Here is a 55,548-nt window from a genome sequence, read left to right as displayed (position 1 = left end):
ATCATCGCGAAGCGACCGATCAGCATCGCGAGACCGAGCGTGATGTTGTACCAAGGCGTGTTCGCAGACAGGCCGCCAAGCGCCGAACCGTTGTTCGCGGCCGCCGAGACATAGGCGTACAGCACTTCGCTGAAGCCGCGCGGACCCGGGTTCGCCATCGACGCGACGCCTGTTTCCAGAACAACCGCGACCGCCGTGAAGCCCAACATCGCCAAAGGCAGGATGAGCAGCGCGAGCATCGCCATCTTGACCTCCTTGGCCTCGATCTTCTTGCCGACATATTCCGGCGTCCGACCCACCATCAGGCCGGCCACGAAGATCGACACGACCACGAACAGCAGCATGCCGTAGAGACCAGCACCAACACCGCCGATGACGATCTCGCCCAGCATCATGTTGATCATCGGTATCATGCTGCCGAGCGCGGTGAAGCTGTCATGCATGGCAATCACCGCGCCGCAGGATGCTGCAGTCGTGATCACCGCGAACAAGGCCGACACGGCGACGCCGAAGCGCACCTCTTTGCCTTCCATGTTGCCGCCGTCGAGGCCGAGCGCATGGACGATCGGATTGCCGGCGGCTTCCGCCCAGTAACAAACAGCGACGCCGGCGATGAACAACACGCCCATGGCCGCGAGGATCGCCCAGCCCTGACGCTCATTGCCGACCATGCGGCCGAACACGTTGGTCAATGCCGCACCGATCGCAAAGATCGCGACCATATGGATGAGGTTGGTGAGTGCCGTCGGGTTTTCAAACGGATGCGCGGCGTTGACGTTGAAGAAGCCGCCGCCATTGGTGCCGAGATGCTTGATCATCATCTGCGAAGCGACCGGACCTTGAGCGATCACCTGCTGCGCGCCTTCCAGCGTGGTGGCCGTGGTGTAGGAGTTGAGGTTTTGCGGCACGCCCTGCCACACGAGAACGAGCGTACCAATCACGCAGATCGGCAGAAGAATGTAGAGGATGGCGCGTGTGAGATCGACCCAGAAGTTGCCGAGCGTCTGCATCGACTTGCGCGAGAAAGCGCGGATCAGCGCCACCGCGATGGCGATGCCGCTCGCTGCGGAAACGAAGTTCTGCACTGTCAGCCCCGCCATCTGCGTGAGATAAGACAGCGAGCTTTCGCCACCATAAGCCTGCCAGTTCGTGTTGGTGACGAAGCTCACCGCCGTGTTGAAGGCGAGGTCCGGCGTGACCGACGGCATCTCCGCAGGATTGAAGGGCAAGGCGCCCTGGAACCGTTGCAGCAGATAGAGCACCGCTACACCAGCAAGGCTGAAGAACAGCAATGCGGCCGTGTACGCCGTCCAATGCTGCTCCTCGCGGTCGCTGGTGCCGGCCAGGCGGTAAAGCCCGCGTTCCACCGGACGGAACACGAGGGAAAGGAACGTGCGTTCGCCGCTGAAGACGCGCGTCATGTAGCCGCCGAGCGGCTTCGCGAGAAGAATGATGATCCCGCAATAAACCAGGATCTGGATCCAACCGTTAAGGGTCATGGCCGTTGCTTTCGAAGGATAGTCGCTACGGCTCAGAACCGTTCAGGACGAACGAGCGCGTAAGTGAGGTAGGCGAAGATGAAGACGGCGACATCTGCGCCGAGAATGTAGTCGATGAGCATCGATCGGGCCTTTGGCTCTACAGCTTGCTGCAGGTTTGGATGTAAGCGAATGACAGCGCGAAGAACGCGACGGTCAGTCCGACCATGACGAGATCCATGTCCAGCTCCTGATGGCTGCTTGCGGCCAGAACCGGCGCGCGAAGCGGATTGCCGCGCAGGGTTTTGCATGCGCGGCAGGTTGATGATGAGGGAAGTATCGGCCCGAACCGCATAGGGGTTCGAGACAGGCCGCCGGCCGAAGAAATAGGATTCTCATATATGGAACCCGGCTCGGCTGTACCGGGCCCAGAACAGCGTCGACGTGGCACCGCCTACGTGTGCAGCATGATGAGGATGCTGACGACGCTGGCGAACAACGAGACGATCATGAAGATCGCCACCCATTCGGTTTTCGGCATGTCAGATCTTCCGGAACAGGATCAAAGCGCGCTCCACCGCACAAGCGCGGTGACGGCAACGAGCAAGACGGCGATCACGGCAAGCCGGACCAGGATCCAAAGCTCATTCGGACTGTCCGCCTGCACGGAGCGACGGTCAGGCCGGCGTTCAATCCTGACCATCGAACGGCTGTGCTGAAGGTGATCGGGCATGATAGGCCATCTCACCATGGCCGCACCTGTTTAGACCCCGGTTCCCCATGCTTGGTCGCGCTAGCTTTCAACCGGATCGTCGACATCGGCAGGCTTGGCCATCGCGAGGAATATTGCGAGGGATCAAGGCGCAGCTGCTGATCGTCACCAGGCTCGTTGGCCTTCAAGAGGCGCTTCGTCGCCGTATCCAGCCCCTGCCGGATGCGCGCTGCGGTTTCGGCCGTCACCGGCACAAGCGGAAGCCGCACCTCGGTCGAATGGCTGGGATGGCTCAACGACATCAGGTATTTGATCGTGCAGGGATTGGTTTCCAGCGAAAGCGCGTCGAGAAGATCCTCGAACACGCTCAGCATCCATCGGGCTTCGATCTCGTCGCCGGACAGAGCATGCGCGCAAAGCGTACTCCATTCTTCGGGATAGGTGTTCGAGATCACCGATACGACGCCGTCGCCACCGCCAAGCATCGCATCGCAGGCAGTACGGTCGTCCCCGGAATAAACCCGGAAATCGTCCGGCACCCTCTGCTTGATGGCGCGGCAGCGTTCGGGATCGCCGCTGGCATCCTTGATGCCGACGATCTCTTCCATCTCGCTCAAGCGCGCAACGGTATCCACAGAAAGGTCGATACCGGTTCGTGCTGGAACATTGTAGAGGATAATCGGCAGATCCGAGCGCAGCGCAACCGCTTCGAAATGCCGGAACATCCCTTCCTGTGAGGGGCGGTTGTAATAGGGCGTCACCACAAGCGCGGCATCGGCGCCGAGCTTACGGGCATGGCGAGTTGCGGTGATGGTGCTTGCGGTGGCGTTGGTTCCGGTTCCAACGACTACCGGAACCTTGCCATCCGCACCGACCACGGCAGCTCGGATCAGCCAGTCGCGTTCCATCTCGTCAAGCGTTGGCGTTTCGGCCGTGGTGCCGCAGGCAATCAGCCCGTCGATGCCGGCCGCGATCTGCCTGGCAATATCGGCGTCATAAGCGCTGGCATTGATGCGGCCTTCGCGGAAGGGGGTGACCAGCGCGGTGAACGTTCCTCGGGGAAGGATCATGACGCATGTCCCGGCGCGGGGTTGCGCCCAGCATCCAGGTGAAACACATTGGCTTTGCGGGCTTGCTCGAACGTCTCGACGTCACACCCGTCATCGCTCATGACGATCACCTCGCCATGGCTGTGCGACCGGGCCTCGCTTCGCGCGAAGCGCCTGGCCTCTTCAGCCGAGCGGAAGAATCCGCCGGTGCTGCGATCGGGCGTAAAAACGAGCCATTGGTTCTCCTTGGTGCAACAGATGATGAAGGTACAGGTCGACCTTTGATCATCGTCACAACGGTGAATGACACTCATTCTCTTGACCTCTTGCGTGACCCGCCGATGCGGGCCGCCCAAATGTCGGACGAGCGCCATAGGATATCGATTGGCCTGTCATGGCCGCGGCATAGGAATGTGATGATGATCGAGGATGGGGACGCGCGAAAACGCCTACAAAAAACGGCGCTTTCCTAACCAGTCACCTTGCTTGAACGGGACCGATGATGGCATCTGGATAAGAGAGGATACGATCATGTTCGAAGCGGGTTTCATTCGGTCGCGCGGCGCATGTGCCGCCTTGGCCCTGCTTTTCCTTTGCGCGTCCCTCGCGGCTGCCAAAGCCGAGAGCGCAACCCCAAGCGTGCCCGTTACCGCCAGTTCGGATGGCATCATGGATGCCTGCAACAGCGTTGGCCGCGTGACCGGGCTCGATCCGAAAGGCGACAATTTCCTGTCGGTGCGTAGCGGACCTGGCGGCAAGTACACAGAGATTGCCCGGCTCGCGTCCGGCGCCGACATCTTCATCTGCGATGAGCGCAGTCCATGGCTCGGCGTCATCTATCCAGCCGATGATGCCACCGTTGATTGCGGCACGGACGCATATTCGGGTGAGGCAAAGCCTTACACCGGACCTTGCCGGTCCGGCTGGATCCACCAAAAATTTGTACAGGTGATCGCCGGATGATCTCCGGATTGCCTGCAACGCGGTACAGTGAACTGGTGAGGCAAATGAGCAAAGCTGGCGAGAAAGAGGGTGATGCGCCAGATCGGTTTGCCTGAGATCGTCGCATTAAGCCGCTTTTAAATAGGTTTTGCAGCAAGTCTTGATCTAGGTCACGCTATGCCTGCGTCTTTAGTCGAAGGCTTGCTTGCACATGGCGGAAAACAATCCACGGTTTCTATTTTTCTTCTGGAAGTTGCATCTACGATCTTGCGCAGCTTGCTTGAAGCGCATAACCGCAAAGTCAGTTGGAAGGCCGGTGGTGGCAAACCACGGGCCAACATCAAATCGGCATCATCAGCCTCGTCGGGCTCCTGTGTGATTTGATCCAGAGGTCGGTCGGGGGAGCATACACATGTCATCGGACGAGGCTGCAACAAGCAATCTCCCCTTCTGGAAGCGCTCACCGGCTGTCGGTCTGGTGCTCTGGTTGATCGTGGTGCCGGCAGCTCTGGCAGCCTTGGGTGCGTGGCAGATCCAACGCTCCGGCGTTGTTCTGGAAAACTACGAAGCGCTCGCCACCGACCTGCCGCAAACGCTGGAAAAGGTGCGCGAGATCGCCGCAAATGAGCCGATGGCCATGCTGCAGTTCGGCGACGGCGACGATTCCCGCTCCATGACGGCTTCGATGGCGCAGGCGGAACTCGAGGGCGCCGTCGATGGCATCAACACGGATCTGCAGGTCGCCAAGGTGCGCGCGCCTTTGGCTTGGGGCACGGTGATCGGCAGCGTTGTCGCCTTGATCGCGGCCCTGATCGGCTTGGCTGCCGCCGGTTTGGCGGGCGTTCGGGCGAAACGGTCGCGCGACCAGTTGATCCTGAGCTTCGAGCGTTTGCGGTTCATCCTGCCTTTCCTGCTGGCGGCCGTGATCGTCGGTTTCAGCGTGGCGATCTTCTGCGGCACCCTGTTTGAATCGCTCAGCCTGTGGTTCTGGGAGCGTGTCTCAGGCAACGGCATCAAGCTGGTTGGCGGGGCACTGGTTCTGGCAGGCATTGCCGTTTATGGCGCTTTCACCGCCGTTCTCGGTTTGCGCCAGGTCTTTGCGCTGTTCACGCCGGAGCCGATGGAAGTGAAAGCGCGCATCGTCAGCGAAGCCGATGCGCCGGGTTTGTGGCGCTTCGTGCGCGAGCTAGGCCGCCGCCAGGAAGCCGTTGTACCCGACACCATCATTGTCGGTCTCACCGATGGTTTCTACGTCACCGAAGCTCCCGTTCATCTCATGCCGGAAGACCGGCTTCTGGAAGGGCGCACCCTGCATCTTCCCGCCCCACATCTGGAACTGCTTGATACCGCCGAGATCGCGGCAATCGTCGGGCACGAGCTGGCGCATTTCACCGGCGACGACATCCGCTACAGCACGCGTTTTGCGCCGATCTATGCCGGTTTGTGGCGGGCGCTGAACGCTCTGCGATTTGCCAAAGGCGGCGAGTTCGTGGTGCAGCCGGCACTTCGTTTGGGCTTCCACGCGGTTGGTCGTCTGGACGTCGCGGTCGCCCATTGGAGCCGTTTGCGCGAATTCGAGGCCGACAAGAAGGGCAGCCTTGTCAGCGGGCCCAAGGGCGCTGTGTCCGCGCTGATCCGCAGCAGCATTGCAGCGCCGGCCGTGCATGCCGGCCTCGACAATGCCTTCCAGCGGCCGGAAGCCAGCGGCGCTAATCTTGTAGGCGAGATCGCCGAACTGGTCCGCCGCGAAGGTTTGTCCGATCCGGCCGAGCATCTGGAAGACCGCCAGCCGCATCCCACCGATAGCCATCCGCCAACCAGCCAGCGTATCGCGGCACTCGGCGTGACACTGGACGAAGCCGTTCTCGCGCATGCAACGCGGCGGCCTGAAGCCGATCAGGCTTCGTTCGGCCAGAAGGGTTTCCGCGATTGGACATCCTTCTGCACCAGCCTCGGCACGGACTTCCTCGGTGAAGCCCAGCAGTTCCAGACACAGTATCGCCAGGAGCTCGAGGACGCGGCGGCGAGTGTGGTTGAGGACGAGGTCGTCATCTACGACAACATCAAGGCGATGGTCTGGATGATGGCGATCGTCGCAATCATCTTCCTGGCCATCGCCTTGTTCGTTTTCGTTGATCAATGGGGCGTTGGCACTGCCCGCCTTATCATCGGTGGTTTTGCAGCGCTCATTGGTTTGGGCTTCGCGTTCTATGCCTACTTACTGTCGCGTCGGATCGAGACGCCACTGATGGTGTTGACACGCGACACGCTGATCTCGCCGCGTCTGGATGCCCCGATTGCCTGGACAGACATCGCGACTTACGGCGTTTATGCTTCGCAACGATTAGCCCTGGTGCTGACCCTGCACGAGCACGCGCCTTTGCCCAAAACCAAGCGGTGGTCGGTCTACACGAAGGTTCAGCGTCGCAAGCGGGATGTCACGCTTGGCGCCATGGGCATCCGTGGCATGAAGCCCGACGACTTCCATGAGCTGATCGGCCGCTATCTCCAAGCGGCTTACGCCCGGCGTGAGCTGGAAGCAAAAGCCGCAAGGGCCGCATGAGCGATCAGCCTCGATCGCACGACTGAGCAGCAAGGAAAGTCAACATGGTGCGTCGATCCGTTCTGCCCGCAGCCGCTCTGGCGGTCACCACTTGGCTCACGCCGCCCGCCTTTGCGCAGGAGGTTGGCACGGCGCCGGAACCCGCAACCGCGGGAACAGCGCAGACCGCTTCGGAGTTGCAGAACGCTCTGACCTCCTATGTGACGGCGCTTCCTTTCGACAAGAAGATCCTGCGCGTCGAGCCAGATCCCGCCGGCCACCGCATCACGCTCGATCCGGCAGCCTACTTGGCCGAATTGTCCGGCGCATCGATCAAGTTCGCGCCGATTTCCATCGTCGTCAGTGAGCGCACTGATGGAAGCTGGAACGTGTTCACCCAGAGCCCGGTCGAGTTCTCCACTGATTTCGAACTGGAGGGCCATAAGCAGCATTCCGAATACAAGCAGGACTCGCTTCTTTTCAAAGGCATCTATTCGCCTGAGATCGCGAGCTTCCTGTCAGCTGCGAGCCGCACGGGAACCATTTCCAGCGAGTCGAGCGATGGGCTGTCCAGCAGCACGGCCGGCATTTTTGCAACGACCATGACGATGGCCTCGTCACCGGCCGGCACCGGCTTGGCAGATATTGCGTTCAGTCAGACCTACGATGCTTTTGCGCAATCAGCATCCGTCCATATCCCCGATGGGTCGGACGAATATCCGCTTGCCATGAGCGCGGACATGCGTGCGGAGGAAATCAGCGCAAAGGTCGATGTGAAGGCAGCCCACACACGCGCCGTCCTCGATCTTTACGCCCTCCTCCTCAAGCATCTCAACGAACTCGATGCCGATGCGAACGCGGCCCTGCGGGGGCCGTTGGGTGCGGAGCTGAAAACAAAGATCCGTGCCATCCTGCCGCTGTGGACCGACCTGCAAGGCGAAGCCCATGCGCGCGACGCCAGCATCGACATTGGCTACGGCAGGATGCAGGCTAAAACCCTGCGGCAGACAATGCGAGCAAGCGGTGTCAGCACGAACGCCTCGCTCGACGTGGACTTGGCGCTGGATGGTCTGACCTTGGACATTCCGCAGCTTCCCGCCTGGAGCGCCGGCTTCATTCCCGATCTCGTGGAACTCGGCTTTGCGGTATCCGGCGCAGATCTCGCCACGGCGTCGGATATTCTGCTTCGCGAAATCCAGCTGGGCAATGATCCGGCACTGAGCCCGGAGGCTGAGGAGAAGATCCTGGGTGTGCTCGCCGTCGACCGCCTTCGCAGTCAGCTGAAACCCAGCCGGTTCCGGTCGCGTGATCTGGAACTGAGCTTCAGTGGTGACACCAGCTTCGCCGGCGGAATGCCACAGTCCAGCATGACCATCACCACGCCCGGCCTCGACAAGGCCATCGCCACCTTGCAAGAAGCTGCGAAAACGGACCCGAGCCTGAACCAGGCGGTTGGCGTGTTGACGATGGCGAAGGGCATGTCAAAGCCCGCAGCCGATGGTGGCCTTGAATGGCTTGTCGTGGCGGCAAGCGATGGGTCGGTGACCGTGAACGGCGCCATGATGAAAGGCCCGGACGTGCCGCCCGCGCTGGACGACGAGCAAGATCTCGGGATCGAAGACCCCGCAATAGAAGATCCGACGTTTGAAGAGCCGGACACCGAAGAGCCCGCCGTGGAAGAAGAGCTTTAACCGGCAGTTCGGCTCACGACCAAAACAGCAACGCGCCGATTACGATCGTCATCCCGGCTGCAGCGATAGCGCCGACGCCGGGCATTGCGCCCTGCCGGTACATGAAGGCGATCATGACCAGCAAAGCGGGCACCGCCGCGATCAGGCCCCAGGCTTGGTTCATGCTCGTTTCCTCAACTTGTTGCCGGACAAAGGCCGGCTGATGCGCAACTTAACGCGATGAACGCGACCAGCAGACCGCACAGGATCATGAGGTAGACGACGAGGATCGTCCGCCAGCCGCTCGCATCCCGGCCTATCCCCACGAAATAGACCAGGATCAGCCAGGCCTTCACGCCCGCGACGGCGAACACGGTGAACGCCAGCAAGCCATGTGGCAGATGGTCGGCGAGGGAGACGACCGCCAGTGTTCCGCCCGTCAGAGCCATGAGGGCGAGCCATGCCTTCGCGATCATGCTCATCGCGGCAAATACACGACCGGGAAGATCACCACCCAGAGGAGATCGAGCAGGTGCCAGAAGGCCGCTGATGTTTCCAGCGTGTCGAGATCGCGCTGCCAAGCCCCGATCGCCAGCAGGATCAAGCCGAACACGATGTGCAGCGCGTGAAAGCCGGTGATCAGGAAGTAAAGCTGGAAGAAGGTGCTCGATTCGATGCCAAAACCGGCCGCAAACATTGCGCTATATTCTGTGCCCTTGATGACCAGGAACACCACGCCCAGCGCCATCGCTCCGGCGAGATAAGCGCGAAACGACAAGCCTTGCGACAACCGCCGGGTGGCGGCAGCGACAAGCGCGCCGCTGGATAAAAGCACGACGGTGTTCAGGCCGGCTAGAACGGCATGAAGATGCGCTTGTCCAGCGCTGAAGACCTCAGGGTTCAAGAAGGCCGCAACCGAGAACCCGACGAGCAGCACGGCAAACACGCCGAGTTCCCCGAGGATCAGAATCCAGATCATCGGATTGCCCGGCAGACCGGCAAAGATGTCGCCGTCCTGCGCCATCTCGCCTGCTGTTTCTTCCCCGTCGCTCAGAGCGATCTCCCGTGTTTGCGCCGCGCCGTCCGTTGACCTCCTTCAACCGCCATCTCCGCTGAACTTCTTTGCGCCAGCGCAAAGAACGGGTCCGGCCGGCCCTTTAGGTCTGCAAGCCAAGCGCGGCGGGGACACCGCGTCTTACGCATAAATGCGAATGATCGCAGGAAGGGTGCCAGCCAGATGAGCGAGCGATTTACCAAGGCGGCGGCGCGCAACATTTTTTACGGGGGATCGATCTTCTTCTTCGTCACCTTTGTTGCGCTCACCGGCCACACACATTTCTACATACGAACCCACAGCACGGATGAGGCGACGCTCACCGACAGCGTGGCGCGCGGCAAGCATGTCTGGGAACAGAATGCCTGCATCAACTGCCACAGCCTGTTGGGGGAAGGCGCTTATTTCGCCCCTGAACTCGGCAATGTCTGGGTGCGCTATGGCGGCCGCGACGATCCGCAAAGCGCCCGCGAAGCCCTGATCGCCTGGATGCAGTCGCAGCCCAGCGGCGCGGAAGGCCGGCGCCAGATGCCGAACTTCCACCTCGACGATCAGCAGCTCAACGATCTCATCGATTTTCTGGAATTCACCAGTCGCGTGAACACGCAGAACTGGCCGCCTAACGACGCGGGCTGAGGAAACAACACCATGAAATATCCAACACAACGCGTAGCGTTCTACTACTTCACAGGCGCGATGATCCTGTTCGCCCTGCAGGTCACGGTCGGCGTGGTTGCCGGAACGGTCTACGTCTTCCCGAACTTCCTGGCCGACATCATCCCCTTCAACATCCTGCGCATGATCCACACCAACGCGCTGATCGTATGGCTGCTGATGGGCTTCTTCGGTTGCGCCTATTACCTTGTGCCGGAAGAAGCCGAGCGTGACATCGAAAGTCCGATGCTCGCTTACATCCAGCTCGGCCTGCTGATGTTCGGCGCGGTCGCCGCCGTGATCGGATACCTGTTCGGCATCCATGAAGGCCGCGAGTTCCTTGAACAGCCGCTCTGGATCAAGGGCGCGATCGTCGTCGTGGCACTGATCTTTCTTTACAACATATCCATGACGATCCTGCGCGGCCGCAAGACCGCCATCGGCAACGTGCTGCTTCTGGGCATGTGGGGCATCGCCGTTTTCTGGCTATTCGCCTTCTACAACCCCGTGAACATTGCGCTCGATAAGGTGTACTGGTGGTACGTCGTCCATCTGTGGGTGGAAGGCGTGTGGGAACTGGTGATGGCGTCGGTCCTAGCCTTCCTGATGATCAAGATGACGGGCGTCGACCGCGAAGTCATCGAGAAGTGGCTGTATGCGATCGTCGGCCTGGCCCTGTTCTCCGGCCTGCTCGGCACCGGCCACCACTATTACTGGATCGGCGCGCCCGGTTACTGGCAGTGGATCGGCTCGATCTTCTCGACCTTCGAAGTGGCACCCTTCTTCGCCATGGTCATCTTCGCCTTCACCATGGTGTGGAAGGGCCGCAGAGATCATCCGAACCGCGCTGCCATGCTGTGGTCGCTGGGCTGCACGGTCGGCGCCTTCTTCGGCGCCGGTGTGTGGGGCTTCATGCACACGCTGTCGTTCATCAACTATTACAGCCACGGCACGCAGGTGACGGCCGCTCACGGCCACCTCGCCTTCTTCGGTGCCTATGTGATGCTGAACCTCGCGATGATCAGCTATGCGATGCCATATCTGCGCAACCGCAAGCCCTACAACCAGATCCTCAACATGTGGAGCTTCTGGCTGATGACGTCGGGCATGGCGTTCATGACCTTCGTGCTCACCTTCGCCGGTGTGGTTCAGGTTCACCTGCAGCGCGTGCTCGGCATGACCTACATGGAAGTGCAGGACCAGCTCGTCCTGTTCTACTGGATGCGCCTGGGCACCGGCGCGGTGGTCGTGATCTCCGCCCTGATGTTCCTTTACTCCATCTACGGTCCGGCTCGTCAGGAGCGTCCCGCTCGCCAAGTGGCCCTGCAGCCTGCTGAATAACCCCCTTGCGGGCGGGCGAAAGCCCGCCTGCTCCCCAGGAGTTCACCTTCCATGCCGACTTCCCTCGCTTCCGTCACGCCGCTGCCCCAAGACGATGTCCCGTTCTATGCGCCGGTCGGCGCGGAATGCGCGATCTTCGAGCATGCCTATCGCAACCAGCTGCCCTTGCTGCTCAAGGGCCCGACGGGCTGCGGCAAGACCCGCTTCGTCGCCCATATGGCCGCCAGGCTCGGCCGGCCGCTTTACACCGTGTCCTGTCATGACGACCTGACCGCCGCCGACCTCACCGGCCGCTACCTTTTGAAGGGGGGCGATACGGTCTGGGTCGACGGCCCCCTCACCCGCGCGGTGCGCGAAGGCGCGATCTGTTATCTCGACGAGGTCGTGGAAGCGCGCAAGGACGTCACCGTCGTGCTCCATCCCGTCACGGACGACCGCCGCACGCTGCCGCTGGAGCGCACCGGCGAGACCTTGCAGGCGCCGCCGGAGTTCATGCTGGTCGCCTCCTACAATCCCGGCTACCAGAACGTCTTGAAGACGCTGAAGCCAAGCACCCGCCAGCGCTTCATTTCCTTGGCATTCGACTTCCCCGAACTGGAAGCGGAAGCGGCCATCGTGTCGCGCGAAAGCGGCCTGGCGCAGGATCGCTGCATTGCGCTGGTCAAGGTCGCGGATGCCCTGCGCAATCTCAAGGGCCAGGACCTCGAGGAAGGCGCCTCCACCCGCCTGATCGTTTACTGCGCGACCCTCATCAAGGCCGGGCTCGACATGGATACGGCTGTGCGCGTCGCGCTGCTCGAACCCTTGTCGGATGACCCGGAAATCCTCAACGGCCTCGTGCGCGTCGCGCAGATTGCGATCGGCTGATGGGTATCTGGACGTTCGAGCCGGAAGAAACGGTCGGGCGTTATTGGCACCGGCTGGTCGGCGCTTCCAGCACCTACCGCACTTACCCGGATGCACGGGTCAGCCTGGACGAGGTCCGCGAGCGGCTCGGACTGCTGTTCCGGGCGCTTGGCGGCAGCGGCGCGATCCGTATTGCCGCGACCGCCCATTCCGAGTCCAACCACCGCCTCAACATGCGCCAGGCTCTGGGCCTCGGCAAAGAGGTCATGGAGCGGCCGACGCTCGATCTCAACACGCTGCGGTTGCCCGGCGCGATCGACGTTTTTCCAAGCCGTGCCGACAACGTCGCTTTGTATGAATGGCTGGCCGGCTGGTTTGCCCATGCCGTGGCGCCCGGCCCCGCAACCGGCAATCTCCTGCATGACGACATCGAGCGGCTGCATGCGGCGGCCCTGACGACACAGGCAACACTTGCCGCTTGGCCCGGCCTGCGGGCCACCTATGCGCAGCTCTGCCGAGCATCTCTTGCCGTGCGGCCGAAACGCCATCTGCCGCAGCTTGAAGCCAAACTCGAACAGGCCATCATCGGCGCACTCGTGGACGGGGTGGACCTGCGACCGAATCTCTGGCGCGACAATGCCCTCCTCGAAAGCTCAGGTCTGACCTCGGCCTATCGCACCTACCTGCCCGTGCCGCTCTGGGGCGAAGTCACGCGGGACGAGGAAAGCCCCGCCGCCGGCGATGAGGATGAAGCCGGCGGCGACGGCATGCAGGTGGATAGCCGCCGCCGCAAGGCCGTGCGCAAGTCGACCGACAACAGCGATCGCGGTGATCCCCTGATCCTGCATCGCTTCGAAACGATCTTCAGCCTTGCCGACATGATCAACGTCAATCGCAGCGTCGAGGACGATGATGAGGAAGGCGCAAGACAAGCGGCCGAAGACACGCCGGAACTCACCATCGGCGCAAATCCCAAGCGCGCGGCGACACGGTTGAAGCTCGATCTTGATCTGGCTCCGCGACAGGCCGACACGACCGCGCTGGAAGCCGACTGCACCTATCCCGAATGGAACTGGAAGCAGGGGCGCTATCTCAAGGACTATTGCCGGGTCCATGCTGTTCCCGCTCAGGAAGAGGGCGAGGACTGGTCGCCGGATGCCGATATGCAGCGTACGATCCGCGATGTACGCCGCCGCTTCGAAGCCCTGCGGCCGCGGCGCCAGACCTTCCATGCGCAGCCCGACGGCGACGAGCTCGACCTTGGCATGGTCGTGCGCGACATCGCCGATCGTTCGGCGGGTGGTGCCGGCACCGAGCGCGTGTTCCTCCAGGCTCGCGCAGCCATACGCGATCTCTCACTGGCCGTGCTGATGGACGTGTCGCTCTCAACCGACGCTTACATCCAGGAGCGTCGCGTTCTCGATGTCGAGAAAAGCGCCCTTCTGGCCCTGACCCATGGCCTCACCGCCTGCGGCGACGAGCATGCCATCTATACCTTCACCTCGCGCCGCCGGCAGAATGTGACGGTGGCAACCGTGAAGGGCTTCTCCGAAAAGCTCGACGCCCGCGTGATCCGCCGCATCGAGGCGCTGAAGCCCGGCCAATATACCCGCATCGGCGCAGCCATCCGGCATGTCAGCACGCAGTTAGAAAAGCGACCCTTCAGGCACCGGCTGCTGCTGCTTCTGACCGACGGCAAGCCGAACGATGTGGATCATTATGAAGGCCGCTACGGCATCGAGGACACGCGCCGCTCCATCTGGGAAGCGCGCAAGCTCGGCCTTCGCGTCTTCGGCGTGACCGTGGACGAGAACGCGCGCGACTACGTGCCCCACATCTTCGGGCCGGGCGGCTACGCCATCGTCAAAGACATTGCGCGTCTGCCGGCCGCCCTGCCCGCAATTTACCGCCAGATCACGAGTTAACCCAGATCTATTGCTACGAGGAGCAGGCATCATGCCGAACAAATCCACCATCGTCGTCGCCAGCCTGCTTCTCAGCGGAGCCCCGGCGTTGGCACAGAATTCGCTGAAGCCTGACTCCACGCCGGCCCTGCCGGTCCAGGAAGGGCAGGCGCTTCCGGCCGCTGACCAGGACTTTCTGCAGCACGCCAACAATATGAGCCTGGCAGAGATCGAAGCTGCTAAGCTCGGCGCCGAAAAGGCGAGTGATCCTGCCTTGAAGGCGCTCAGCGCCGAGCTTGTTTCCAAGCACGAGGCCTTGAGCAAGCGCCTGCAGGAAGAAGCCGCCCGCTTCGGCACTGAGGATGTGAAGCCGGATGCCGGCCATGCCTGGGACGCCGACATTCAGCGCCTAAAGAGCCTGGATGGCGAGGCCTTCGACAAGGAGTATGTGAGCTGGCAGATGCGCGTTCACCAAGGTCTGGTAGCGCTTTATCAGAAGCAGGCTTCGGACACGCCGCAGACGGAGCTTGCCAAGTTCGCGATCACCACGATGAACGAGATCCAGCAGCAGTTCAACGGGATCAAGGAAGCCGGCGCCAAGTTCGGCCTGGAAGTCGACGCCGTCGGCCAGCCGCCGCAATATTGATCGGCTTGAAGACCTGACCTGACGCCCGATCAGCATCGGGCGCAGGTGTTCTGTTTCGTCGCAAGCTCATGCGCTATGACAAGGCTGGGCGAGCAACCGGCATCGTGTACAACCGAAGCGGATCGACTGGAGGATGGCGATGCTGACGAGACTGACCCGCGCAATACTTGTTGCCGCACTGACGATGCTGGCCAGCCATGTCGCAGCGCAAGATGCCGACAAGGTGGATCGACTGAACGTCCCTGGCCCGATTACCTTCCAGAACAAGTCCTATTCGCTCGCCTGGTCGTCGGAGCCATCTGAAAATTACATCAAGCAGGAATATGTGCCGGCCGGCTAGAAGGTCGAAACCTTCAAGGACATGTTCCTCGTCGAGGCTGTGACGGGTTCCATAACCCCTGCGCAGTCGGCGAGTGCGCAGATCGACTTTCTGAAGCAGCGGAAGACCACCGACCCCGTCGTCAACTACGCGATCCTGCACAATGAAAAGACAGGCAACATCGTGCTGGATTTCGTTCTCAGCGACCTTCAGGCCGACCCTGTCGTGGTGAAATGGAACGCCTATCGCTACGTGCCCCTGAAAAGCGGCAAGGGCGTCGCGCTTTATGGCATTAGCCGTCGCGCCTATGGGGAGGCCGATGCCAAGGCCATGCTCCAGAACCTGACCAAGATCCGCGATGCAGACGTTGACGCGCTCGCCGTGATGGACGTGCCTCCGATCAGCGTCAAGGACTGACCAAACTCAAACCTGCCCGGCCGCCTGACGGATCTTCTCGCGGCTGAGCGGCAGGTCGAAGATGCGCCGGCCGATCGCATTGGTGATGGCATTCGCCAAAGCCGATCCGCCCGGCCCTTGGCTGCACTCGCCCGCTCCCAGGAACGGCGTGCCCGGACGCGGAATGACCTCGACGTCGATCTTCGGCGGCAGAGCATCGAAGCGCATGATCGGATAGGTCGACCAGTCGACGCTGGTGATGCGCGTATCGTTGAAGGTCACGCCTTCATACAGTGTCCAGCTCGCAGACTGCACGATGCCGCCCTGTACCTGATTGGCGATGCCGTCCGGGTTGACGATCTCGCCCGCATCCGCTGCACTTGATACCCGCAAGATACGGACGCGGCCGGTTTCAGGCTCGACCTTGACCTCCATCGCGACCGCGCAATAGGCAGCGAGGTTCTTGTAGCGGGCAAAAGCAAAGCCATAGCCGTGGTTCTGTGGTGCCGTCTGTCCCGCCTTCCAGCCGAACATCTCGGCCGCCTTCGTCACCACGTCACGCGCGCGCTCGTCCTGAAGATGGCGCAGCCGGTATTCGACCGGATCGGCCTTCGCCGCAGCGGCCAGATCATCCATCGTGTTCTCGATGGTGAAGACATTCATGTAAGCGCCAAGGCCGCGCAGCGCCGAAACGCGCAGGGGCGCTTCCTTCAGGAAGTGCCAAACGACATGCCGGCTCGGGAAGGCGTAAAGCGGATTGGAATTGCGGTCGCCATTTCCTTCCGGCGTGATCTGCAGCTTCGCCGGTTCCGGCTGGAAACCATTGGCGATGTGGCGGGCGGGCAGAAGATTGCCGGCGGGGCCCGGCCGCGAATTGTGGCTGTTGCTCCAGACCTCATAGGTCCAGTCCACGACATTGCCGTTCGCGTCCGTGCTAGCACGAACCTTGGTGACCATGCCCGGCGAATACGGCTCCCAGGCATGTTCCTGCTCGCGCATCCATTGCAGGCGCACCGGCCGGCCCGGCAAAGCCTGCGCCAGCAATGCCGCATCGGCTGCGGCGTCGTCGGCGGCATTGTGGCCGTAGCAGCCGGAACCCTCGGCATGGATCACCCGCACCTGCTCGATCGGCATGCGCAGCATCTGCGAAATCGCCTTCTGGTCGGGATAAACGCCCTGCGTATGCGTCCACACCGTCGTCACGCCGTCGTTCAGCACGGCAAGCGCGCAGGATGGGCCGATCGAACCGTGCATCTGGTACGGCTTGGTAAAGGTCGCCTCATGCGTCGCGGTCGCGCTCACGACCTTGCGATCGTCGGTCACGATGCCGTCTTCCTGTGGCAGCGCCATCAGCTTGCGCGGCAGATCGTCCATGCCCGGCAAGGTCGGGCTTTCGTCCCATTGCGCGAGCGGGGATAGGGTGCGCATCGCCTTGATGGCGACCCATTCCTTTTCGGCCAGAACGCCGAGGAAGCTGCCGTCCTGCACCACCTTCAGCACACCCGGCATGCCTTCGACAGAGCTTGCATCCACGCCGCGCAGCCGCGCACCGGGGCTCGGCGGACGCACCACGCGGCCATGCACCATGCCGTCTGGCCTCATGTCCTGCACATAAGCCGGCGCACCGGTGACCTTGCCGGGAATGTCGATGCGCTTCTGCGGCTTGCCCATCACCGTGAACGCCTCGGTTGGCGTCAGCTTGGATGTCGGCTGTGCTTGAACTTGGATCAATTCGGCCGAGACCAACTCACCATAGGTCGCACGGCGACCGTCCGGCGCGATCACCGCACCACCTTCGGCCTTGAGGCTGTCAGCCGCCACATTGAACCGTCCTGCCGCCTGCGCGATCAGGATTTCGCGAACCTGCGCAGCCGCATGGCGGATCGCCGTGCCGCTGTCCTGAACGGAGTGACTGCCGGCCGTGTAGCCTTCATTCGGGCTGAGGCTCGTATCCGGCCCGATCAGCTTCAGGCTCGCGAACGGCACTTTCAGCTCTTCCGCCGCGATCTGCAGAACGGCCGTCTTGATCCCCTGTCCCAGTTCCGACTTGCCGGTGAACACCGTGGCACTTCCATCGGCATCGATGCGGATCCAGGAATCCAGCTGCGGATTGGTTTTGAGGCTGCCCGGCAGATCGGGTGCCGCCTGTTCCACCTGCTGGAAGTTCTGAGCCTCGCTCCCCTGCACGGTAGTCTGCGCGAACGCCGGGCGCAGCGAGAAGGCGAGAACCAGCGAGCCGGTGCCGAACAGAACCGAGCGGCGCGAGACATCGGGAACGGAGACGTGTTTCATCAGCCTGCCCTCTTCGCGGTGTCCGTGGTTGATCCGCCCGCTGCCATTTGCATCAAGCCGCCAGCACGTTTGATGGCGGCGAGAATGCGCATATGTGTGCCGCAGCGACAGAGATTAGGCTCCATATGCGCCACGATCTCCTCGTCCGAGGCACCGGGGTTCCGCTGTAACAAGGCCTGAGCCCGCATCATCATGCCGGGAATGCAGTAGCCGCATTGCGCCGCCTGTTCCTCGATAAAGGCCTGTTGCATCGGGCCGGGGCTTTCGATCGTACCCAGCCCTTCAACGGTCGTGATCTCGCGCCCTTCCAGCAGCAGCACCGGCGTGACGCAGGAAAACACCGCCTGGCCATCCACCATCACCGTGCAGGAGCCACACTGGCCGAGACCGCAGCCATATTTCGCGCCATGCAGATGAAGTTCGTCACGCAGCACATAAAGCAGGGGCGTATCCGGATCGGCCTCGATCTGGTGCGATTGGCCATTCACCGTCAGGGCTACCATGATGTTTCCCGCCGGGTTGGATTGGCTGGAGCGGAACCGCCGCTGGACAGCGATTGCAGATCCGTGTGTTCTTTGCCTGAGCGAACCTGCCGGACGAGATCCTGAACATCGTCCCAGGCCGGCTTGTCGCTGAAGGTCGCCCGGATATAGGCGAGCAGATCGGCCGTTTGGGCGTCGTCCAGCACACCGGCAAAGCCCGGCATGATCGGTCCGCGCTCGCCTTCTGGTGCCGGAAGGCCGTAAAGAATGACATTGATTGGATTGAGTGGCGTCGGCCCGTAGGTCGCGGTGCTCAGCGCCAGCGGCAGACCGCCATAAGGCACGGGACGCCCGGCATCATGGCAGCTGGAACAGGCCGCCGCATAGATCAGCGCGCCGCGATCCTGGCTGGTTGCCGCAACCGGCACCGTCTGCCCACCGGCCGCCTGCACCTGGATGCCCGGCGGGTGGCGCGTCGCTTGATCGCGCACCTTATCCGCCCGTGCCTGACGTTCGGGGGTCGGCTCACCCATCACCGAGGTCACATAGGTGGCGATTGCCCGCGCATCGCTTTCTGGCACCGACATCATGTTGGCGGTCACCGGCGCCATCGGGCCGCGTGCCACGCCGTGATGCTCTTCCCAGCCATTGGCGAGGTAATGGGTCAGCGCGTCAACATCCCACGGCAAAGGCGCCGGCGAGTTCTGGTTGAGCGCATAGGCCGTCCAGCCTTCGGCTTCGCCGCCGGCAAACAGCTGGTCCTTCTTTTCCGCGCCAAGACTGTTGCGCGGCGTATGACACGCGCCGCAATGGCCAAGACCATCAGCCAGATAATGGCCGCGGTTCCACTCGTCGCTCTGCGCCGTGTCGGGCTGATAAACACCTTCGCGGAAGAACAGTAGCTTCCAGCCGGCTACCGCGAGGCGGATGTTCAGCGGGAACGGAAGATCGTTGGCCTGCGCCTCCGCCTTCACCGGCTTGCGCGTCATCAGGTAAGCATAAAGCGCGCGATTGTCCTCGTCGGTCACCTTGGTGAAGTGGTCGAACGGGAAGGCAGGATAAAGATGCCGTCCCTCGCGATCGACACCGCTGCGCATGGACCGTTGGAACGCTTCTTCCGACCAGCGGCCAATGCCGGTCTCAGGATCGGGCGTGATGTTGGTGGAATAGATCGTGCCGAACGGCGTCGGCAGCGCCAAGCCTCCTGCAAAGACCTCGCCGCCTTCCTTGGTGTGGCAGACATTGCAGTTGCCGACCGCCGCAAGCGTGGCTCCGCGCTGAACAAGTTCAGGATCAATGCTCGACACTGCGGGTGGCTCGGCCGCCGGTATCTCTCGTTCCCAGGCATAGGCGATGAAACCGCCTATTCCCAGCAGAACAAGCACGACGAGTGCGCCAAGAACGCGAAGAAGTTTGCTGCCGTTCACCGGTGAACTCCGGTTAAAGGTTGCTGGGAAGGCTCAAGACCTGAGCACCTAACAAGCAAGGTAGCGCCTTGTTCGCGCGCGTCGACTGATTTGTACGTGACCCAAGGAAATGGCAGCGTTGCTGTCACTTCCCTTCTGAACGTTCGGATCGGCAGCCTTCGTCAGGCAGCTGACGGACCCGGATCGTCGGGATAACCGGAATGCTGCACGGGCGCAGCAATGCCACCCGATCCCTGGATCAGCCGCAGCTTGGGCCGCTGGCGAAGAACAGGTGTGCTTGCAAACAGTGCCCGGTTCCGTCCGGCACCTTCCGGCTGGTAAAGAACCTCGTCCAGCATCAAGCGGTCGTTGCTGGCCAGGATGAAGCTTTGCCCCACCGTCAAGCCGAGCAAGGCCAGACCGCGCGGCGTCGTCACGGCAAGCGCGAGCCCGACCGATCCGCCCTGATAATCGCGGGTCAGGATACGCGATTGCGGCAGGCCATCATTGGCGCGGAAGCTGACGCGGCTATTCAGCGTGGCAACATCGTCAGCCACGGCGTCCTTGCCGACGACCGTTGCGCCGTCCAGCTTGCGCGTAAGTAGCGCACGCATCGGATCGTCGCGACCAAGGCTGCGGTTCAGCATCTGTTGGAGAAGGGTGAAATCTCTAGTTGTAAGAACACAGGCATCGTTCGACATTGTCGATCTCCAGGCTCCCTGATGGAAGCGGTTGCATGACATACTTGGAGAACCCCTGGCCGCGCGCGGCGCAGGGGCTACGATCCTGCGAGGAGACACCCTCCGGTCAGAGCCAATCGGCTGGACATGGTGGCTTTGCTCAGGACGCCTGCGGCTCGGCCTTTTGCGTCTCTGTCGCAGCACCCACGCTCTCGACGGTCAGGCGATGGCTGCGGCCATCGCGGGCCACCCACTCGATCGACTGACCTTCTGACAGGCCGATCAGCGCCGTGCCGATCGGCGTCAGGATCGAGATGCGGCCTTCGGCGATGTCGGCTTCACCGGGAAAAACCAGCGTGACGTCGCGGCCCTCGCCGTTGGTGGAATAGCGCAGGTGCGATCCCATGCGGACGATGTTGTCGCGCAGTTTGTTGTCGGGAACGATGCGCGCCCGGTCGAGCTCGGCCGTCAACTCGTCCAGCACGGCCTCGCTGACATGAGTGGCACTTTCAGCGAGCAGCGACAGCTTGTCGAAGTCGGACTGCGTGATCTGGATAGCAGGCTTCTTGCCTGGGCCGCTGGTGGACATGGTCGAATCCTTCGTTCAGCCCAGCAGTAGGAGGTGCAAGCCGGGCATGGGGTCGTCAGGGGAAAAGGTTGTCGCGAAAGTCTCGAAGCACAACGCAGCTTGCGGTGGCTCGACGATGCCCCTCGGCCGGGGCGCGACGCGACCGGGGCCGGGGGTCAGTGTCCCGCGATAGGACACACCCGATGAAGCTGCGAGAGATAGTCGGCCGTGGTCATGTGGTCAGGGTGAGTGAGGCGCACGGGGAAGTCAAGTCAGGAAGGTGTGAGGCCGCGTTCGCGCAACACCGGCATCACGTAGTCGGCAAAGCGTTGAATGTCTCCCGGCAGAACCGGGCACATCACGTTGAAACCATCCGCCGCCCCGGCATCCAGCCATTCCTCCATGACATCGGCAATCTCGGCGCCGGTTCCAACCGCCAGCAAATGCCCGCGTCCGCTCGCCAGCCTTGCCAGCAACTGGCGCACCGTCAGCTTCTCGCGCTCGGCGATCCCGACCAGAACGGCGACGCGGCTCTGACTCGCCTGATTACCAGCCTGGTCGATCAAGCCTCTCGGCAAAGGTGCATCCAGATCCAGCTTGCTCAGATCGGTCGCAAGAAATTCGGAACCCTTGGCGATCAGATGATCCAGCACGGCAAAGCTGTTCAACTCAGCGAGCCGCGCCTCGGCCTCATCTTTCGTGGCAGCCGCAATCGGTACGATGCCGGGCATAATGCAAAGTTCGCTTGGATTACGCCCAGCCTGCACCGCGCGCGCCTTCATGTCCCGGTAGAATGCCTGCGCCTCCGCCAGACCGGACTGGACGGTGAAGACAATATCCGCCCGCGCCGCCGCAAAAGCGCGGCCTGCTTCCGATGACCCGGCCTGTGCCAGCACCGGCCGCCCCTTTGGCGGACGCGGTACGTTGAGCGGCCCGGCGGTGCGCACATATGGCCCTTGATGATCGACGCGCCGGATCTTGGCCGGGTCGAGATACTGCCCGCTTTGCTGATCCGCGATCTTGGCATCGGCATCCCAGCTGTCCCATAGCGCCAAACAGGCGTCCACGGCATCGGCGGCGCGGGCATAGCGCTCGGCATGGTCGGGCATCGCATCGAGGCCGAAGTTGCGAGCTTCCAATGCATTGGACGAGGTCACGATGTTCCACCCTGCCCTGCCGCCGCTGATGTGGTCGAGACAGGCAAAGCGCCGGGCAAGATGGAACGGATGATCGAAGCTCGTTGACGCCGTGGCGATCAGACCGATGCGACTGGTCACGGCGGCCAGCGCCGACATGATCACGATCGGGTCCATCGCGTCCGACAGATGCTTGTCCGCCCCGGCCTGCAGGGTGAGCACGTCGCCCAGAAACAGCCCGTCGAAACCGGCCGCTTCGGCGCGTTGCGCGACATCGACCCAGAAGGGCAGCTTGGTCACCGCACGCGGATCGCTTTCCGGCATTCGCCACGCTGCTTCATGAGCGCCCAGCCCATAAAGAACCGCATTCAGCCGCATCCGCCTCCGGGGAGCCAAGTCAGGCACCGGCATGAAACGCGTTGGTGTAATAGTCCGCGAAGTCCGGCTGCGCCTTTAATGGCTCTCCATTCCCATCGCGCAGAATGCCGGACGAGAACAGGAATGCACCCATCGCATTCGTCTTGGCAGCATCAATCTCGCCGACCGTTCCATCCGGACGCGCCAAATAGTGCCCGTCCACCAGGGCTTTCAGCGAGGCCGTGATCAGCGCCGGATCGGTCAGCATGTCCTTGTTCGCTTCAACCAGGATCGCGGCTGCTTCCTCGCTGTTCTCGACCGCAAAAGCATAGCCGCGCTGCGTTGCCTGAACGAACGCTTTGGCAGCCTCCGGCTTGGCCTTGAGAGTCGCATCGCTGGAGGCAAGAAACGTCGTATGCTGGTCGGGCACGCCGAAGTCGGCATAGCGGAACGCCCGCTGCTTGCGTCCTTCAAGCTCCGCCTTCACGCCCTCCCACGTATAGACTTCGAGCGTGAAATCGACCGCGCCATTGGCAAGCGCCTCATAGGCCGAAGTGCCGAGTGTCACCGTCTCGAACGTGCCCTTGCCGCCATCATTGCGGATGATCGTGCTGATCAGCGCGTTTTCCCAGTTGCTCCCGAACCCGCCATAGGTTTTCCCGTCGAGATCGCGTGGACGCTGGATGTCCTGCCGGTCATCATTGAAAACGAGACGTCCGGTTTCGGTCTGAACGACGGCATAAACCGCCTTCAGGTCGGCGCCTGCAGCCCGCTGCGTGAAGAAGCCGATCGCGCCCGAGACGCCGAAGTCAGCCACGCCGTTGCTGATCAGCGCGCCGGCGCTCGTGTCGCCATAGGGCAGGATTTCAACGTCCAGCCCGGCCTGCGCATAGAAGCCCTTCTCGCGGGCGACATAAAGTCCGATGTGGTTGGTGTTGGGGGTCCAATCCAGCGCGACCCTGACCTTCGTCTTAGTCTGGGCCCTCGCCGGCAATGCCCAGGCTGCACCCGTGGCAAGTCCCAGCAGAAGCGTATTGCGGCGGTTGATGATGGTCATGAATGAGGCCCTCCAGCCTGTTCGCGGATCAAAAGCGTATCCAGCACAGCCGCCTCGATGGCGCTGGCCTCCTGAAGTCCGCGCGCCGACCCATCGCGTGGGCGCGGCAGCGGAACATGGAACTCGTGCAGCACCCGCGCCGGTCGCGCCGACAGGACATAGATGCGGTCCGACAAAAACACGGCTTCGCGCACATCATGCGTAATGAGCAAAGCCGTCCACCGATGCCGCTTCCACATCACCTCGAGCCAGCGCTGCATGCTCGTGCGCGTCAGTGCATCCAGCGCCCCGAAGGGTTCGTCCAACAGCAGCATGTTGCGCTCCTGCACAACCGTACGTAGAAGCGCCGCCCGCTGTCGCATGCCGCCGGACAGCTGCGCAGGATAATGGTTTTCGAACCCCGCCAGCCCGAACTCGGCGAGCAGAGGTGTGACCTTCGCGCGGGCCGCTTTCCGAGTCATGCCTTGCACTTCGAGGCCGAGAGTCACGTTGTCCAGTATGCTCCGCCACGGCATCAGCGCGTCGCGTTGCGGCATGAACGCCATATTGCGGTTTCGGCCCTCAAGTGGCGCGCCATTCATGTGAATTGCGCCGCCATCCGCCCGTTCTGCGCCGGTAAGCAGCCGAAATATCGTCGACTTGCCGGCTCCAGAAGGCCCGAGGATGGAAACGAATTCGCCTTCCTGAACATGCAGCGAGACACCATCCAGCACCTCGGTCTGGCCGAAACTCTTGCGGACATCCTCCAGCTGAAGCCGTACCGCACTCACCGCGACGGCTCCTGCTCGAACCGCAGCCAAGGCATCGCAAGCCTTTGAACAAGTACCGTGATTCCAAACAGAACCAGCGTCAGCGTCGCACTGACACCCACCGCCGCAAGCACGAGATCCGGCCGAAAATTGTTCTTCGCGTTGAGGATATAGATCCCCAACCCTTTGGCCGCGCCTGCATACTCCGCAAAGATCGCGCCAACCACGGCGTAAGTAATTGAAATTCTCAGTCCTGCAAAGAAGAAGGGCAGCGCCGAAGGCAGTCGCGCCAGCCAAAAGGTCCGCCAACGGCTCGCCCCCATCGAATGCAGCAGCTGCACAATTTCCTTCTCCGTGGCCTCATAGCCCTGCACCAGAGCCACCAGCATCGGAAAGAACGTCACCAGCGCCACCAGCATGATCTTCGGCACCAATCCGAAGCCGAACCAAAGCACCACCAGTGGCGCAATCGCGACCAACGGCAGGGTCTGGCTGACAATGAAGACCGGAAACAAAGCACGTCGCAGCGGTCGAGAAAAGTCCATCAGGATCGACAAGAGAAAGGCCGTCGTCAGCGAACAGCCGAAGCCCAGCACGGTCGCCCGGACCGTTGGCACGGCATTATCGAACAGCGCCTGCCGCTGGATCCAAGCCTGCTGAGCCACGCGGGTCGGCGATGGCAAGGTCGTCGCGCTGATGCCGGAAAGGTCGGCATAAAGCTGCCAAGCCAATAGAAGCCCGGCAATGGCCAAGGCAGCCGGACCCGTTCGGGCCATGAAGGATGCTTTTTCAGACATGATGAGGCTGCTGAAAAAGCGATCAGGCGGAAGTCGGGCTGTTTGCCGAAACGGTGAGATCAAGCGCGAGATGACCTTCAGGCGAGCCAAAACGCAGAAAGGCTTCGCCCAGCGTGGCAAAAACCGGCCCCGCATCGCCACGCAAGGTCGTGCAGAAGTTCTTGGATTTTCCGAACACGCCTGACTGCTTCAGGAAGTCGATGCAGCCATAGATCTCATCCATGTGGTGTCCGGCACCGAGCGGATAAAGCGACAGCTGTGCCGCAACGATCTGCCCGGTCGGCTCCGCGCCTTGTGCCGCCTTCAGCGCATCCGTGATCCGCTGTGCAAGCGGCGTATCGGACGTACGTCCCTGAATCGGCGTGCAGATCGGATCATCCGGCTCACCGGGGCATCCGCGCGAGACGGTAGCGTGCAGCACGCAGTGAACGCCGTTGCGCGATGCCGCGACATGCAGATCGCGCATGGCCGGAAACAGCTCTTCCGGCGGTCCGACCAGCAAGGTGGAGATGTCGTCCGTCTCGATCCTGAACCGCTCGCGATAGGGATCGAGCGCCGACAGGCTGCCCAGGATGATGCGAACGAATTCGTCCGCCATCGGATACAAGGAAATTTGTGCGCCAGAAAACATGATCCGCCTCGCTCCGCTGGAATTATCCAGATCAGCTTGAGGGTTTCGCAACATGACGCTGCGGTCTCAGCCCCGGCTATACGGAGCACCCCTGTGGTTGACGCGGTGTAGATCATGTTTCGGCGCAGGCGGCAAGGGCCACTGCAATCGGCGTCACCCTTCTTTGGTCGAAGCCGTTTCGATGCGCGGCGGGCGGACCTGCTCGGCTTCGACACGATTGACCAACGGGCGTCCAGCCTCGAAGTCGGTCAGACTGGCAAGCGTTGTTTCCGCGATGGCGCGCAGCGCTTCTTCCGTGAGGAAGGCTTGGTGGCCGGTGACCAGCACGTTCGGGAAGGTCAACAAGCGCTGGAAATCGTCGTCCTGGATGATCTCGCTGGAAAGATCCTCGAAAAACAAATCGGCCTCTTGCTCGTAAACATCGAGTGCGACTCCGCCGATCTTTCCGCTCTTCAAACCGTCGATCACGGCGCGCGTGTCGATCAGAGCGCCTCGGCTGGTGTTGACGATCAAAATCCCCTCGCGCGCCTCCGCAATCGCCTTCGCATCAACAAGATGGCGGGTGCCGGGCGTGAGCGGGCAGTGCAACGAAACGATGTCGCTGCTGCGCAAGACCACCTCCGGCTCGACATAGCGGATGCCCTCGGCGACCAGTTCTGGATCGGGAGAAGGATCGCTAGCCAGCACCTCGCAGCCGAAACCAAGCTTGAAGGCTCGGGCGACCAGCGCGCCGATGCGCCCGGTTCCGATCACACCGATGGTGCGGCTTTCCAGATTACGGCCAATCAGCCCTTCCAACGCAAAATTGTTTTCACGTACCCGCGCCCAGGCGCGATGGATTTTGCGGTCGAGTGCGAGCACCAGCCCGACCGTGAACTCCGATACCGCGTTGGGCGAATAGGCCGGCACCCGAACGACTGCGATGCCGAGGTCTTCGGCTGCGGCCAGATCGACATTGTTGTAGCCGGCACAACGAAGCGCCACCACCTTCACGCCGCATTCGGCCAAGATCTCCAGCACGCGCCGCGACACCGTGTCGTTGACGAACACGCAAACTGCATCAAAGCCGACCGCCAATGTCGCCGTGGCTTCATCCACCCGTGGCTCGAAGAAAGTTAGCGCATGGCCACGCGAAGCGTTTGCAGCCTCAAGGAAGCGGCGGTCATAGGGCTTCGAACCAAAGACGAGCGTCTTCATACGCGTCCACTTCCGCCGCTTCTTGCTGGCGGCCTCAGCGGATCACCAGCACAGGAACTTGCGAGCGTGCCAACACTTCAGCGGTCTGGCTACCCAGCATCATGCGCCGAACACCGCGACGGCCATGTGACGCCATGACGATCAGATCGCAACCACCCTCCTCGGCAGTCTGGATGATCGCGTCGGATGGTGTGAGTTCGCGCGACGACACGATTTCAGCGGCAACACCTGCTTCGGCCGCTTGCTTGGCTACGGCATCCAGCGCGTTCTTGGCGCTTTGCTCCTGCGCCGCTTCAAGCTGGCCGACAAGTTCGGCCCCGCCGATCCACTGACCGTCCGGCGAACTGAATACGGAGGTGAAAACCTCGATCGCATGCAGGAACGTTACCTTGGCAGAGAGTGTCTTCGCCAGTTCAAGCCCGCAGGTAACACCGCGTGCCGACAGTTCCGAGCCGTCAGTGGGAATAAGGATGTGCTTGTACATCGCAAAGCTCCAGTTCGTCCCGGCATCTTAGTACCATCGCCCGGGCATTGACAGAAGTGATACGGATTTTCCTCCTGCTCATGCCAGCGATAGTTCCTGTCGCCTACGAGGGGGAACGTAGCACAACGACCAGAAGTCGCTGACGCCTCCTGACACGATATGATATGCAATTATCGGATAGTGGAATTTTTTAACTTGCCTATTGACCGGTGAACTTTTGTGGATACCGTTGCACCACGTTGATCACAGCCGCCGAGTACGCCTGAAAAGGCTGGCAGCTGTCGAACAGAGGCTTGAACGCCTCGCAGTGCAGCATGCAGACAGGTTTCAGTTAATGGCTCTCACCCGTAATGACTTCGATGGTCTTTATACCGCTATCGTCACGCCGCTCACGGCGGATGGTGCTGTCGACGTTGCCGGGCTGAAGAAGCTAGTCCGTTTTCAGCTGGATGCCGGCGCTTCGGGCATCGTGCCAATCGGTGGCACGGGCGAATACACGGCTTTTTCCCGCGACGAGCGCAAGGCGATCGTGACAGCCTGTGTCGAGGAAGCCGGGACCAAGCCAGTCATTCCTGGCGTGTTGTCTACTGGCTTCAAGGATGCGGTTGATGCAGCAAAGGACTTCACGCAGGCCGGTGCATCTGCCGTAATGACCGTGACTCCTTACTACGCGCCGGGTACGCAGGACGGCATGCGCGAATACTTCAAGGCCTATCGCGACCAAGTCGACATCCCGGTGATGCTCTACCAGATCCCGCGGCGTACCACGGTCGCTATGACTGCCGAAGGCGTTCAGGCGATGGCGGAAGACGGCACCATTATCGGCATGAAGTTCTCGTCCTATGACATGCCGGAATTCATCAAGACCATTAAGTATGCCGGCGACAAGATTGCCGTGCTCTCCGGCGAAGAGCCGCTTTTTGCCACCCATGTTGCGCTTGGCGCAAAGGGTGGGGTTCTTGCCTCGGCGTCGATCTATCCAAAGATCTGGCTCGAGATCTTCGCGCTTGCTCAAGATGGCAAGCTGAAGGAAGCGCTGTCCCTCCAGAACAAGGTAGATCCGGTTCTCGAGACAATCTTCTTGGAAACCAATCCCGGCCCTTTGAAGCACTACATGGAACTGGCCGGCATGCCGGTAGGTGGCGTGCGTTTGCCGTTGCAAGCTCCGAACGCTGATACGGTCGCCAAGCTGAAAGACGCCGTGAAGAAAGCCCAAGCGGCCGCTCTTGCCTGATACGGATACGCCCTTGATCGAGAAACTGCGCGAAATCGTTGGCGAGAAAGGCCTGATCGTCGATCGTGGCGAAATGGCTCCTTTCCTCACCGACTGGCGCAATCGCAGAACGGGCGACGCGCTGAGCGTCGTTCTACCATCTTCGACCGAAGAAGTGGCCGCAGTCATGAAACTTGCGGCGGCGGAAGGGCAGCCGGTATTTCCATCAGGCGGTAACACTGGTCTGTGCTACGGCGCGGTTCCAGAAACCGATAAGCCTGGCAAGCTCGGCATTGTGCTGGGGCTGCAGCGGATGAACCGCATCCGCGAGATCGATCGCGCTGCCAATCTGATGACGGTCGATGCGGGCGTCGTGCTTGCCAACATCCATACGGCCGCTGCCGAGATCGGCCGGCAATTCCCGCTTTATCTCGGTAGCGAAGGCAGCGCTCAGATAGGTGGCTTGATCTCTACCAACGCCGGTGGCACCGGCGTTGTGAAGTATGGACCGACCCGTGATCTCGTCGCGGGCCTCGAAATCGTTCTGGCCGATGGCACGGTGCTGCGCGACCTAGCGGCGCTTGCCAAGGACAACACTGGCTATCTCCTGCGCCACCTCTTCATCGGCGCTGAAGGCACGCTGGGCATCATCACCGGGGCCGCGCTGCATCTGCATCCTGAAATGCCGAACCGGGCGCATGCCTGGGTATCCGTTGCTTCACCGCAATCCGCAGTCGACCTCTTGGCAGCGTTCCAGGATCGGGCAGGTCCTTACATAGAGGCGTTCGAGCTTGTTTCGGCGTCGCAGTTCGACCTCGTCGTCAAACATTGCGAACGTATTCGGATCCCGTTTGAAGGCGGTATTCCGGCCTGGTCGCTGATGATCGAGCTTTCGAGCGTGGACAGCTCGACCGATCTGAACGGCATCCTCGAAGCTTTGCTGGAAAGCGGTCTGGAGAATGGCGGCATCCTTGATGCTGTTGTCGCCAACTCCGAGCAACAGGCTCAGGACATCTGGCATGTCCGCCATTCCGTGTCGGAAGCCAACAAGAAGGAAGGTGTCGGCGTCGTTCATGATGTTGCGGTACGCACATCCGACGTGCCGGCCTTCATCGCGGCAGCCGATGAAGCCGCGGCGGCCAAGTACCCTCATGCCTTTACCGAGGTCGTGTGCCATCTGGGCGACGGGAATGTTCATTACATCCTGATGTTCAGCCATGAGTTCTGGGCTTCGCTTCCAGACAAGGAAGCCTACGCTTTGGAAGTCGAAGCAGCGATCCATGATGTCGGCGCGCGTTTCCACGGCACATTCAGCGCCGAGCATGGCGTCGGCCGAAAACTGACGCAGGAACTGGCGCGCCTTTGCAATCCCGTTCGCTATGGCCTCATGCAGCAGGTCAAGGCGCTGTTTGATCCTGACAATCGGATGAATCCCGGTGTGCTGCTCACGCCAGCGGGAACCACACCGCCGCGTCACAACTGAACTCGCCATCCTGGCAAGCTCGCCTTCATCAACAAAAAGGCGATCAACGAAAAAGGGGACGACAATGGTATCTCGTAGAGACTTTGCAGGTTTGATGGCTGGCGGTCTGGCCGGTGCGGCAATGCTGAGCGCATCCGCGACGACTGCGTCGGCGCAGGAAGGCTCCACCTGGGAGCGTATCATGAGCTCCAAAAAGCTGCGCATCGGCGGCGTTGCCACTGGCGCACCCTGGACGATGAAAGATCCGGCCTCTGGTGAATGGGCCGGCCATTTCGTGGCAATCGCAAAGGCGCTCGCCGCCGATATGGAAGTCGAATTGGAGATCCAGGAAACAACCTGGGGCAACGCCATTCTCGACGTGCAGACCGGCAAGATCGACGTCATGTTCGGCATGAACCCGACGCCGAAGCGTGCGCTCGCCGTCGATTTCTCGGTACCGGTTTACAATAGCGCGCTCGTTATGATCTGCGCGCCAGATTTCAACCCCACCACCTGGGAAGACCTGAACAAGCCAGAAGTGAAGATCGCAGTCGACAATGGCTCGGCGCATGACCAGGTCGCGTCGCGTCTCGCACCTAATGCCTCCATTAGCCGCTTCCGTACACTCGACGAAGCAACGCTGGCACTGAAGAGCCGTCGCGTTCAGGCGCAGAGCATCTTCTGGATGGGCGGCGTGCGTGCGGTCAAGCGCGACCCTTCACTCGGCAAGGTAATCGTGCCGAAGCCCGTATTTGGCTCAACCTCCAACGCTGCGATCCGCCGCGAAACGGACCGGACCTTCAAGGACTTCCTCAACACCTGGATCGTTTACTCGCAGGGTCTCGGCCTTGTGCGGAGCGCCGTGATCGAAAGCCTCGCGGCTGTCGACGTCACGCTGGACGACATCCCGGAAGGCGTAACCTTCTAAGCATCCAGACGATGGCGCCGGCTTGACTGCCGGCGTCTTCCTGGACCGTCCCATCCGCCTATCCAGACGGATCGGACGGTCCAGTCTGGCCAAGACTCGATCAGCAACGGCGCTGCTCCTGTGCAGGGAAGCGTTCGAAGAAGGGCGACGATGTATACCTGGGACTTCAATATTCTTTGGAGCTATCGCTGGCTCTTCCTGAACGGCACCTTGATGACCATCGCCATTACCGCGGGCGTGATCATTCTCGGCTTGCTGCTCGGCCTACTTGCCGGCCTTATGCAGCTATCGAGGAATCCCATCCTGCGCTGGATCTCCTGGGCTTACATCGAGATTTTCCGCTGCACGCCGCTGCTGGTTCAGCTTCTGTGGTTCTATTATGCTCTGCCGGTACTGACCGGCGTCGAGCTCAGCGCGATGACGGCGGCGGTCATGACGCTGTCGCTGTACGGCGGCTCGTTCTATGCGGAAGTCATTCGCGGCGGCGTCATTGCGATTGATCCCGGCCAGAGTGAAGCCGGGCTGGCGCTCGGCATGACGCCGGCCAAGGTCATGAAGCGCATCGTTCTGCCGCAGGCCATCAAGCAGATGATCCCGCCGCTGATGAACCAGTCAATCATCCAGTTCAAGAACACGTCGCTGGTATCTGTCCTGGCTGTGCCCGACCTCCTTTACCAGGGTCAGGTTATCACCATGGACACGTTCCGTCCGCTTGAAGTCTATACCGTCATCGCCGTGATCTACTTCGTGGTCCTCGTACCGCTGACGGCCATCGTGAAGCGCAGCGAGAAGAAGCTGCAGCGGAGCCACTGACATGACCGGCACAGTTACTCCCGACAACACCAAGATCGAGATCACCAATCTCAAGAAGCAATTCGGCTCGAATATCGTCCTGCGCGATATCAATGTGAAGGTCGATGCAGGTTCCGTGGTTGCCTTGATCGGCCCTTCCGGGTCGGGCAAGTCGACGCTGTTGCGCTGCATGAACCTGCTGGTCATTCCAAACGGCGGCCGGATCCGCATCGGCCACCACACGTTCGTGTTCGATGACGGCTCCAAGATGCCAAGGGCCAAGGATCAGGCGCACTTCCGCTCCAACACTGGCATGGTGTTTCAACACTTCAACCTCTTCCCCCATAAGACTGTTCTCCAGAACGTCATGGAAGGGCCATTGGTCGTGAAGCGCATGCCCAAGGCACAAGCTGCGCAACTTGCGCGCACCCTGCTAGGCAAGGTCGGCCTGGCTGACAAAGCGGACACCTACCCCGACCGTTTGTCCGGCGGCCAAAAGCAGCGCGTCGCCATTGCCCGTGCATTGGCGATGGAGCCGGAAGTCATGCTGTTCGACGAGGCCACGTCGGCGCTCGATCCTGAACTCGTGGCCGAAGTGCTTGGCGTGATGCGCGATCTTGCGGCCGAGGGCATGACGATGATCATCGTGACGCACGAGATGGCCTTCGCCCGCGAAGTCGCGGACAAGGTCATCTTCCTACGCGATGGTGTGATTGTCGAAGAAGGCCCCGCCCGCGAGCTCATCGACAATCCTAAGCAGGAAGCAACACGCGCCTTCCTGAGCCACTTCCACACGCGTAACGACTGACGCTGCTCCACAGGATTTGTGTGTGGCGTTGACGACGCCACGCACGTTCCATGCACAAACCCGACCATCGTCGCTAATGAGCGAAGGTGTTCTTCACGCGTCGAGAACGCCAGACATAACCGACCCAGATAGCCCCTAACGCGGCCATGATCCCTGCTGCGATCAGGTCGCGGTTGAACTCAACCCAAGCGCTTGCAAGCGACATTTTGAACCAGGTTGCAACCCAGGCAACGTCCAGCACCACAAGAAGAAACGTTGCGGCCCATTGCACCGTGAACCAGGCTGGAAAGTTGCGCCTACGTTTGAACATACAGACCGTTGTGGCAACGACGATGGCAAGCGTCACCAAATACAAAGCGGTCTCCACCCCGTAGGCAATCGTAGCGCCCTTCACGCTTGCATCATAGGTGCCGGGCAGCGGGAGGATCTGGATCGTGGAAAGAACGGACTGGATCAGGAACAACGTTTGGCCGATTGCCAAAAGCATCAGCCAGCCGGCAAAACCTTGCTCGGGCTTTTTGCGTGCGCTGGAAACAGCAAGGAAGACGGGCACGGCAAAGATGGCAAGCGCCAGAAGCGTGAAGATGCCGTGAAAGATCGAGAAGCCACCCAACTTTTCCGCCTCCTTGAGCTAGTCAGACCTATAAAGGTGCTGCTGCCCTCATCCAAGCGGCATACCCCGCTACCTAGCGAACGATATGTGGTGCGACTTCGCTCGGCCGCTCCAGTCCCAGCATCGTCATGGTCAAATCCATTTCTCGCTTGAGCATGGCGAGGATGGCATCTGCCCCGGCCTCTCCGCCCGCCGCTAGTCCCCAAAGCGGAAGCCGGCCAGCCAGAACAGCCTTGGCGCCCAGCCCGATATACTTGAGCACATCACTGCCGCGCTGAACGCCGCTGTCCGCGAGTACCGTCACTTTTTCACCCACGGCTTCCGCAATATCCGGCAGGATACGAGCGGTCGTGGGGGCTGAGTCGAGGTTGCGCCCCCCATGCGTCGACACCACAACCGAATCGGCACCGAGGTTCGCGGCTTTCAGAGCGTCGGCAACCGAAAGAAGCCCCTTGATTACGATCTCACCGCGCCATTCCCGGCGTAGAGCTACCAGATCATCCCAATTTAAACGGTGCTCCAGTTGCACGGCTTCGCCGCTCGGCGCCCCTGTGATCGCAACGCGATGTTCGGCCGGGTAGTGGCCGTAAGTTGGCATACCGGTAGTCCGCATGTACGCCAGGATGACACCGAACAGCCAACCCGGATGCAGCGCCATGTCGAGCCCCACGCGGATCGAAGGCTTCATCGGCATCCCAAAGCCGTTGCGCGCATTGTACTCGCGGTTGGGTCCGGTCGGAGTGTCGGCTGTCACGACAAGCGTGGTGACGCCGCTTGCCCACACTCGATCAAGCAGCGATCGCGTCAAAGCCCGGTCGCGCCACATGTAAAGCTGGAACCAGATGTCGGCGCCCGGTGCGCCGGCACGAATGTCTTCAACGGCGGTGATCGACTGCGTCGAGACGCAAAAGGGGATCCCAGCCGTGGCTGCCGCCCGCGCAAGTTTCGTCTCGCCATCGTGAGAGACCAGGCCCGCCAAGGCTGTCGGCGCAATGATGAGGGGCAAAGCATGACGCTTGCCGAAGAGGGTGGTGCTGAAATCACGCGCGCCGTGGCCGGTCAACGCACAAGGCGTGATCTTGATCGCATCCAAGCTCTCGCGCAAAGCACGAATGGCGATCTCATTCTCCGTACCGCGGTCGATGTACTCGAACAGACCCTTCGGCAGCTTGCGCCGCGCCAAGGCGCGATAATCATGAAAGTTCTGCGGTCGCATTGAGGTCCGTTCAGGCCGTCAGGACCCAGAGCACCTGCGCATCTTCCGGACCTTTCGAGGTCCAGACATGCTCGGTATTCGCGTCGTAATACATCGAGTCACCCTCGCCCAGCTCCAGCGGCTCATAGAGCTTGCTATGGACGACGACCGTGCCCTTCAAAACCCAGATATAAATCTCAGCGTCTGACTTCGGCCAAACTTTGTACTCATCGGGCGAGCGAGCGACCACCTTAGTGAGGATCGGCGTGATGCGCTTGTTCTTCAGGTCCGAGCACAGCAGCTTGTTCTCGCAGCTTCCCGACAGATGCGGCTGGCCCATCCCAGCGCGCGTCACGCTACGGCGCCCAAGGAGGCTCGGAGGTTCTGTCGGGTCGCTCAGCATGGTTAGAACGTCCATGCCGAACCCGTTGGCAATGCGCTGCATCGTCGAAATAGTCGGAGATAACTCACCGCGCTCGATCTTCGAAAAAGCCGAAGTGGACACGCCGGAATGTTTGCTCGCCTGCTGCAGCGTCCAGCCGCGCTCCTTGCGTAGTGCCTGCAAACGCGCACCGACATCGATTTTCGGCGGTGGCGATGCGAAGGCGGCAGGCGTAAGCTGAAGACTATCGAGGTCGACATTCATGCTTCGCCGAGTGCTCCTTTAACTTGCAAGTTCTTAGAGCCATCGGCGAGAAGCTTGCGTCATCTTCTATAATTTAGGAGCCTCACACGTAGCATCCGGCCGTAAGAGCTGCCAGAGTGCTTGTACATTGAGAGACATTTTTCTCTTATCGGATAATTTTGCATCATGGTACATGCGTCATTGTGCTCGACGTGCTACTGCATAGCGTTAAGAGATGGCTGTGTCTCACCGCCCCATCGCATAGAACTCGTCGTTCGCACGCATGTTCATCGCGTTGGCCAGTCGGTTGGACATGGCAAAGAAGGCCGCCACGGCTGCGATGTCCCAGATATCTGAATCCGTGAAATCGTGCTCCTTCAACGCAGCGATGTCGGCCTCGTCGACCTCATAGGCGCGCTGCGAGACCTTCAGCGCGTAATCCAACATGGCCATCTGGCGCGGCGTGATGTCGGCCTTCCGGTAGTTGATCGCCACCTGATCGGCGATCGTCGGGTTCTTGGCGCGGATGCGGAGGATGGCCCCGTGAGCCACTACGCAATACTGGCACTGGTTCACGTTGCTTGTCGCCACCACGATCATCTCGCGCTCGGCTTTGGTCAGGCCGCTTGGCCTTTCCATCAGCGCATCATGGTAGGCGAAAAAGGCTCGGAACTCGTCCGGCCGATGCGCCAGCGCTAGGAACACGTTCGGTATGAAGCCGGATTTTTCCTGCACGGCGACGATCCGCTCGCGGATATCGTCAGGCAATTCGCTGAGTTCCGGAACCGGAAAACGGCTGATGGCGGGCTTGCTCATGACTTCCTCCCTGAAGCGTCGCGTTTCATTCTTCAGCTTGGACCATAGATAAGTCGTTAGCGCTGAGCCAGCGTGGGTTGCGTTGGTGTTCCAATCGGTTGATGCCTCGGCTTTGAGGCGTCATAGAAGCGTTGCGCATCATCACGCAGCATGACCCCAAAGAACGGGATGACTTCTGCGCCGGCCCATCAGCGAGAACGAAGCCGATCAAACCGGGCCAACCAAATTCTGGAAGGACAAGAGCATGACAGCCTATCCCAATACCCAGCTCCTCATTGACGGCGTTTGGCGCGACGGTAGCGAAGGCCGGACCATCAATGTCGTTGATCCTTCGAATGGTGAGGTGATCGGCGCGGTCGCGCATGCCAGCCGCGCAGATCTCGACGCCGCCCTGGCTGCCGTCCAGAAGGGTTTTGAGATCTGGCGCGACGTTGGCGCCTTTGATCGTTCCAAACTGATGCGCAAGGCTGCTGAGCTGCTGCGCGAACGTGCAGGCGAGATCGCGCCGATCCTGACCATGGAACAAGGCAAGCCGCTGGCCGAAGCCAAGGGCGAAGTGTTGGCTGCCGCCGATGTGATCGACTGGTTCGCCGAAGAAGCGCGCCGTACCTACGGCCAGATCATCCCCGCCCGCACCGCTGGTGTCACGCAGATGGCGATCAAGCTGCCGGTTGGTCCTGCCGCCGCCTTCACGCCGTGGAACTTTCCGATCAACCAGGTCGTGCGCAAACTGTCGGCCGCAGTCGCGGCTGGCTGCTCCATCATCGTGAAGGCACCGGAGGAAACGCCGGCCTCGCCCGCAGCCCTTCTCAAGGCCTTCGTGGATGCTGGCATTCCGGCAGGCGTGGTGAACCTTGTTTACGGCGTGCCGTCTGAGATTTCGGAATACCTCATTCCACACCCGGTGATCCGCAAGATCTCCTTCACCGGCTCGACCCCGATCGGCAAACATCTCGCCGCCCTCGCCGGACAGCACATGAAGCGCGCAACGATGGAGCTTGGCGGCCATGCCCCGGCTATCGTGTTCGATGACGCCGATGTCGCGCAGGCCGCGAAGGTGCTGGGTGGCTCCAAGTTCCGCAATGCCGGTCAGGTCTGCGTGTCGCCGACGCGCTTCCTGGTGCAGGACAACGCCTATGATCAGTTCCTCGATGGCCTTGTCGATTACGCCAAGTCGATCCGCGTCGGCAGCGGCATGGAAGCCGACAGCCAGATGGGTCCGCTCGCCAACGACCGTCGCATCCCGGCGCTTGAAGAACTAATCGCCGACGCTGTCCAGCAAGGTGCGGAAGTGAAGACCGGCGGCCGGCGCATCGGCAACAAGGGCAACTTCTTCGAGCCCACGATCATCGCCAACGCACCGAAATCCGCCCGCATCATGAACGAAGAGCCGTTCGGCCCGGTCGCCATCGTCAACCGCTTTTCCACGCTGGACGAGGCCATCGACGAAGCCAATCGCCTTCCCTTCGGCTTGGCCTCCTACGCGTTCACACGCTCGGCCGAGACGTCACAGGCGCTCGGCCTGCGGATCGATGCCGGCATGACGACGATCAACCATCTGGGTCTCGCTTTGCCAGAAGTCCCGTTCGGCGGCGTGCGCGACTCCGGCTACGGCACGGAAGGTGGATCGGAAGCGATCGAGGCTTATCTCGTCACGAAGTTCGTGACGCAACTGACGGCTTAAACGAGAGCAGACGAAACAAATCCGGCCGCCGATCGAACTTGACGGCCGGATTTACTTCTAAGTAGGAGCTGGGCTTTAGAACAACCCTCCCTATGCGGGATATTTGTACAATGCGTCTTTACCGCTCCATGCAGCGTCTGGTCGGACCGCTTCCCTATGTTTGGAAGCTCCTCCTGATCTGCTTTGTGGGTATGCACATTCCGCTGATTACACTTTGCGCCTGGGCGCTGACGCTGACCGATGCGCCCATTCCGGTCGCAGCCCTCGTGGTGGTCCTCGTGGCGACCCTGGCAGGCACTGCGTTCACGCTCTGGGCATTGCGCAGGATGCTGAGGCCGATCGCCAACGCCGCCAGCGCCCTTGAGGCCTATGCCAGCAACCAGCAGATGCCGGGTCTCCCAACCGAATACAACGATGCCGCCGGGCGGCTGATGTCCAGCGTGCAGCGAACGGTGATGGTTCTCGACCAGAGGATCGATGAGATCTCACGCATCGCAATGACTGACGGACTAACTGGCGTTCACAACCGTCGCTGGATGATGGATGTGGGCGTTCCGCAGGTCGAAAAAGCTCTTCAGGCCGGCGAAATGACGTCGCTGCTCGTGATCGACCTGGACGAGTTTAAGGCGATCAACGACTTCTGGGGCCACAGCATGGGTGATCAAGTCCTGCTTGCGGTGGCTGACGGCATCCGAAGCGCCATTCGCGATAAGGACAGCGTCGTGCGCACCGGCGGCGACGAGTTCTGCGTCTTTCTTCCAGACACGGACGGCACCACCGTAGCGCAAATTGGCGAACGGGTACGCATGCACGCGCATGAAGCTGTCCAGGCAGTCCCAATCAATCGCTCCGTCACGATCAGCGTAGGAGCTGCAACCAGCACGCGCGGGGATGCTTCCTTCACGGCGATCTATCGCCGCGCCGACCAGCATCTTTATGCCGTCAAGCAAAATGGCCGCAACGCCGTGATCGGCGACAAGACGGTACCGAGCTGACGCTGGTTCCAGAAGAAAGCCGGAGAACGGCTAGGCTTCAGAAAGCGCTCAAACTCCAACGATCAGCAACTCGCATGTGACGCAGACGGGGTTCGTACCCCGTGAAATCTCACCTTCGAAGATCGCGGCATCCACGTCGACGATGGCGATGTCGAGCGTTGCTTTCCCGTTGTCGATGCTGCCGTCGCGGATGAACAACTCCGACGCGTAGGACGCCATGTGCGTGCCATCAGCGAAATCACAACCGACGAGGCTTCCGATGCCGTGGACTGTTCCATCGGCCAGACCGGCTGAGCGTGCTGCATCTTCCACCGCGGCATGGATGTCGCTGTTCGGCTTGATCCGCAGCAGAACGCCCTTCGCGCCATCGGGATCAGCCGCACCGTTCGGCACGGGCGTCAGCAGCGTGAAGTTTGTTTCCGCATCCTGCTGCTGGTCGAATAGCGCGCCTGAAACGGCATAGACAGTAGCCTCCACCCCTTCGGCAAACCTCGCTTCATGCGGGATCAGATGGCCGGCGCCGCGAAAGCCGTCGGCATGGATCCAGATCCCATGGCAGTGGATGAAGGGCTGGCCCTGGCGGCGGCCAAAGGACATGACGAGGCTTTCGCCAAGCGCCACGCCATCCGGTTGCCGCGTGTCACTGTACCAGGCGGCATGGCTGTCGTCGGGACTGGGCGCGGGAATGACGTAGACCAAAGGCGCAAAGCTGCCGCCTTCGATCTCTATGACGGCGCTGTCGATCCCCTCAGAAGCAAGCGCCTTGGCGACGGCCTCCAGCACCGGCACGCCCGCTGAAAAGCGCAGGCTGAGCCGGCGCACCGAACAGGTCTCGGCCAACACACGCGGCTGTTCCGGGGTGCCGGGATGATGAATGGAACGCGGGTTCATTCGCGCACCATGAGGCCGGCCGATACAAAGCCGCCGTCCACCGCAAGGGTTTGGCCGTTGATGTAGCTCGCTTCATCCGAAACGAGGAACGCAACCGCGTTGGCGATCTCACAAGTCGTTCCGTATCGCTGTTGTGGAATGCGCTCATGCCATTGCTGGCGGACGTCAGGCGTGTGGTGGAGGTCGGTGAGCGGCGTGTTGACGGCACCCGGCGCCACCGTGTTGACGCGGATGTTGTCGGCGCCCCACTCCGTACAAAGGATGCGCGTGAGATGGCTGACGGCCGCCTTTGACGAGCCATAGCTCGCGCGGCCCTTATTGCCGAGCAGGCCGGATACCGAGCCGATGTTGACGACCGCACCCGGCATGCTGTTGGCCAGCCAGTAACGGGCAGCGGCACGCGCCACGATGAACGTGCCGGTGAGATTGACGTCGATGATGCGGCGGAAATCTTCGACCTTCATATCGACGGCCGGCGTGTCCTGACCGATGCCCGCACAGTTGACGACGGCGCCGAGCTGGGCGCTCTCTGCTGCACGTGCAATGATGGCATCCACCCTAGCTTCGTCCGTGACGTTGACTTCGTGGCCTTGATCGCCGGAAATGCCGAGCTTGTCGCAGGCTGCATCAAGAGCATCCTGTTTCAGGTCCAGCAGATGCACCTGCCAGCCGCGTGCATGCAGAACACCGGCAATGTCAAAGCCGATCCCGGAAGCGCCGCCGGTCACGACGACGCTCTTGATCTCACTTGTCATGCTTGATCCTCCTCAGGCGCTCAGCCGCTGCGGCGCGTCATTGAGGTCGCCGCGCTTTTCCAGCTCTTCGCGGATCAGCTTCTTGGCGATCTTGCCATAGGCGGATTTCGGCATGTCCGGCCAGAAGACGTAGCGTTTCGGCAGCTTGTAGCGGGCGACCTTGCCGTCGAGCCAAGCCGCCAATTCACCCGCCTCTACCCGCTCACCTGCGCGTGGCACGCAGACGGCAACGCCGACTTCGCCCCACACCGGATCCGGCACGCCGAGGATCGCGACTTCCGAGATTGCGGGATGCTGAAGCAGCTTCTCCTCGACCTCGCGCGGATAAACGTTGGAGCCGCCGGAGATGTACATGTCGGACGCGCGACCGGTGATGTAAACAAAGCCCTGCTCGTCCATGTGGCCGAGATCACCGGTGCGGAACCAGCCATTGCGGAAGCTTTTCGCGTTGGCTTCCGGATTCTGGTAGTAGCCGGCGAAGACGGCCGGTCCGATGGCGCAGATTTCGCCGGTTTCGCCCTGCGCGACCTCGTTGCCTTGATCATCCTGGATTTCGACCTGCATGCCCGTACGCTCGAAGCCGCAGGTGCCGATGCGTGCATGTGGCCCGTCTTCCGCGCTGTGCATCATCGGCGGCAGAACGGTGATGGCGCCAGTGACTTCGCCCAATCCGAAATACTGCACTAAGACCTTGCCAAGCTTGTTGAGCGCCCGCTTCTGGTCCTCGCGATACATTGGTGCGCCCGCATAGATCACGTAGCGCAAGGAGGAGTGGTCGTAGCGGTCGACCGCCGGATCCTCGACCAGCATCTTCACAATGGTAGGCACCGTGAAGAGGTTCGTCACCTTCCATTGCTCGACCAGCCGCCACAGCCCGTCGATGTCGAACTTCTCCGTCGGCAGCAGGATCGTGGTGCAACCATGCGCGACCTGGCAGAGCTGGTGGACGCCGGCGCCATGCGACAGCGGCGCGACCACGATCGAGCGGTCTTCATGCGTCGTGCCGGGGAAAAGATCGCCGTGATGGTTGTTGATGACGAACGCCATCTGCCCATGCGTCAGCACCGCTGCCTTCGGTCGGCCCGTCGTGCCGGACGTATAGAAGTACCAGCAGGGATCGTCTCGATCGACAGCGGCAGCTTTGATTGTCTGGCCAAGATTGCGCGCGACAATCGCATCATAATCCTCGCCAAAGCCGGACTCGCCGATGGCAATGAACTGCTTCAAGGCTGGGCTGGCATTCCGTGAGGCTTCAGCATGTCCGGCGAAGTTCGCCTGGCAGATCATCAACGATGCGCCTGAGGATTGCGCGAGGTACGCGACTTCATCGGGCGTTTGGCGGAAATTGGTGGGCACCCAGACCGCGCCAACCCTGAAGGCTGCGAACATGGATTCGAACATCTGGTTGCAGTTGGAGGACTGCACCAGGATCCGGTCGCCTTGTTGAACGCCGAACTCATGAACCAGCGCATAGGCCATGGCGTTGACGCGTGTTTCCAACTCGGCCCAGTCCCAAACGCGGTCGCGCCAAACCAGACCGGGCTCACCACCATGGCGGCGCGCCTGCTGGCTCAGAACCGTGGCCAGATTCATGACCCGCGTCGAGTTGGGCCGCACCCCGCCTACCGGATCGCCTGCCGTCATTTCACGCGCTCCAGGATCGAAACGAAGTTCGAAACGGCGGCGCCGCCCATGTTGAACACGCCGGCGAGCTTGGCGTCCGGCACCTGGATACCACCGGCCTCGTTCATCAACTGCATGGCCGCCATGACATGCATAGACACGCCCGTCGCGCCGATCGGATGACCCTTCGACTTCAGACCGCCGGATGGATTGACTGGCAGCCGTCCCGCTCTTGCGGTCGTTCCGTCGCGCACGACTTTGTAGCCCTCGCCTTGCGGCGCCAAGCCCATCGCCTCGTATTCGATCAGCTCGGCGATGGTGAAGCAGTCATGCGTTTCGACGAAGGACAGATCGTCCAGCGTCACGCCGCCCTGCTCCAGCGCCTTGCGCCATGCCGCGCGCGGGCCATCGAAGGCCAGCACGTCGCGGCGACGGCTGAGCGCGAAGACATCGTTGACATTGGCGCGGGCCCGAAAGCCGATCGCCCGGTTCAGGCCGGCAGCCGTCTCCTCATCCGCCAGTACCAGCGCCACGGCACCGTCGGAAACGAGCGAGCAGTCGGTGCGCCGAAGCGGCCCCGCCACGCGCGGGTTCTTGTCCGAAACCTGGTTGCAGAAGTCGAAGCCGAAATCCTTGCGCATATGGGCATAGGGATTGTTGACGCCGTTGGCGTGGTTCTTGGCCGCGATCATCGCGAGTTCTTCTGAACGGTCGCCATAGCGCTGGAAGTAGTTCTGGGCGATGCGGCCGAACACGCCGGCAAAGCCGCCTTCGACATCGGCTTCTTCCTTGCGATAGGAGCCGCCGAGCAGGATGTCGCTGACGCGCTCTGTCGGCACCGCCGTCATCTTTTCGGCACCGACGACCAGCGCGATGCGACCACGCCCGGACTCGATGAAGTCCATGGCCGTGTAGATCGCGGATGAGCCGGTCGAGCAGGCATTTTCCAGCCGCACGGAGGGGACCGCAGCTAGACTGCCTTCCACCATGCCGACCAGCGCGCCCTGGAACTCCTGCTTGGAGAAGCCGCCATTCAGGACGCCGACGAAGATGCCGTCGACCTCTTCGGCGCTGACACCCGCATGGTCCAGCGCTGGGGCGACAACAGACGCCATCAGCGCTTCCGTGTCGGGATATTCGGTTTTGCCGAACTGCGAATGGGACCAGCCCACGATCTGTGCCTTGCTCATAGCGATGCCCTTCTCCCTGCAAGTCGTTGCGGTGCTGCGTTGCGTGCCTTCGGCCGCTTGTCTGCCCGTTCCCGGTCGATCATGCGCGCCAGTTTGCATTCGATGCGCGCGGCTTCCTCGCGCAGAATGGAAGCCAATTCGCTTTGCCGCGGCTCCTGCACACGGCTGTCGATGGCAGCCAAGCTGATGGCGCCCGCGAGCCGTCCGTCAGGAAAACTGAGCGCTACGCCGATCCCCCAGGAATTGGCAAAAATCATGCCAGGGTTGACGGCATAGCCCTTCATGCGCGTGCGGTTGAGTGCTGCGCGAACGTCCGTCACTGGAACTTCTGCGAAGTCGGTGGCGAGCTCGTCCGCATTTCGCGCCAGCACCTCGTTTACCTCGGCATCATCAAGGGTCGCCAGCATGGCCAGCGAGCCGGCGCCAATGCCCAGCGGATGCTCGAAGCCTTTCAGCAGCGCATGGGTGCGGATGGGGTAGGTGCCCTCCTCACGGTGCAGGCAGATGGAATGCGTATCCCGGCGGATCGACAGGAAGCTTGCGTCGCCCGTTTGGCGGGAAATGCGGATCAGGCTTTCCATCGACATTTCCAGCAATCCGAAGCGCGGTGCTGCGAAGGAACCCAGCACATAGGCTTCCTCGCCGAGATAATAGCGGCGCTCGATCTCGTCCTGATCGACCATCTTGGCGCGCATCAATGCAAGCAGCAGACGCCGCGTCGTCGCCTTGTTGAAGCCGCTGCGGCTGACGATCTCGTTGAGCGACATGCCCTCTTCCGAGCTTCGCCCGACAAGCGACAGCAGCTTCAGCGCCCGGTCGACGCTCTGCGAGCCGGTGATGTCGCTCACCTCGCTCAATGGGGCACCGGAACCGTGCAGCTCTGCCCGCCATCCACGGGCAAACAGACGCCGTTGATGAACTTGGCCTCGTCAGACACCAGGAACAGCGCGGCATGGGCGATGTCCCACGCGTCTCCCATCTTGCCACCCGGCAAAGCGGCATTGCGCGCCGAGACCATCTCTTCAGCGGAAGCATATTGCGATGAAATCTGCTTGTAGATCAGTGGCGTATCGATCAGGCCGGGCACCACGCAATTGGCGCGGATTCCTTGCCCGGCATACTGGATGGCGATCGCCACCGTCGCCTGGTTCACTGCGGCTTTGGTCGCGTAGTAGGCAAAATATGGATAGCCGGTCCAGCGCATCGCGGCGAGCGAGGAAATGTTGACGATTGCCCCACCGCCCGCTTCCAGCATCTGTGGAATGACGGCCTTCGCCGTGCGGTAAACAGAACCGAGGTTCAGGTCGACGGATTGCTGGAAGCGCACCTCATCCAACTCGACCGGACCCGCCATGTGGGTCACGCCGACATTGTTGTGCAGCACAGTGATGGCGCCGAAGGCGTCACGCGCCTGCGCGACGGCGTCTTCGATCGAGGCGAGCTTCGTGACATCGGCCGCGATCGCGATGGCCCGCCCACCCTCGTTTGTGATGATGCCAGCTGTTTCCTCTGCCGCCGCCACATCCAGATCGACGCAGGCCACTGCAGCGCCTTCGCGGGCATAAAGCACAGCGGCTGCCTTGCCATTGCCCCAGCCCGGCCCGGCCGAGCCTGCGCCGAACACAATGGCGGTCTTGTTCTTCAAGCGGTCTGCCACTTGGTCCTCATTCCCCAGGAGAGTTGACCGCCGCCTCAGATGGAAGCGGCGACCGTTGTCAGGCAGTGTTCAGGTCAGGCTGGTGCCGACGGCCTTTTCCAGGATGCCCCAGGCTTCATCGCCGAACTTGCCCTTCCACTCCGAATAGAAGCCGGCATCCTTGAGCTTGGCGCGGAAAGCGGCCTTGTCCGGATCGGTGAAGGTCATGCCGAGCTTGGTGAGCTCTTCGCGAACCGTGTCGTTGAGCTTCGCCGTGTCGGCGCGCTGCTCGTCAGCTTTGCCGTTGAGGTTCTTGGCGACGATCTCGCGCAGGTCTTCCGGCAGCGCTTCCCAGGAACGCTTGTTGGCCAAGAACCAGAAGCCGTCCCACATGTGGTTGGTCATGGCCACATTCTTTTGGACCTCGTAGAGCTTGGCCGTGGAAGCGATCGCGAGCGGGTTTTCCTGGCCATCCACGGTGCCGGTGGACAATGCGGTGTAGACTTCCGCGAAGTTGATCGTTGTGGGGGCCGCACCGAAGGCCGTGAACATGGACTGCCACAGCGGGCTTGGCGGAACACGGATCTTGAAGCCCGACAGATCGTCCGGCGTGTTGATCGGCTTGCTCGAGCTGGTGATCTGCCGGAAGCCGTTGTCCCAGATCTTTTCCATGGGCACCAAGCCCTTCTTCTCGATCTCGGCACGCGCATAGGCGCCGAGTTCGCCGTCCATGGCCTTCCAAACGGCAGCATAATCCGGGAAAGCAAAGCCGATGCCCGAGATCGCGGCATTCGGCACCAAGGTCGACAGGATCAACGGCGACAGCGAGAAGAACTCGGTTGCGCCCGAGCGCAGCTGGGTTAGTGTTTCCGTATCGTTGCCAAGCTGGCTCGACGGAAAGACGTTGATCTGCAGCCGTCCGCCGCTTTCTTCCAGGATCTTGTCGGTCGCTTCCTTCAAACGAATGTTCAGCGGATGCGTCGTCTGAAGGTTGTTGGCGAACTTGTACGTGAACTCGGCAGCGTCGGCTCGGGTGTGGAATGCTGCACCGAGTGCAAGCGTGCCCGTCCCCAAAAGCATGGTGCGGCGATTGATGATCATGTCGTTCAGTCTCCTCCTTGATTGAACTTGGCAGATTGTTGGCTAGGCGCGGCGCCTTACAGGAAGGCGAGCGAGAACCAGGGTACGGCAGCGATTGCCAGCAGCCCGAGAACCAGCGCGCCGATATAGGGCCAGATCGCTACCATCGCTTCGTCGGGTGACACATTGCCGACCTTGCAGGCGATATAGAAGCCAACGCCGATCGGCGGCGCCATCAGGCCGATATTCATCGCGGTCACGATCACCATCGAGTAATGGATGTCATTGATGCCCAGCGCGCGGGCGATCGGGAACATGATGGGCGCCAGCAGCACGATTGCCGGCAGGCCTTCCAGCACGCAGCCCAGCAGCATGAAGAGGCCGATCGACAGCAGCATGAAGGTGAACCAGCCGCCCGGCAGGTTGCTCATCGCGTCACGCAGATGGAAAGCAAAGCCGGTCTGCGTCAGCGCCCAGGCCATAGCAGCCGCGGTTCCCAGTATCAGCAGGATCGCGCCCGACATCGCAGCGGTTTCCACCAGCATGCTGTAGATGCGACGCGGCGAAATTCCGCCGTAGAGGACCATGCCGATCACGAAGGCATAGAGCACGGCGATGGTCGAAACTTCCGTCGCCGTCGCAGCACCGCTGGCCACCGCACTGCGGATGATGAAAGGCAGAACAAGAGCGGGTGCTGCAAGCAGCGCCACCTTCAGGATGGTCTTTCCCGAGGCGCGCTTGATGCCGTCCATGCTTTCATGCCGGGCCTTGAAGCGGGCCAAAATCGCCAGCGCGATCAGCAGCACCATGGCGATCGCGAACCCGCTGGTGAAGAGCGCCGCAATCGACACGCCGGCAACCGAACCCAGCACGATCAGCACGATCGAAGGCGGCACAGTATCAGCCATCGCGGCACCTGTCGCCAGCAGCGCGATCATCTCGCTCGGCTTGTGGCCCCGCCGCTTCATCTCCGGAAACAAAGCCGGCGCGACGGTCGCCATGTCGGACACTTTCGAGCCGGAAATACCGGACACTAGGAACAGCGAGCCGAGCAGCACATAAGACATGCCAGCCTTCACATGGCCAAGCAGTGACGCCAGAAAATCGACGATCGCCTTGCCCATGCCGGTCGCATCCAGAATGCAGCCAAGCAGCACGAAGACCGGCACGGATAGGAGGATCAGGCTCGACATGCCTTCATCGATCCGGCTCACCATGACAACCAGCGGCATCGACGTCGTAAACGACAGGAACAGCAGCGTCGCGATGCCGAAACAGAAGGCGATCGGTACGCCGAGCGCCAGGCAGAGTGCAGCACCGCCCACGAGGAAGATCACGATGTTGGCGTCGCCCAGACCTTTCAGCGTCGGCGACAGGAACCACAGAACGGCGCAGATCGCGATGACGATGGCGGCTGACGCCAGCACGTCGACCAGCCGGGACGTACGGAAAAGCCGCACCAGCAACAAGCCCAGCATCAGCGCCATGCCAACAGCGATCGCCGAAACGCGGTAGCCAACGGGAATGTTGAGGGCGGACGACGTGATGTCCATTTCGCCCACCGCATATTCATAGGCATGCGGCAGGAGAACGATCAGGAATGTGCCCATCAGCACAACGCCGAAGGTCTCGACGAATTCGCGCCGCCGTTCCTGCATACGCGACAGGAACAAGGTGAGCCGCAGATGCTCGCTGCGATCCGCCGCGATTGCGGTGCCGAGCATGGCCAGCCAAAGAAAGGCGATGGAGGAGGCTTCATCGACCCACACGATTGGCCGATTGAAGAAGTAGCGAGACACAACACCGGTCAGAAGCATGCCGATGATCGCAATCAGCAGCACTGCCGCGATCGCCTCGATCGGCCGCATGAAAGCGGAGCCGGGCGTGGCTTCCAGCGACTCGGACGGAACGGTGAACTCGTCCGTTGCCGGAACTGCGGCTGTACTCATGATCATCCTCCCCTGTCGTCGATCGGCGGAGATCAGGCGCAAAATGCCCTTCAATCCCAGCCGCTCCTCCCAGTGCGACATAGTCGTGATTTCAGCCGTCCTCACAGCTGCAATCAGTCCAAAATACAGATCGCTTCCGCAAACAGGTTGCAAGGAGAATTCTTAAGGTATTGATTTCAATAGCATTTCTGCAGTCTCTAAGATCCACATTGTGGACCGCAGTGAGTCAGAGCGGCGCGCGTCAGGTTTAGCAGTTGGCAATTGACCGATTATATTAATCTGCTCTGCCAAATTCCCGATCAACATCAGCTGTGAGTTGCTTAATTGATAAGCATTGCACATCCTTGACTTCATTATAGGCTCTATCTATCGATCTCAGCAAAACCATGCTGGGGAACAAACCATGTCTAGCAAGATCCTTATGTCTCGGCGCGGGGTGCTCGCCTCCGGCCTGGCACTCGGCGCATCCGCCTGGATCCCGTCCGCTCGCGCTGCTGCACCGATCAAGGTCGCCGGCATTCACGGCTCACCGGTAGAGAACGCCTGGAACTCCGTGCTGCACAAGGCGCTGCAAGAGGCGGCAGCCGAGGGCGCAATCGAGTACGTCTTCTCTGAAGGCGTGTCAGGGCCCGACTATTCGCGCGCCATGAGCGAATACGCAGAACAGGGCGCAAAGCTGATCATCGGCGAAACCTTCCCGGTCGAGAAGCAGGCGCGTCAGGTAGCTGCCGATTATCCTGAGACGGCCTTCGTCATGGGTTCGAGCGGCAAGGAAGCCGGCGACAATTTCGGCGTGTTCGGCACCTGGAACTTCGACGGCGCCTATCTCGCAGGCATGCTGGCCGGCAAGATGACGAAGACCAATGTGGTTGGCTCGGTCGGCGCCATGCCGATCCCGGAAGTGAACATGCTGATCAACGCCTTCGGTGAAGGCGTGAAGGCGGTGAACCCGGAGGCCAAGCATCTCGTCACCTTCATCGGCACCTTCTTCGATCCGCCGAAAGCGCGCGAAGCTGGGCTGGCTCAGATCGAAGCCGGCGCGGACATTCTGTTCGGTGAGCGCATCGGTACGGCCGACGCTGCCAAGGAGCGTGGCATCAAGGCGGTCGGCTCCCTCATCGATTACACGCCACGCTATCCCGATACCGTTTTCGCCAACGCGCTGTGGGGCTTCCGCCCTGTGCTCAATGCGGCCATCGCCGACGTTTCAGCCGGCAAGCCGGTTGGCCGCGACTACACCGCCTATGGCCTGATGAAGGAAGGCGGCAGCGACATCGTGTTCGTAAAGGGTGTTGCATCCGCCGAAGCGGAAGCAGCGATGGAAGCCAAGCGCGCCGAGATCAAGGCCGGCACGTTCGAAGTGCCAAGGATCATGGACGAGCCGAAATAACGCGCTCGCGATGAAGGATGATGCCACGTCACTGGCTGAGGCGATCCGAGAGGGTCGCCTCAGTGCCATGGAAGCCATGCAAGCGGCTCTTGCTGCCGCTGAGCGGCGGTCTGATCTTGGCGCGATCGTCCACCTCGACCACGAGCTGGGATCGAAGGCAGCCACGGCGGCCGATGCATTGCTTGCAAAGAACGCTGCCGGTGATCGGCCGTTCCTCGGCGTGCCCAGTCTGGCCAAGGATCTTGGCGGACCGTTCAGCAGCCTTCCCGTTGCAGCCGGCTCCGGCATGCTCGACAGGCAATCGGCACAGTCCGATTCCGATCTTGCCGCGCGTCTTCAAAATGCAGGTCTCTGCTTCTTCGGCCTCACCACCGTGCCGGAAATGGGCTTGTCGCTTTCAAGCGAGCCGGCAACCGGTCCCCGATGCCGCAATCCCCTTGATCTCGCTCTGACCCCAGGCGGCTCTTCTGGCGGCGCGGCTGCCGCTGTCTGCGCCGGCATCGTTTCCATCGCCCATGCCACCGATGCAGGCGGATCGATCCGCGTTCCAGCGGCCTGTTGCGGCCTTGTGGGGCTGAAGGCCACACGTGGCGTGATGCCTGGCGGGCCAGGCTTCAACAATCACCTCGGCGGCATCGTCAGCGAGCTTGCTCTTTGCCGCTCGGTTCGCGACCTCAGCACCATCTTCCATCTTGCCAGCGGCGCGGCGCGCGGACCCTTTGCCGATCCGCATCTACATGCGGCACAGACAGGCGCGCTGCGCATCGGTGTGCTCACCGACTATGGTACCACCTTCCCCATCGATCCCGAGCGCGCCGCTACGATCGAAGCTGCGGCAACATCACTCGAAGCCGATGGTTACACCCTTGTTCCGGTCGCCTGGAGCAAAGTCGAGAAAGCCGTCTCCGCAAGCGGCACGGCGCTCGGCGACATAATCGCCGTCAATCTCGCCAACTATGTCGATGCGGCAGAGCTTGATGCTAAGAAAGCCGAGCGTCTCACGCGCGCTTTCATCCGCAGGGGTCAGACGCTATCCGGCCAGGCACTGTGGGCCTCGCTCGACGCCGGCATCCAAGCCAGCCGCGCGCTGTGGGACATCTTCGAGGATGTCGACTGCCTCCTCACGCCGATGCTGTCGAGCGCGCCGCTTCCGCTTGGCTCCTTCCCGTTCGACCATGATGACACCGCCTTGCAGATCGAGCGCATGACCGCGTTTGCGCCGCTTGCAGCACTCGCCAACATAACGGGTTTCCCGGCGATCACCCTACCCTTCGGCGCCGATGCGAACGGCCTGCCGCTGCCCCTTCATATCATGGCACCCATGGGTCGTGACCTGCTCCTGCTTGCGCTTGCTGCACGTCTAGAGCAAGAGGAGCGCTGGCAGCACCGCTTCCCCGTGGCAAATTGAAAACGCATGAGCAAACCGGTTCTTGAAATCGTCGGCGTTAGCAAGCGGTTCGGCCCGACCCTTGCCAACGACAGTATTTCGCTCTCGCTCGCTCAAGGCGAGATCGTCGCGCTTTTGGGCGAAAACGGCGCTGGCAAGACCACGCTGATGAGCATCCTGTTCGGCCATTACATGGCCGACGAGGGCCGCGTGCTGGTCGACGGCCAAGAGCTGCCGCAGGGCAAACCGCGCGCTGCCATCCGTGCCGGCATCGGCATGGTCCATCAGCATTTCGCGCTGGCGCCTAATCTCACCGTGCTCGAAAACGTCATCACCGGCACGCAAAGCCTGTGGTCCCCCAAATTGCGCAGCAGCGAGGCTCGCGCGAAGCTTCTGGCGATCTCCGAACGCTTCGGCCTGAAGGTCGATCCCGACGCCCGGCTCGGCGACCTGTCTGTCGGCGAGCAGCAGCGCGTCGAAATCCTCAAGGCGCTCTACAACGAAGCCCGCATTCTTGTTTTCGACGAACCGACGGCCGTCCTGACGCAGGCGGAATCCGAGCGGCTGTTCGCAACGCTGAAGGACATGGCCGCGCAGGGTCTTTCCCTGATCTTCATTTCTCACAAGCTGGACGAGGTCTTGTCTGCCGCCAACCGCGTCGTGGTTCTGCGCGGCGGACGGCACGTAGCGGAACGAAATACCTCCGAAACCAGCAAGGCCGAGCTTGCCGAACTGATGGTCGGCCGCACGGTGACCCGCCCTGTCCGCGAGCCATCCACACCCGGCGAACTGGTGCTGGAAGCCGCCGCCGTGACAATCCGATCCGACGGCGTCGACCGCCTGAAGGCGGTTGATTTCCGGCTTCATGCCGGAGAGGTGCTGGGCATCATCGGCGTGTCCGGCAACGGCCAGCATATGCTCGCGCAATTACTGTCAGGCACGCGCTCGAAGACTGCGGGCGACCTTCTGCTCTACGGCAAGGCGGTCGACAACCTGTCGGTCACCGACGTGGTCTCAGCTGGCATCGGCCGCATTCCGGAGGACCGCAACAAGGAAGGCGCCATTGGTGAAATGGCGATCTGGGAAAACGCGATCCTCGAACGGGTCAAAGCTTTCTCCAGGGGTGGCCTCGTCGATCGCAAGGCCGCGATCGCTTTCGCCCAGACGATCGTCGACCGGTTCGACGTACGCGGCGGCGCCCCGACAAGCCGCATCCGCCTTCTGTCCGGCGGCAACATGCAGAAGCTGATCCTCGGCCGCAACCTGATCGACCGGCCGCGCATCCTGCTTGCCGCGCAACCCGCCCGTGGTTTGGACGAAGGGGCCGTTGCCGCCGTCCTTGAGCGCATCCTGGAAGCCAAGCGGCAAGGCACGGCAGTGCTTCTGATCTCGGAGGACCTGGACGAGGTCATGGCGCTAGCTGACCGCATCCAGGCGATCGTTGGCGGCAAGCTTTCGCCGGCAATTTCTGCCGAGGAAGCTTCGGCGCGCAAACTTGGGCTGATGATGGCAGGCGAGTGGACGACAGAGGTGCCGCATGCGGTTTGAGCGGCGTGAACACCGTCCGATTGCACTCGTGATCGCCACACCCCTGATCGCGATAGCGGCGGCGCTAGTTCTGGCAGGCATCCTGATTGCCATCGTAGGCGCTCCGGTGCTTGAGGCCTATTGGCTGATCCTGAAAAGCGCTTTCGGCTCGCGTCTCTCCGCAACGGAAACGCTGACCCGCGCCACCCCCTTGATCCTGACCGGCCTTGCCGCGGCGGTGGCGTTCCGGGCGCGGCTTTGGAACATCGGCGCGGAGGGACAACTCTACCTCGGCGCCATCACCGTCGCCTGGGCCAGTTCGCAGTTATTGGGCGATCTGCCGGGTATCGTTCAGATCCCCTTGCTGCTCTTCCTTGGCGCGCTGGCCGGCATGATCCTTCTTCTGGTGCCGCTGTGGATGCGGCTGCGCTTCACCGTTGATGAGGTGGTGACAACCCTGCTCCTCAACTTCGTTGCGGTGCTCTTCGTCTCCATGCTGATCGACACCGTCCTCAAGGACCCAATGGCCTTCGGCTGGCCGCAGTCGCAACCGGTCGCCGATGCCGCCATGCTGCCGAAACTCTTGGCCCGCTCACGCCTTCACCTAGGCCTGGGGATCGCCGTTGCTCTGGCCTTCGTGCTTGCCTTCGTGCAATCGCGCACCGTCTTCGGAATGCAATCGCGTGCGGCCGGTCTCAACCCGGAAGGCGCGGTCTTTGCCGGCGTGCCGCTCGGGCGCACCCTCGTCATCGTCGCCTGCATTTCCGGCGGTCTCGCCGGGCTCGCCGGCGCCGTCGAGGTCATGGGCGTGCAGGGTTATGTGACCACCGAACTGTCGCCCGGCTTCGGCTATTCCGGCATCGTCGTCGCCATGCTGGCCAATCTCAATCCGCTTGGCGTCGTGCTGGCGGCCTTGTTCACCGCCACCATGTTCGTCGGCGCGGATGGAATGAGCCGCAGCCTCGGCATTCCCAGCTACATCGCCGACGTGATTGTCGCTTTGTCCTTGCTGACCATGCTCGTGGCCGTTTTCTTCACCCAGTACAGGATCCGCCGATGAGCGCCGCTTTCGACATCATCGCCTCGGCGGGCCTATGGGCAGCCGTCCTGCGCATAGCCACGCCGCTGATCCTCGGCACGCTCGGCGCACTCCTGTGCGAGCGCGCCGGCGTGCTGAATCTCGGAATCGAGGGGATCATGACCTTCGGCGCGATGATCGGCTGGCTGTCGGTCTATAACGGCGCGGATCTCTGGACCGGCTTTCTCGTGGCGGCTCTGGCCGGCGGTTTGTTCGGCCTGCTGCATTCGCTGCTCACCGTGACGCTCGGCCTATCGCAGCATGTGTCCGGCCTCGGCGTAACCCTGTTTGCCTCCTCGTTCAGCTATTACGTTTTCCGCTTGGCCGTGCCGGTGGCCGGCACCCCGCCCACCATCACGCCGTTCCAGCCCATCGCCATCCCGCGCCTGAGCGACCTTCCCTTCGTAGGTCCCGCATTCTTCGCTCAGACCCCTCCGACCTATTTGGCAATCGCCCTTGCCCTCGTCCTGGCTTACGTGATCTTCCGCACGCCTCTAGGACTGGCCATCCGCATGACTGGCGAGAACCCGCACGCGGCTGAAGCGCAGGGCATCAACCCGATGGTTGTGCGGTACGGCGCCGTCATCGTCGGCAGCGCGCTGATGGGCATGGCCGGTGCTTTCCTCACGCTGTCCGCCTTCAACAGCTTCTTCCCGACCATGGTGCAGGGACGCGGCTGGATCTGCATCGCGCTGGTCGTGTTCGCTTCCTGGCGTCCCCTGAGAGCCCTGCTCGGAGGCCTGTTGTTTGCCTTCTTCGATGGCTTCCAGCTGCGCCTGCAAACCGTGCTTGGCGGCGCTGTGCCCTATCAGCTGTTCCTGATGATCCCCTACATTCTGTCCATCGTGGCGCTTGCGCTGATGGCTAGGCGAGCCCGTGTTCCGCAGGCGCTGATGCAACCCTATCGGCGCGGTGAGCGCTAGGAGTTCCCTATGTTTGACCTGATCGTCCGCAACGCCAATCTGCCCGATGGCCGGCAAGGTATCGACATCGGTCTGGCCGGTGGCAAGATCACTGCGATCGAGAAGAGCCTGCCGGTCTCGGCCGGTCAGGAGATTGATGCCACCGGCAGGCTGGTCAGTCCCCCACTTTGCGACCCGCATTTCCACATGGATGCGACGCTCTCTCTCGGCCTGCCGCGCATGAATACCTCCGGCACGCTTCTGGAGGGCATAGCGCTTTGGGGCGAGCTGCGGCCGCTGCTAACAAAGGAAGCGCTCGTTGAACGCGCGCTGCGCTACTGCGATCTGGCCGTGAGCCAAGGGCTGCTTTTCATCCGCAGCCATGTCGATACCTCCGATCCACGCCTTGTGACGGCCGAGGCTCTGGTCGAAGTCCGCGAGCGCGTCGCGCCTTACATCACGCTGCAACTCGTCGCCTTCCCGCAGGATGGCTATTACCGAGCAGCAGACGGCGAGACGTCCCTGCAGCGCGCTCTGGACATGGGTCTCGACATCGTCGGCGGCATTCCGCATTTCGAACGCACCATGGACGAAGGCCGCCGGTCGCTCGAAGCCCTGTGCCGGATCGCTGCGGATCGCGGTCTGCCCGTCGATATCCATTGCGACGAAACCGACGACCCACTGTCACGCCACATCGAAACGCTCACCGCCGAAACAGTCCGGTTTGGCCTGCAAGGTCGCGTGGCAGGCTCGCACCTGACTTCCATGCACTCGATGGACAACTACTACGTCTCGAAGCTGATCCCGCTGATGGCGGAAGCCGAGATCAATGTGATCGCGAACCCGCTGATCAATATCATGCTTCAGGGGCGCCACGACACCTACCCGAAGCGTCGCGGCATGACGCGCGTTCCTGAACTGATGCAGGCAGGGCTCAACGTTTCCTTCGGCCAGGATTGCACGATGGACCCGTGGTATTCGATGGGCTCCGGCGACATGCTGGAAGTCGGCCATATGGCCATCCACGTCGCGCAGATGGGCGGCATCGAAGACAAGAAGAAGATCTTCGACGCGCTGACCGTCAATTCCGCCAAGACGATGGGCCTGGAAGGCTACGGGCTCGAAGTCGGCTGCAATGCCGATCTCATCATCCTGCAAGCCGCCGATGTCATCGAAGCGCTGCGGCTGAAGCCCACCCGCTTGGCTGTTATCAAGAGCGGCAAGATCATCTCCAAGAGCGCCCCGCGCATCGGCGAGCTTTTTCTTGATGGACGCCCGGCCAGCATCGATCCTGGCCGGGATTATGTTCCTGCGGGTTGAGGTCAGGTTGGCGGCGATGCACCTCATCACCGCAGATCTCCAAAGCTCAGCCAGGTCTGCCAGAACGGCGTGAAGCCACTCACACGTACCGGTTGACGACGTTCTCCAGCCATTCCTGCTTGCCGGAGCGCGGCTGTGGCTGAAGATTGTCGCGGGTCACCCGCGCGGCCACGTCTTCCAGGCTGCGGCTGCCTGACAGGATCGCCTGCCCTTCCGCTTTGTCCCAACCTTGGTAGCGCTGCTTGATGAAGTCGGTAATGACGCCGTCCTCGATCATCTTCGCCGCAGCCTTCAAGCCGC

General features: G+C 61.7%; 56 protein-coding genes, 1 pseudogene and 1 riboswitch (1 of these 58 only partly in view). Of the genes and pseudogenes, 24 read left to right on the top strand and 33 right to left on the bottom strand.

Features of this window, described 5'->3' with window-relative positions; translation table 11 throughout:
- From kdpA to dapA (IE166_RS20245), 5 genes are all read right to left on the bottom strand, one after another.
- On the bottom strand, positions 1 to 1,499 hold the 5' portion of the coding sequence (gene kdpA / locus IE166_RS20265; protein ID WP_189507603.1) for a potassium-transporting ATPase subunit KdpA. The gene continues 205 nt to the left of window position 1, outside the view; 1,499 of the gene's 1,704 nt are visible here — the first part of the coding sequence; it begins with the start codon at positions 1,497 to 1,499; its stop codon lies beyond the left edge, outside the window.
- A gap of 32 nt (positions 1,500 to 1,531) precedes the next feature.
- Complete coding sequence (kdpF, locus tag IE166_RS20260; RefSeq protein WP_189507601.1) at positions 1,532 to 1,621, bottom strand: K(+)-transporting ATPase subunit F; 90 nt, start codon at positions 1,619 to 1,621, stop codon at positions 1,532 to 1,534.
- A 17-nt stretch (positions 1,622 to 1,638) separates the two neighbouring features.
- Positions 1,639 to 1,833: a hypothetical protein gene (locus IE166_RS20255; RefSeq protein WP_189507599.1), complete on the bottom strand. Its 195-nt coding sequence runs from the start codon at positions 1,831 to 1,833 to the stop codon at positions 1,639 to 1,641.
- A 207-nt stretch (positions 1,834 to 2,040) separates the two neighbouring features.
- Complete coding sequence (locus IE166_RS20250) at positions 2,041 to 2,211, bottom strand: hypothetical protein (protein ID WP_189507598.1); 171 nt, start codon at positions 2,209 to 2,211, stop codon at positions 2,041 to 2,043.
- Positions 2,212 to 2,222: 11 nt separating this feature from the next.
- A complete protein-coding gene (gene dapA, locus IE166_RS20245) occupies positions 2,223 to 3,260 on the bottom strand; it encodes a 4-hydroxy-tetrahydrodipicolinate synthase (protein ID WP_189507596.1) in 1,038 nt (345 codons plus the stop codon).
- A gap of 5 nt (positions 3,261 to 3,265) precedes the next feature.
- On the opposite strand from dapA (IE166_RS20245), the gene IE166_RS20240 reads away from it, so the two are divergent.
- From IE166_RS20240 to IE166_RS20225, 4 genes are all read left to right on the top strand, one after another.
- Positions 3,266 to 3,712 (top strand): hypothetical protein, encoded by a 447-nt coding sequence (locus tag IE166_RS20240; RefSeq protein WP_189507594.1) that lies wholly within the window; start codon positions 3,266 to 3,268, stop codon positions 3,710 to 3,712.
- A gap of 58 nt (positions 3,713 to 3,770) precedes the next feature.
- Entirely contained in the window at positions 3,771 to 4,202 is a 432-nt protein-coding gene (locus IE166_RS20235) for an SH3 domain-containing protein (protein WP_244641635.1), read from the top strand.
- Positions 4,203 to 4,593: 391 nt separating this feature from the next.
- A complete protein-coding gene (locus IE166_RS20230) occupies positions 4,594 to 6,744 on the top strand; it encodes a M48 family metallopeptidase (RefSeq protein ID WP_189507592.1) in 2,151 nt (716 codons plus the stop codon).
- Between the two features lie 44 nt (positions 6,745 to 6,788).
- Positions 6,789 to 8,414, top strand: a complete 1,626-nt coding sequence (locus IE166_RS20225; protein ID WP_189507590.1) for a hypothetical protein — start codon at positions 6,789 to 6,791, stop codon at positions 8,412 to 8,414.
- A 13-nt stretch (positions 8,415 to 8,427) separates the two neighbouring features.
- Here IE166_RS20225 and IE166_RS20220 read toward each other — a convergent pair whose 3' ends face one another.
- The 3 genes from IE166_RS20220 to IE166_RS20210 are packed head-to-tail and all read right to left on the bottom strand — an operon-like array spanning position 8,428 to position 9,417.
- On the bottom strand, positions 8,428 to 8,577 hold the full coding sequence (locus tag IE166_RS20220) for a hypothetical protein (protein ID WP_189507588.1): 150 nt from the start codon (positions 8,575 to 8,577) through the stop codon (positions 8,428 to 8,430).
- Between the two features lie 10 nt (positions 8,578 to 8,587).
- Positions 8,588 to 8,875 (bottom strand): cytochrome C oxidase subunit IV family protein, encoded by a 288-nt coding sequence (locus tag IE166_RS20215; protein ID WP_189507586.1) that lies wholly within the window; start codon positions 8,873 to 8,875, stop codon positions 8,588 to 8,590.
- Positions 8,872 to 9,417 carry a cytochrome c oxidase subunit 3 gene (locus IE166_RS20210; RefSeq protein WP_189507584.1) on the bottom strand — a complete coding sequence of 182 codons (546 nt, stop codon included), beginning with the start codon at positions 9,415 to 9,417 and terminating at the stop codon, positions 8,872 to 8,874. Before IE166_RS20210 ends, IE166_RS20215 begins: the two co-directional genes overlap by 4 nt.
- A 213-nt stretch (positions 9,418 to 9,630) precedes the next feature.
- Here IE166_RS20210 and IE166_RS20205 point away from each other — a divergent pair, with 213 nt between their 5' ends.
- From IE166_RS20205 to IE166_RS20175, 7 genes are all read left to right on the top strand, one after another.
- Entirely contained in the window at positions 9,631 to 10,083 is a 453-nt protein-coding gene (locus IE166_RS20205) for a c-type cytochrome (RefSeq protein ID WP_189507582.1), read from the top strand.
- 12 nt (positions 10,084 to 10,095) lie between these two features.
- Entirely contained in the window at positions 10,096 to 11,442 is a 1,347-nt protein-coding gene (locus tag IE166_RS20200; RefSeq protein WP_189507580.1) for a cbb3-type cytochrome c oxidase subunit I, read from the top strand.
- A 51-nt stretch (positions 11,443 to 11,493) separates the two neighbouring features.
- Entirely contained in the window at positions 11,494 to 12,309 is an 816-nt protein-coding gene (locus IE166_RS20195; protein ID WP_189507578.1) for a CbbQ/NirQ/NorQ/GpvN family protein, read from the top strand.
- Positions 12,309 to 14,213, top strand: a complete 1,905-nt coding sequence (locus IE166_RS20190; RefSeq protein ID WP_210313009.1) for a nitric oxide reductase activation protein NorD — start codon at positions 12,309 to 12,311, stop codon at positions 14,211 to 14,213. Before IE166_RS20195 ends, IE166_RS20190 begins: the two co-directional genes overlap by 1 nt.
- A gap of 31 nt (positions 14,214 to 14,244) precedes the next feature.
- On the top strand, positions 14,245 to 14,838 hold the full coding sequence (locus IE166_RS20185; RefSeq protein ID WP_189507577.1) for a DUF4142 domain-containing protein: 594 nt from the start codon (positions 14,245 to 14,247) through the stop codon (positions 14,836 to 14,838).
- A 139-nt stretch (positions 14,839 to 14,977) separates the two neighbouring features.
- The gene (locus IE166_RS20180; RefSeq protein ID WP_189507575.1) at positions 14,978 to 15,178 is read left to right on the top strand and encodes a hypothetical protein; all 201 of its coding nucleotides are present in this window, start codon (positions 14,978 to 14,980) and stop codon (positions 15,176 to 15,178) included.
- A 21-nt stretch (positions 15,179 to 15,199) separates the two neighbouring features.
- A complete protein-coding gene (locus IE166_RS20175) occupies positions 15,200 to 15,574 on the top strand; it encodes a hypothetical protein (protein ID WP_189507573.1) in 375 nt (124 codons plus the stop codon).
- 6 nt (positions 15,575 to 15,580) lie between these two features.
- Here IE166_RS20175 and IE166_RS20170 read toward each other — a convergent pair whose 3' ends face one another.
- The 12 genes from IE166_RS20170 to IE166_RS20115 form a co-directional block, all read right to left on the bottom strand.
- Entirely contained in the window at positions 15,581 to 17,845 is a 2,265-nt protein-coding gene (locus IE166_RS20170) for a xanthine dehydrogenase family protein molybdopterin-binding subunit (protein ID WP_189507571.1), read from the bottom strand.
- A complete protein-coding gene (locus IE166_RS20165; protein ID WP_189507569.1) occupies positions 17,845 to 18,348 on the bottom strand; it encodes a (2Fe-2S)-binding protein in 504 nt (167 codons plus the stop codon). The genes IE166_RS20170 and IE166_RS20165 overlap by 1 nt, the downstream gene beginning before the upstream one ends.
- Positions 18,342 to 19,754: a cytochrome c gene (locus IE166_RS20160; protein ID WP_244641633.1), complete on the bottom strand. Its 1,413-nt coding sequence runs from the start codon at positions 19,752 to 19,754 to the stop codon at positions 18,342 to 18,344. The genes IE166_RS20165 and IE166_RS20160 overlap by 7 nt, the downstream gene beginning before the upstream one ends.
- A gap of 161 nt (positions 19,755 to 19,915) precedes the next feature.
- Entirely contained in the window at positions 19,916 to 20,380 is a 465-nt protein-coding gene (locus tag IE166_RS20155; RefSeq protein WP_244641631.1) for a nucleoside-diphosphate kinase, read from the bottom strand.
- Positions 20,381 to 20,573: 193 nt separating this feature from the next.
- Positions 20,574 to 21,002: a nucleoside diphosphate kinase regulator gene (rnk, locus tag IE166_RS20150; protein ID WP_189507565.1), complete on the bottom strand. Its 429-nt coding sequence runs from the start codon at positions 21,000 to 21,002 to the stop codon at positions 20,574 to 20,576.
- Between the two features lie 251 nt (positions 21,003 to 21,253).
- A complete protein-coding gene (locus tag IE166_RS20145; RefSeq protein ID WP_189507563.1) occupies positions 21,254 to 22,495 on the bottom strand; it encodes an LLM class flavin-dependent oxidoreductase in 1,242 nt (413 codons plus the stop codon).
- A gap of 19 nt (positions 22,496 to 22,514) precedes the next feature.
- Complete coding sequence (locus IE166_RS20140; protein WP_189507561.1) at positions 22,515 to 23,531, bottom strand: ABC transporter substrate-binding protein; 1,017 nt, start codon at positions 23,529 to 23,531, stop codon at positions 22,515 to 22,517.
- The gene (locus tag IE166_RS20135; protein ID WP_189507559.1) at positions 23,528 to 24,301 is read right to left on the bottom strand and encodes an ABC transporter ATP-binding protein; all 774 of its coding nucleotides are present in this window, start codon (positions 24,299 to 24,301) and stop codon (positions 23,528 to 23,530) included. The genes IE166_RS20140 and IE166_RS20135 overlap by 4 nt, the downstream gene beginning before the upstream one ends.
- The gene (locus tag IE166_RS20130) at positions 24,298 to 25,077 is read right to left on the bottom strand and encodes an ABC transporter permease (RefSeq protein WP_189507557.1); all 780 of its coding nucleotides are present in this window, start codon (positions 25,075 to 25,077) and stop codon (positions 24,298 to 24,300) included. The genes IE166_RS20135 and IE166_RS20130 overlap by 4 nt, the downstream gene beginning before the upstream one ends.
- Before the next feature lie 22 nt (positions 25,078 to 25,099).
- On the bottom strand, positions 25,100 to 25,708 hold the full coding sequence (locus IE166_RS20125) for a YkoF family thiamine/hydroxymethylpyrimidine-binding protein (protein WP_189507556.1): 609 nt from the start codon (positions 25,706 to 25,708) through the stop codon (positions 25,100 to 25,102).
- Positions 25,699 to 25,811, bottom strand: a riboswitch (TPP riboswitch). It overlaps the preceding gene by 10 nt.
- Positions 25,812 to 25,861: 50 nt before the next feature.
- Entirely contained in the window at positions 25,862 to 26,905 is a 1,044-nt protein-coding gene (locus IE166_RS20120) for a 2-hydroxyacid dehydrogenase (protein ID WP_189507554.1), read from the bottom strand.
- A 34-nt stretch (positions 26,906 to 26,939) separates the two neighbouring features.
- The gene (locus IE166_RS20115; protein WP_189507552.1) at positions 26,940 to 27,389 is read right to left on the bottom strand and encodes a universal stress protein; all 450 of its coding nucleotides are present in this window, start codon (positions 27,387 to 27,389) and stop codon (positions 26,940 to 26,942) included.
- 334 nt (positions 27,390 to 27,723) lie between these two features.
- Here IE166_RS20115 and dapA (IE166_RS20110) point away from each other — a divergent pair, with 334 nt between their 5' ends.
- The 5 genes from dapA (IE166_RS20110) to IE166_RS20090 all read left to right on the top strand — a co-directional run bounded on the left by dapA (IE166_RS20110) (position 27,724) and on the right by IE166_RS20090 (position 32,592).
- Entirely contained in the window at positions 27,724 to 28,623 is a 900-nt protein-coding gene (dapA, locus tag IE166_RS20110) for a 4-hydroxy-tetrahydrodipicolinate synthase (protein ID WP_189507550.1), read from the top strand.
- The gene (locus tag IE166_RS20105) at positions 28,616 to 30,085 is read left to right on the top strand and encodes an FAD-binding oxidoreductase (protein WP_244641630.1); all 1,470 of its coding nucleotides are present in this window, start codon (positions 28,616 to 28,618) and stop codon (positions 30,083 to 30,085) included. The genes dapA (IE166_RS20110) and IE166_RS20105 overlap by 8 nt, the downstream gene beginning before the upstream one ends.
- A 64-nt stretch (positions 30,086 to 30,149) precedes the next feature.
- On the top strand, positions 30,150 to 30,992 hold the full coding sequence (locus tag IE166_RS20100) for a transporter substrate-binding domain-containing protein (protein ID WP_189507549.1): 843 nt from the start codon (positions 30,150 to 30,152) through the stop codon (positions 30,990 to 30,992).
- A 150-nt stretch (positions 30,993 to 31,142) separates the two neighbouring features.
- Positions 31,143 to 31,805, top strand: coding sequence for an amino acid ABC transporter permease (locus tag IE166_RS20095; RefSeq protein WP_189507547.1), 663 nt, complete (start codon positions 31,143 to 31,145; stop codon positions 31,803 to 31,805).
- A gap of 1 nt (position 31,806) precedes the next feature.
- Positions 31,807 to 32,592 (top strand): amino acid ABC transporter ATP-binding protein, encoded by a 786-nt coding sequence (locus IE166_RS20090; RefSeq protein WP_189507545.1) that lies wholly within the window; start codon positions 31,807 to 31,809, stop codon positions 32,590 to 32,592.
- A gap of 73 nt (positions 32,593 to 32,665) precedes the next feature.
- Here IE166_RS20090 and IE166_RS20085 read toward each other — a convergent pair whose 3' ends face one another.
- From IE166_RS20085 to IE166_RS20070, 4 genes are all read right to left on the bottom strand, one after another.
- Positions 32,666 to 33,145, bottom strand: a complete 480-nt coding sequence (locus IE166_RS20085; protein ID WP_189507543.1) for a DUF2569 family protein — start codon at positions 33,143 to 33,145, stop codon at positions 32,666 to 32,668.
- 133 nt (positions 33,146 to 33,278) lie between these two features.
- On the bottom strand, positions 33,279 to 34,421 hold the full coding sequence (locus IE166_RS20080) for an alpha-hydroxy acid oxidase (RefSeq protein WP_189507541.1): 1,143 nt from the start codon (positions 34,419 to 34,421) through the stop codon (positions 33,279 to 33,281).
- Positions 34,422 to 34,431: 10 nt separating this feature from the next.
- Positions 34,432 to 35,046: a helix-turn-helix domain-containing protein gene (locus IE166_RS20075; protein ID WP_189507539.1), complete on the bottom strand. Its 615-nt coding sequence runs from the start codon at positions 35,044 to 35,046 to the stop codon at positions 34,432 to 34,434.
- Between the two features lie 225 nt (positions 35,047 to 35,271).
- Positions 35,272 to 35,841: a peroxidase-related enzyme gene (locus IE166_RS20070; RefSeq protein ID WP_189507537.1), complete on the bottom strand. Its 570-nt coding sequence runs from the start codon at positions 35,839 to 35,841 to the stop codon at positions 35,272 to 35,274.
- A 244-nt stretch (positions 35,842 to 36,085) separates the two neighbouring features.
- Here IE166_RS20070 and IE166_RS20065 point away from each other — a divergent pair, with 244 nt between their 5' ends.
- Together IE166_RS20065 and IE166_RS20060 are read left to right on the top strand one after the other, a co-directional pair.
- Positions 36,086 to 37,525: an NAD-dependent succinate-semialdehyde dehydrogenase gene (locus tag IE166_RS20065; RefSeq protein WP_189507536.1), complete on the top strand. Its 1,440-nt coding sequence runs from the start codon at positions 36,086 to 36,088 to the stop codon at positions 37,523 to 37,525.
- 110 nt (positions 37,526 to 37,635) lie between these two features.
- Positions 37,636 to 38,520 (top strand): GGDEF domain-containing protein, encoded by an 885-nt coding sequence (locus IE166_RS20060; RefSeq protein ID WP_189507534.1) that lies wholly within the window; start codon positions 37,636 to 37,638, stop codon positions 38,518 to 38,520.
- 48 nt (positions 38,521 to 38,568) lie between these two features.
- Here IE166_RS20060 and IE166_RS20055 read toward each other — a convergent pair whose 3' ends face one another.
- The 8 genes from IE166_RS20055 to IE166_RS20020 all read right to left on the bottom strand — a co-directional run bounded on the left by IE166_RS20055 (position 38,569) and on the right by IE166_RS20020 (position 47,644).
- A complete protein-coding gene (locus tag IE166_RS20055; RefSeq protein WP_189507532.1) occupies positions 38,569 to 39,411 on the bottom strand; it encodes a PPC domain-containing DNA-binding protein in 843 nt (280 codons plus the stop codon).
- A complete protein-coding gene (locus tag IE166_RS20050; protein ID WP_189507530.1) occupies positions 39,408 to 40,166 on the bottom strand; it encodes an SDR family NAD(P)-dependent oxidoreductase in 759 nt (252 codons plus the stop codon). Before IE166_RS20050 ends, IE166_RS20055 begins: the two co-directional genes overlap by 4 nt.
- Positions 40,167 to 40,178: 12 nt before the next feature.
- Positions 40,179 to 41,810: an acyl-CoA synthetase gene (locus IE166_RS20045; RefSeq protein ID WP_189507528.1), complete on the bottom strand. Its 1,632-nt coding sequence runs from the start codon at positions 41,808 to 41,810 to the stop codon at positions 40,179 to 40,181.
- Complete coding sequence (locus tag IE166_RS20040; protein ID WP_189507527.1) at positions 41,807 to 42,979, bottom strand: acetyl-CoA acetyltransferase; 1,173 nt, start codon at positions 42,977 to 42,979, stop codon at positions 41,807 to 41,809. The genes IE166_RS20045 and IE166_RS20040 overlap by 4 nt, the downstream gene beginning before the upstream one ends.
- A complete protein-coding gene (locus tag IE166_RS20035) occupies positions 42,976 to 43,836 on the bottom strand; it encodes an IclR family transcriptional regulator (RefSeq protein WP_189507524.1) in 861 nt (286 codons plus the stop codon). The genes IE166_RS20040 and IE166_RS20035 overlap by 4 nt, the downstream gene beginning before the upstream one ends.
- The gene (locus tag IE166_RS20030) at positions 43,833 to 44,636 is read right to left on the bottom strand and encodes an SDR family NAD(P)-dependent oxidoreductase (RefSeq protein WP_189507522.1); all 804 of its coding nucleotides are present in this window, start codon (positions 44,634 to 44,636) and stop codon (positions 43,833 to 43,835) included. Before IE166_RS20030 ends, IE166_RS20035 begins: the two co-directional genes overlap by 4 nt.
- A gap of 69 nt (positions 44,637 to 44,705) precedes the next feature.
- Entirely contained in the window at positions 44,706 to 45,716 is a 1,011-nt protein-coding gene (locus IE166_RS20025) for a TRAP transporter substrate-binding protein (protein ID WP_189507520.1), read from the bottom strand.
- Between the two features lie 56 nt (positions 45,717 to 45,772).
- Positions 45,773 to 47,644, bottom strand: a complete 1,872-nt coding sequence (locus tag IE166_RS20020) for a TRAP transporter large permease (protein ID WP_210313008.1) — start codon at positions 47,642 to 47,644, stop codon at positions 45,773 to 45,775.
- Positions 47,645 to 48,047: 403 nt separating this feature from the next.
- Here IE166_RS20020 and IE166_RS20015 point away from each other — a divergent pair, with 403 nt between their 5' ends.
- Genes IE166_RS20015 through IE166_RS19990 form a run of 6 tightly spaced genes read left to right on the top strand, consistent with a single transcriptional unit; the run spans position 48,048 to position 55,248 of the window.
- Entirely contained in the window at positions 48,048 to 49,034 is a 987-nt protein-coding gene (locus IE166_RS20015; RefSeq protein ID WP_189507518.1) for a BMP family protein, read from the top strand.
- A 10-nt stretch (positions 49,035 to 49,044) separates the two neighbouring features.
- Entirely contained in the window at positions 49,045 to 50,442 is a 1,398-nt protein-coding gene (locus IE166_RS20010; RefSeq protein ID WP_189507516.1) for an amidase, read from the top strand.
- A gap of 6 nt (positions 50,443 to 50,448) precedes the next feature.
- Positions 50,449 to 51,969 (top strand): ABC transporter ATP-binding protein, encoded by a 1,521-nt coding sequence (locus IE166_RS20005; protein ID WP_189507515.1) that lies wholly within the window; start codon positions 50,449 to 50,451, stop codon positions 51,967 to 51,969.
- The gene (locus IE166_RS20000) at positions 51,959 to 53,008 is read left to right on the top strand and encodes an ABC transporter permease (protein ID WP_189507513.1); all 1,050 of its coding nucleotides are present in this window, start codon (positions 51,959 to 51,961) and stop codon (positions 53,006 to 53,008) included. Before IE166_RS20005 ends, IE166_RS20000 begins: the two co-directional genes overlap by 11 nt.
- Positions 53,005 to 53,949, top strand: coding sequence for an ABC transporter permease (locus IE166_RS19995; protein WP_189507510.1), 945 nt, complete (start codon positions 53,005 to 53,007; stop codon positions 53,947 to 53,949). The genes IE166_RS20000 and IE166_RS19995 overlap by 4 nt, the downstream gene beginning before the upstream one ends.
- Before the next feature lie 9 nt (positions 53,950 to 53,958).
- Positions 53,959 to 55,248: an amidohydrolase family protein gene (locus IE166_RS19990; RefSeq protein ID WP_189507508.1), complete on the top strand. Its 1,290-nt coding sequence runs from the start codon at positions 53,959 to 53,961 to the stop codon at positions 55,246 to 55,248.
- A gap of 79 nt (positions 55,249 to 55,327) precedes the next feature.
- Here IE166_RS19990 and IE166_RS19985 read toward each other — a convergent pair.
- Positions 55,328 to 55,548: pseudogene (locus tag IE166_RS19985) on the bottom strand (xylose isomerase); the annotation flags it as partial.

Origin of the sequence: Tianweitania populi, from assembly GCF_014652875.1 — a bacterium.
Classification (GTDB): domain Bacteria; phylum Pseudomonadota; class Alphaproteobacteria; order Rhizobiales; family Rhizobiaceae; genus Tianweitania; species Tianweitania populi.
This window is presented reverse-complemented; position numbering and strand designations above follow the sequence as displayed.

Excerpts from the sequence above, each read along its gene's own strand:
- IE166_RS20000 (WP_189507513.1), top strand. The coding sequence starts at position 51,959 with ATGCGGTTTGAGCGGCGTGAACACCGTCCGATTGCACTCGTGATCGCC.
- IE166_RS20190 (WP_210313009.1), top strand. The coding sequence starts at position 12,309 with ATGGGTATCTGGACGTTCGAGCCGGAAGAAACGGTCGGGCGTTATTGG.
- IE166_RS20170 (WP_189507571.1), bottom strand. The coding sequence starts at position 17,845 with ATGAAACACGTCTCCGTTCCCGATGTCTCGCGCCGCTCGGTTCTGTTC.
- IE166_RS20240 (WP_189507594.1), top strand. The coding sequence starts at position 3,266 with ATGTCCCGGCGCGGGGTTGCGCCCAGCATCCAGGTGAAACACATTGGC.
- IE166_RS20080 (WP_189507541.1), bottom strand. The coding sequence starts at position 34,421 with ATGCGACCGCAGAACTTTCATGATTATCGCGCCTTGGCGCGGCGCAAG.
- IE166_RS20165 (WP_189507569.1), bottom strand. The coding sequence starts at position 18,348 with ATGGTAGCCCTGACGGTGAATGGCCAATCGCACCAGATCGAGGCCGAT.
- IE166_RS20130 (WP_189507557.1), bottom strand. The coding sequence starts at position 25,077 with ATGTCTGAAAAAGCATCCTTCATGGCCCGAACGGGTCCGGCTGCCTTG.
- IE166_RS20015 (WP_189507518.1), top strand. The coding sequence starts at position 48,048 with ATGTCTAGCAAGATCCTTATGTCTCGGCGCGGGGTGCTCGCCTCCGGC.
- dapA (WP_189507550.1), top strand. The coding sequence starts at position 27,724 with ATGGCTCTCACCCGTAATGACTTCGATGGTCTTTATACCGCTATCGTC.
- IE166_RS19990 (WP_189507508.1), top strand. The coding sequence starts at position 53,959 with ATGTTTGACCTGATCGTCCGCAACGCCAATCTGCCCGATGGCCGGCAA.
- IE166_RS20185 (WP_189507577.1), top strand. The coding sequence starts at position 14,245 with ATGCCGAACAAATCCACCATCGTCGTCGCCAGCCTGCTTCTCAGCGGA.
- IE166_RS20075 (WP_189507539.1), bottom strand. The coding sequence starts at position 35,046 with ATGAATGTCGACCTCGATAGTCTTCAGCTTACGCCTGCCGCCTTCGCA.
- IE166_RS20045 (WP_189507528.1), bottom strand. The coding sequence starts at position 41,810 with ATGACGGCAGGCGATCCGGTAGGCGGGGTGCGGCCCAACTCGACGCGG.
- IE166_RS20215 (WP_189507586.1), bottom strand. The coding sequence starts at position 8,875 with ATGAGCATGATCGCGAAGGCATGGCTCGCCCTCATGGCTCTGACGGGC.
- IE166_RS20025 (WP_189507520.1), bottom strand. The coding sequence starts at position 45,716 with ATGATCATCAATCGCCGCACCATGCTTTTGGGGACGGGCACGCTTGCA.
- IE166_RS20210 (WP_189507584.1), bottom strand. The coding sequence starts at position 9,417 with ATGGCGCAGGACGGCGACATCTTTGCCGGTCTGCCGGGCAATCCGATG.
- IE166_RS20155 (WP_244641631.1), bottom strand. The coding sequence starts at position 20,380 with ATGCTGAACCGCAGCCTTGGTCGCGACGATCCGATGCGTGCGCTACTT.
- IE166_RS19995 (WP_189507510.1), top strand. The coding sequence starts at position 53,005 with ATGAGCGCCGCTTTCGACATCATCGCCTCGGCGGGCCTATGGGCAGCC.
- kdpF (WP_189507601.1), bottom strand. The coding sequence starts at position 1,621 with ATGCTCATCGACTACATTCTCGGCGCAGATGTCGCCGTCTTCATCTTC.
- IE166_RS20220 (WP_189507588.1), bottom strand. The coding sequence starts at position 8,577 with ATGAACCAAGCCTGGGGCCTGATCGCGGCGGTGCCCGCTTTGCTGGTC.
- IE166_RS20255 (WP_189507599.1), bottom strand. The coding sequence starts at position 1,833 with ATGCGGTTCGGGCCGATACTTCCCTCATCATCAACCTGCCGCGCATGC.
- IE166_RS20010 (WP_189507516.1), top strand. The coding sequence starts at position 49,045 with ATGAAGGATGATGCCACGTCACTGGCTGAGGCGATCCGAGAGGGTCGC.
- IE166_RS20005 (WP_189507515.1), top strand. The coding sequence starts at position 50,449 with ATGAGCAAACCGGTTCTTGAAATCGTCGGCGTTAGCAAGCGGTTCGGC.
- IE166_RS20200 (WP_189507580.1), top strand. The coding sequence starts at position 10,096 with ATGAAATATCCAACACAACGCGTAGCGTTCTACTACTTCACAGGCGCG.
- IE166_RS20230 (WP_189507592.1), top strand. The coding sequence starts at position 4,594 with ATGTCATCGGACGAGGCTGCAACAAGCAATCTCCCCTTCTGGAAGCGC.
- rnk (WP_189507565.1), bottom strand. The coding sequence starts at position 21,002 with ATGTCCACCAGCGGCCCAGGCAAGAAGCCTGCTATCCAGATCACGCAG.
- IE166_RS20125 (WP_189507556.1), bottom strand. The coding sequence starts at position 25,708 with ATGTTTTCTGGCGCACAAATTTCCTTGTATCCGATGGCGGACGAATTC.
- IE166_RS20250 (WP_189507598.1), bottom strand. The coding sequence starts at position 2,211 with ATGCCCGATCACCTTCAGCACAGCCGTTCGATGGTCAGGATTGAACGC.
- IE166_RS20100 (WP_189507549.1), top strand. The coding sequence starts at position 30,150 with ATGGTATCTCGTAGAGACTTTGCAGGTTTGATGGCTGGCGGTCTGGCC.
- IE166_RS20055 (WP_189507532.1), bottom strand. The coding sequence starts at position 39,411 with ATGAACCCGCGTTCCATTCATCATCCCGGCACCCCGGAACAGCCGCGT.
- IE166_RS20175 (WP_189507573.1), top strand. The coding sequence starts at position 15,200 with ATGTTCCTCGTCGAGGCTGTGACGGGTTCCATAACCCCTGCGCAGTCG.
- IE166_RS20120 (WP_189507554.1), bottom strand. The coding sequence starts at position 26,905 with ATGAAGACGCTCGTCTTTGGTTCGAAGCCCTATGACCGCCGCTTCCTT.
- IE166_RS20205 (WP_189507582.1), top strand. The coding sequence starts at position 9,631 with ATGAGCGAGCGATTTACCAAGGCGGCGGCGCGCAACATTTTTTACGGG.
- IE166_RS20225 (WP_189507590.1), top strand. The coding sequence starts at position 6,789 with ATGGTGCGTCGATCCGTTCTGCCCGCAGCCGCTCTGGCGGTCACCACT.
- IE166_RS20070 (WP_189507537.1), bottom strand. The coding sequence starts at position 35,841 with ATGAGCAAGCCCGCCATCAGCCGTTTTCCGGTTCCGGAACTCAGCGAA.
- IE166_RS20020 (WP_210313008.1), bottom strand. The coding sequence starts at position 47,644 with ATGAGTACAGCCGCAGTTCCGGCAACGGACGAGTTCACCGTTCCGTCC.
- IE166_RS20145 (WP_189507563.1), bottom strand. The coding sequence starts at position 22,495 with ATGCGGCTGAATGCGGTTCTTTATGGGCTGGGCGCTCATGAAGCAGCG.
- IE166_RS20050 (WP_189507530.1), bottom strand. The coding sequence starts at position 40,166 with ATGACAAGTGAGATCAAGAGCGTCGTCGTGACCGGCGGCGCTTCCGGG.
- IE166_RS20095 (WP_189507547.1), top strand. The coding sequence starts at position 31,143 with ATGTATACCTGGGACTTCAATATTCTTTGGAGCTATCGCTGGCTCTTC.
- dapA (WP_189507596.1), bottom strand. The coding sequence starts at position 3,260 with ATGATCCTTCCCCGAGGAACGTTCACCGCGCTGGTCACCCCCTTCCGC.
- IE166_RS20235 (WP_244641635.1), top strand. The coding sequence starts at position 3,771 with ATGTTCGAAGCGGGTTTCATTCGGTCGCGCGGCGCATGTGCCGCCTTG.
- IE166_RS20060 (WP_189507534.1), top strand. The coding sequence starts at position 37,636 with ATGCGTCTTTACCGCTCCATGCAGCGTCTGGTCGGACCGCTTCCCTAT.
- IE166_RS20040 (WP_189507527.1), bottom strand. The coding sequence starts at position 42,979 with ATGAGCAAGGCACAGATCGTGGGCTGGTCCCATTCGCAGTTCGGCAAA.
- IE166_RS20195 (WP_189507578.1), top strand. The coding sequence starts at position 11,494 with ATGCCGACTTCCCTCGCTTCCGTCACGCCGCTGCCCCAAGACGATGTC.
- IE166_RS20090 (WP_189507545.1), top strand. The coding sequence starts at position 31,807 with ATGACCGGCACAGTTACTCCCGACAACACCAAGATCGAGATCACCAAT.
- IE166_RS20180 (WP_189507575.1), top strand. The coding sequence starts at position 14,978 with ATGCTGACGAGACTGACCCGCGCAATACTTGTTGCCGCACTGACGATG.
- IE166_RS20115 (WP_189507552.1), bottom strand. The coding sequence starts at position 27,389 with ATGTACAAGCACATCCTTATTCCCACTGACGGCTCGGAACTGTCGGCA.
- IE166_RS20140 (WP_189507561.1), bottom strand. The coding sequence starts at position 23,531 with ATGACCATCATCAACCGCCGCAATACGCTTCTGCTGGGACTTGCCACG.
- IE166_RS20065 (WP_189507536.1), top strand. The coding sequence starts at position 36,086 with ATGACAGCCTATCCCAATACCCAGCTCCTCATTGACGGCGTTTGGCGC.